Origin of the sequence: Ensifer sp. Root142 (assembly GCF_001426785.1) — a bacterium.
Taxonomy (GTDB): Bacteria; Pseudomonadota; Alphaproteobacteria; order Rhizobiales; family Rhizobiaceae; genus Ensifer; species Ensifer canadensis.
On record NZ_LMFK01000006.1, the window covers coordinates 55,074 to 111,401 of the forward strand.

Genomic DNA, 56,328 nt, shown 5'->3' on the forward strand with positions numbered 1-56,328 from the left:
GCACTCGCCTTGTAGATCTTCTCGCAGGCCTGCGTGGTGACGGTGAGCTCGGTCGCCGCACCGGCCTCGATCTCCCAGAGCATGCGGTCGCCGCCGGTGAGCCCACCCGACGAGTTGATCAGCACGGCTTCCATCGAAGTATCGAAGGTTTTCGGCAGCCGAATCTTTGCGCAGCCTTCCTGGTAAAGCTCGGCAACGCGCGTTTGACCGACGGCCACTTTCGCGACCAGTCGTCCTTTTCCGAACGCCCGCTGCGGGGCGATGATAGCCGCATTGCTCATGTTCATCGGCCGACATCGTCGGCATCCCGAGGCGCCAAGTCAAGCTATTGTTTTGCAAAGAAAATCGGCAAGGTGATTGCTTTATGGGCAGCGTTTGCCCATCAAACAGCCACCATCTCAGGCGACCCTATCCGGCGGCTCTCGCCCCTCGAAGAAGGCGGTGATGTTGTCGACCACCTTCATGCCCATCGCGACGCGTGTCTCCTCGGTCGCGCTGCCGAGATGCGGCAGCAGAACGACATTTTCGAGCGCCCGCAGGCCCTCCGGCACATTCGGTTCCGCCTCGAAAACATCGAGGCCGGCGCCTTTGATCACTCCGTTCTTCAGCGCCTCGATCAACGCCGGCTCGTCGACCACATCGCCGCGCGCGGTGTTGACGAGATAGGCGCCCTTTTTCATCATCGCCAGCCGCTCGGCATTGATGAGGTGCCGGTTCTCGCCACCGCCGGGGCAGTGCAACGAGACGAAATCCGCAATCGCAAGCACCTCGTCGACGGTACCGAGCTGGCGCGCGCCATAGCGTGCGGCTTCCGCCGCATCGACACGCGAGCGGTTGTAGAACACCACCTCCATGTCGAACCCGAAATGGCAGCGTTTTGCCATCGCCTTGCCGATGCGGCCGAAACCGATGATCCCCAGCGTCTTGCCGGTCACCTTGCTGCCAATCATGTGGGTCGGCCGCCAGCCGGTCCATTCGCCGGCCCTGATCTGACGCTCCCCTTCGCCCGCACGCCGCGCGACGGCAAGCAGCAGCGTCATGGCGATATCGGCAGTGCAATCGGTCAGAACGCCGGGCGTGTTGGTAACGGCGATGTTTGCGGCCTTGGCGGCGGCAACATCGATGTGGTTGTAACCGACACCATAGTTGCCGAGGATCTTTGCCCTGATGTCGCCGCCGTCGAACAGGCTTGCCGGCAGGCGGTCGGAGACCGTCGGCAGCACCGCGTCAAAGTCGCGCAGCGCCTTTGCCAGCTGATCGGCCGACATCGGTACGTCGCTCTCGTTCAAGACGCCATCAAACCGCTCGGCCAGCACGCGCTCCACCGCTTCGGGCCAACGGCGGGTGACGAGAATGCGCGGCTTGGAACTCATGGGACAACCTCTAAAAACAGAATCGTTCGGCGATAGTGCACGAAATGACGGCGAGAGACAGCCCGCGCGGCCCAACGAAAGAGGCCCGGTGCAATGCCTTGCCGAGGCGAAGTCCGACGAGAATCATCGCCATCCCCGTTAACACCCGTCCAGAAACAAAAAGCCCGGCGATCGCTCGCCGGGCTTTCGAAGTTCTGACGTGGTTCAACGAACCTCGAAGCGAGATTTACTCGTTTTCGAAGTAGCTGTACTTGCCGTCTTCACCCTTCTTCCAGGTGTACATGACGTAGTCCGGACGGGTGATGTCGCCCTTTTCGTCATAGCCGAGTTCGCCAATTGCGGTCTTGAACGGGCCTTTGGCCTTGATCGCTTCGGCAACGGCCTGCGGATCGGTCGTGCCGCCAGCCTTGGCAGCTTCGGCGACAACCTGCAGAGCAGCGTAGGCGTAGAGCGTGTAGGCTTCCGGTTCGAAGCCGGCGGCGCGGAACTTCTCGACGAGTTCCTTGGCAGCCGGGTTCTTGCGCGGATCCGGAGCAAACGTCATCAGCGTGCCGTCAACAGCGTCGCCTGCGATCGAGGCCAGTTCGTTCGAAACGATACCGTCGCCCGACATCAGGGTAGCCTTGAGGCCCTGGTCCTTCATCTGGCGCATGATCAGGCCAGCTTCGGTGTGCAGACCGCCGTAGTAGACGATCGAGACGCCGGCTTCCTTCATCTTGGCGATGAGGGCCGAGAAGTCCTTGTCGCCGGTGTTGATGCCTTCATAGAGGGCTTCATTGAGGCCGGCTTCGTTCATCGACTTCTTGGTTTCGTCGGCAAGGCCCTGACCATAAGGGGTCTTGTCGTGAATGACGGCGATCTTGGCGTCCTTGTGGTTGGCGGCAAGGAAGGCGCCGGCAACTGCGCCCTGCTGGTCGTCACGACCGCAAGTGCGGAAGGTGTTCCAGAGGCCGCGCTCGGTGAACTGCGGGTTGGTGGAAGCCGGCGTTACCTGGAGAATGCCGTTTTCGGCATAGACTTCCGAAGCCGGGATGGACACGCCCGAGTTGAAGTGGCCGACAACGAACTTCACGCCGTCAGCGACGAACTTGTTGGCGACCGAAACGCCCTGCTTGGCGTCGGAAACGTCGTCGCCGAGTACAACCTTGATCTGTTCCCCATTGATACCGCCGGCAGCATTGATGTCTGCAGCAGCCTGTTCGGCACCTTTCTGCAGCTGTGCACCGAACGCAGCGTTCGGGCCGGTCAGCGGGCCAGCAACGCCAACGAGAATATCAGCCCATGCGGTGCCGCTGAAAGCGACCATTGCCGACAGCGCAACGGCCGACAGAAGAGACTTTTTCATTTTGTTACTCCCAATTATCCGAGCGGGTCTCGTTACCAACCTGCGCAATGCCCACCGTAATTCGCGCCGGTATTTCTTTCGCACCGGCCGCGGCGGCCGGCGCGCGCTGTTCCCATTATTTGGCTTTCCAGGAGAAAGGCGAAGCCTTCTCATAGAGCCAATAGTAGTTATTGGTCATTTGCTTGGTCCGGTAGTACCGGAAACCTGCGGTAGCAAACAACAAAAGTACGACCGTGTCCACGATATAGTAATGCAGACTGAACATCGTACCTCCGAACAGGGCGTGGTGCACGAAGCGGATCCCAAGCCCCAGCAGCGCCACATAGACGAAGAGGCGCGGAAGCTCCTCCCAGCCCTCGGCGACGCTCTTTCCCGTTCTCCACGCGGTCCAGCCGCCCAGAACACAGGTGATGAAAAGAAACTGCCAGACCGACACTTCTTCGTAGAGAATACCCTGCATGTCACAAACTCCAGATGCGGCGCATCAATGGCGGCCGCCTTCGAGATAGGCCGCGCGGACTTCCGGATTGGCGAGCAGTTCCTTGCCCGAGCCGCTCATCGTCACGCGGCCGTTGACCATCACGTAACCGCGGTCGGAAAGCTTCAAGGCGCCGAACGCATTCTGCTCGACGAGGAACACGGTCAGTCCCTCTTCCTTGTTCAGCTTCTTGATGGCTTCGAAGATGCCCTTAACGATCAGCGGCGCCAGGCCGAGCGATGGCTCGTCCAGCAGCAGGAGCTTCGGGCGCGCCATCAGCGCGCGGGCGATCGACAGCATCTGCTGCTCGCCGCCCGAAAGCGTACCGCCGCGTTGAGCCTGGCGCTCCTTAAGTCGCGGGAACAGCGAGAACACCTTCTCGGCGTCCTCGTTGAAATGTTTGAGGTTGTCGAGGCTTGCGCCCATCTGCAGGTTTTCGAATACGGTCATGCGCGGAAAAATGCGACGGCCTTCCGGCGACTGCGCGATGCGAAGACGCGCGATCTCGTGCGTCGGCATGCGGGTAATTTCCTCACCTTCGAACATGACCGCGCCGGTGCGCGCCTGCGGGCTGCCGCAGATCGTCATCATCAGCGTCGACTTGCCAGCGCCGTTGGCGCCGATCAGGCAGACGATTTCACCGCGATGCACTTCGACATCGACGCCGCTCAGCGCCCGGATGTTGCCGTAGTAGGTTTCGACGGCCTTTACTTGCAGGAGAGGCGCACTCATTTCTTGGAGCCTCCCTGTCCGCCTTCGATTTCCTCGATTTCTTCGATCACCTCTTCAACCTCTTCATCCTCGACACCCAGATAGGCCGCAATGACCCTCGGATCGTTCTTCACGAAATCCGGGTTGCCGTCGGAAATCTTCTGGCCGTATTCCAAAACGACCACGTGGTCGGAAATCTCCATGACCACCGACATGTCGTGCTCGATCAGCAGGATCGACGTGCCGGTTTCGCCACGAATGCCCCGCAGCAGCTCGTTGAGCGCCAGCGATTCACGCGGGTTGAGGCCGGCAGCCGGCTCGTCGAGGCACAGGAGTTCCGGCCCGGTGCACATGGCACGGGCGATTTCGAGCCGCCGCTGGGCGCCGTAGGGCAGATCGCCGGCCGGGTCGTCGGCACGATCGACCAGCGACGCCTTTTCCAGCCAATGCTTGGCAAGGTCGATCGATTCCTTCGAAGCCTGACGGTAGGCCGGGAAACCGAGCAGGCCGAGGAAGGTATAGCCAGACGCCTGCATCAGCTTGTTGTGCTGCGCGACCAGCAGGTTTTCGAGCACCGTCAGACCGGAGAACATCCGGATGTTCTGGAAGGTGCGCGCGACCTTGGCCTGCTTGGTGATCTCGAAATCCGGCAGGCGTTCCAGCAGATATTCCTTACCGGACTTCTGCTTCATGGTGATCATGCCCATCGTCGGCTTGTAGAAGCCGGTGATGCAGTTGAACACCGTGGTCTTGCCGGCTCCGTTCGGGCCGATCAGCGCGGTGATGTCACCGCGATAGGCTTCGAAGGAGAAGTCGTTGATGGCCATGAGACCGCCGAAGCGCATCGACAGGTGCTCAACCGAGAGAATGGGATCTTTTGTCATTGTCGTTGTCTCGAGGGCCATCAGCCATGCCCTTCCTTGGTGAAGCTGCCGGAGATCGCCTTGCGTTCGCGCAGGAACGCTGTCGGCTCACGCGAGCCGACAAAACCGCGCGGCTTCCAGACCATCACGACGACCATCGCCAGGCCGAAGATCAGCATACGGTAGAGTTCAGGCGTGAAGTCCGGTCCGAAGATCGCCTTCAGGAAGGAAAGCTCGCGCAGGATTTCCGTGCCGCCGATCATCGCCACCGCGGCGATGGCGATACCGGTGAGCGAACCCATGCCACCGAGAACAACGATCGCCAGAATGACCGCGGATTCGAGGAACACGAAGGATTCCGGCGAGACGAAACCCTGGCGCACGGCGAAGAACGAACCTGCGATGCCGCCGAACATGGCGCCCGTTGCAAAGGCGGTAAGCTTTGTCGTGACCGTGTTGATGCCGAGCGAGCGGCAGGCGATCTCGTCCTCGCGCAGCGCTTCCCAGGCGCGGCCGATCGGCATCCGGCGAAGGCGGATGGTGACGAAGGCCGTCAGCATGCAAAGGCCAAGGATCAAATAGAACAGGAAGATCTTGTAGTAGGCCGACGACATGGGGAGCCCCATCATCGCTGCAAAACCATCCTTGGAAGCGTCGAACTTGATGCCGAACAGGGTCGCCTTGGCGATGCCGGAGACGCCGAACGTTCCCTTGGTCACTTCGGTCCAGTTTATGAGGACAAGCCGTATGATTTCCCCGAAGGCGAGCGTGACGATCGCCAGGTAGTCACCCCTTAGCCGCAAGACCGGGAATCCGAGGACCATGCCCCAGCAGGCCGAGAGAATACCGGCAACCGGCAGCAGAACCCAGAAGGAGAGCCCGAAATAAGTCGACAGCAGCGCGTAGGAATAGGCACCCACCGCGTAGAAGGCGACATAGCCGAGGTCCAGCAGACCTGCCAGGCCGACGACGATGTTGAGGCCCCAGGCGAGCATCACGTAGATCAGGATCTGGACGCCGAAATTGTCGACCCACTTCAGCGAGCCCTGCGCACCGACGAGCGCCACGATCACAGGCGGATAGAGAACGAGCGCAATGATCGCGATCTTCGAGAAATTGCGCTTGAAGAAGCTCTCTTCCCTAACGACCTCCTCCGCTTCGGCCTTGGCGGCCTTGCGGCGCGCCATTGCCGGCTGGATATAGGCGACCATCAGGAACCGGCCGACGGCGGCGACGATCACGAAGATCGCAAGCAGACCCCAGCGCTGGTTGAGGACCAGCTCGTTGCGAATGTTCTGGTCGCTCTTCAGGCCGACGAACAAGACGAAGAGGCCGAGAGAGATAAGGCCCGCGAAGACAGCCTCGCGCAGGGCCCGCGCCGTCAGATCACTGCCGGCGCTTGCAGATGTAGAAGCAATGTTTGCCATTGATTTATACCTTCTCGACTTCCGGTCGTCCGAGTATGCCAGACGGCTTGAAGATCAGGACGATTGCGAGAATGGAGAACGTCGCAACATCCTTGTAGTCGATGGTGAAATAAGCGGACCAGAGGGACTCGATGAGGCCGATCAGCAACCCGCCGAGAACAGCGCCCGGCAAGGAGCCGATGCCGCCAAGAACAGCTGCAGTAAAGGCCTTGACCCCCGGAACAAATCCGTCGGTGAAGACGACCACACCATAATACATCAAGTACATGGTGCCGGCGACAGCAGCGAGCGCTGCGCCCATGATGAAGGTCACCGAGATGGTACGGTCGACGTCAACACCCAGGAGGGCCGCCATCTTGCGGTCCTGTTCCGTTGCGCGCTGAGCGCGCCCGAGCGGCGTCTTGTTGACGATGTACCAGAACACGGACAACAGGATCGCCGTGATGATGATGATGATGATCTGCTTCAGCGAGATCGTGATGCCCAACACCTCGTAAACCGAGGAAACGAGCGGCGGGATCGGCTTGTTGCGCGGTCCCTGCGTCACCTGGATGAAGTTCGACAGGGCGATCGACATGCCGATTGCCGTGATTAGCGGAGCCAGGCGGAACGAACCGCGTAGCGGCCGGTAAGCCACCCGCTCGATGGTCCAGTTCCAGAGCGCCGCCGTCAGCATGCCGACGATCATCATCAGCAACAGGGCAAGTACAACCGGTATGCCAGCCATGAATGTTGTGAGAAGCAGAAAGACAATCAAAGCGGCAAAACCGCCGAGCATGAAGATATCGCCGTGGGCGAAGTTGATCATGCCAATGATGCCGTAGACCATGGTATAACCAATTGCGATCATACCATAAATAGACCCAAGAGTCAGCCCATTGACGAGCTGCTGGACGAAATACTCCATCAATCTTCCCCTGGACCAGATCCATAAGGTCCGGTCTCTTGTTTTTTGAGCTCATTGTTGAGCGTTCTGTTGATCGATTCCATACCTCTTTCAAACGAAAAGAAAAGCTAAAAAACGTGGGAGCGGCAAAATCTTCGCCTATAAAATCGATTTGACGCTTTTGAAGTCATAAAAAACAAAAAAAATGCACGTCTCGCCTGGGGAATAGTCAACTTTAGTCTAAAACCGCGTGCAATCCGGCCTGTGGATGAATCGGCAAGCAACAAGACCAGCTCGCCGATTTGCCTCCCGTCAACCACGCATGCGCTCACCGTTTGCGTCGAACAATGGGTAGGGTTGCAACCGCGCCGGCAGGATCTCACCGAGCAGTTCGATCGCCCAGCCTGCCTCTTCATCAGCGATCTCCTTGGGCACGTAACCAAGCGCCACCGACACCCCGCTGGCGTGGGCATAGCCGCCGGATGTCACCCAACCGCGCACCGCGCCGTCGAAATAGATCGGTTCGTCGCCGATGACATCGGCATCGCGCGTCTCGAGCAGGAAGGTGCGCAGACGAAGCTGTCCGCCTTCTGCCTTCTCGCGCATTGCCGCCGCCTTTCCGATGAAACCCGCCGGTTTACCGAGCGCCACAAACCTGCCAAGGCCGGCCTCCAGCGGACCGTAGAGCGGCCGAAACTCGCGCGACCAGCTGCCGAACGATTTTTCGACCCTGAGGGCATTGAGGGCGCGAAGGCCAAACAGCCGGATGCCGAAGGCCGCACCCTTTTCCAGGATCAGATCGAACAGGTAGCGCTGGTATTCCGGCTTCATCCAGATCTCGTAGCCGACGTCACCGGTATAGCTGACCCGACCGACGATCGCCGGCGCCATACCGAGATTCATCCGGCGAATATCCATGAACGCAAAGGCCTTATCACCGACGTCGAGATGGGTCAGCGCCGCCAGCACGTCCCGCGCCTTCGGCCCGGCGATCGACAGCCCGACAAGCTCCAGCTTCAACGGACGGATCGAGACCGAGCCATTCTCTGGCAGGTGCGCCTCGAACCAGCGCATATGATAATCCTCGGCGATGCCGGAGCCGATGAGGAGGAAATCCTGTTCACCGAGCTTGGCGAGCGTGAAGTCGCCGATCAGCTTGCCATCGTCTTTCAGCATCGGCGCCAGCGACATCCGCCCCACAGCCGGGATACGGCAGGCGAGCATCCCATCGAGCCAGGCTTCCGCCCCCGCCCCCTTGATCTCGTATTTGGCAAAGCCGGAGGTTTCCATCAGCCCGACAGCGGCGCGCACCGCGCGGGCTTCGTCGCCGACCGTGTCGAAATCGGTCGAGCGGCGCCAGGAGAAGTGATCCTCGACACCGGCAGGTGCAAACCACAGCGGCGTTTCCAGGCCATAGGAAGCACCGAACACGGCACCGGCCGCCTTCAACCGGTCATAGATCGGCGTCGTGAGCAGCGGCCGTGCGGCCGGCAGCTCCTCGTTCGGATAACGGATGGAAAAACGGCGCGAATAGTTCTCGCGCACCTTGGCGTTGGTATAGGCAAGCGTGGCGAAATCGCCATAACGCGCCACGTCCATGGCAAAGACGTCGAAGCCGGGATCGCCGTCTATCATCCAGTTGGCAAGCGCCAGGCCGACGCCGCCGCCCTGGCTGAAGCCGGCCATGACGGCACAAGCCGACCAGAAATTGCGCAGCCCCCGCACCGGCCCGACCAGCGGGTTTCCATCCGGCGAAAAGGTGAAGGGCCCGTTGATGACCTTCTTGATGCCGGCTCTGTTGAAGGCCGGGAAATGCCGGAAGCCGACCTCGAGTTCCGGCGAGATGCGGTCGATGTCCTCGGCCAGCAGCTCATGGCCGAAATCCCAGGGTGTCGTCACCGGCGACCAGGGGCGGCAGGCTTTCTCATAGGTGCCCATCAACATGCCATTGCGCTCTTGGCGCAAGTAAATCTCGCCATCGAAATCGACACAGTGCATCAGCTCCTTGCCGCGCGTCTGGTTGAACTCGATGACCTCGGGCATATCTTCGGTGATGAGATACATATGCTCCATCGCCAGAACGGGCAGCTCCAGCCCGACCATGCGGCCGACCTCGCGCGCCCAGAGGCCCGCGGCGTTGACCACATGCTCTGCAATGATTTCGCCCTGATTGGTGATGACGCGCCAGGATCCGTCCTCGCGCTGCACGAGATCCTCGACCTTTGTGTGCAGATAGATCTCGGCCCCATTCTTCTTGGCCGACTTGGCATAGGCATGGGTCGTTCCATAGGGATCGAGATGGCCCTCGACCGGGTCGAACACCGCGCCAACGAACTGATCTGGATCCAGCAGCGGCATCAGGTCGTGCGCTTCCTTGGGCGTCAGCAGCTCGGCCTCGAGCCCCATGTAGCGGCCCTTGGCGAGGATCGACTTCATCCAGTCGAAACGCTCCTTGGTCGCGGCCAGCATCATGCCCGACGTCATGTGCAGGCCGATGTCCTGGCCGGAATATTCCTCGATCTCCTTGTAGAGTTCGACGGTGTATTTCTGCAGCTTGGCGACGTTGGGGTCGCCGTTGATCGTGTGCATGCCACCGGCGGCATGCCAGGTCGAACCGGAGGTCAGCTCCGATCGCTCCAGCAGCACCACGTCGGTCCAGCCGAACTTCGTGAGATGGTAGAGGATCGAGCAACCGACAACGCCGCCACCGATCACGACGACTCTGGCATGGCTTTTCATGCGCACACTCCGCTTTCCCGCGCATCCGGGCGAAGCGCGGCTCAGTTTTCAGGAAGAAAGGGTCAGGCACGACTACCGCCCACCCGGTCTGTTCAGGCACGGGAACAGCGTGCGGCGAGCAGGGCAAAGCCTAGTCAGAAAGATGGCCGCGTTAAAGACGTGGCTGCGAAGAACGCTTGTCCGTTTCCGCCATCTGCTGGCGGGTTGGCGACCCAAATGCGGCATTCGATGCCGCATTTGATTTTAGTCGGAAAAAGCGGCCGAAAGGTCGAACGCGCGGCCCATCGCCATCAGGTCGTCGAAGAGCGATTCGGCAAAGCTGCGCGAAACGATCAACTCGAATGCGTTCTCGCCGGTGCGCGCCAGGTTGATGCCGATATGGCCGCAAAGCACATTGGTGCTGCCACCCAGTGCGAAGGCCGCAGGGTGGAGATCGACGCCGATGCCCTTGGCCAGGATCTGCCGCACGGACGGCCCGGAGAGGCGCAACAGAACGCGGCCGTCGCTCTGGTCGACGACATGCGCCTGCGTGCCACACAGCATATCGAGACGGCGCATGAGCCCGACTGGCGTATCGACCTGCGACACCACCAGCCACTCGCCGGGTCCGCAATAACGCAACGACAGGTCGGGTGTCGACGAAAGCGCCCGTTGTACCGCCGCTTCAAGTCCGACATGGGCGAGCACAGTCGCGATTGCCTGCCAATGGCCGACCTCGAGGTGATCCGCATTCGCGGGCTTCGGGGTGCCGCGCAGCTTCTGGTCGAGCGCATGGCGGTTGTTGTAGTCGCGAACCATCACCGCCTCCTCAGGCTTTCAGCTTCTTGTTTTCGCGATCGACGAACGCCGGGCCGCAGACCTCGGCGATGACCTCGTGATCGCGCAGCTTGTCCCAGACGACGATCTTTTCGCCGTAGCGCTCGCGCCCGGACTTGAGGAAGGCAAGCGCGATGTGCTGCCCCAAAACCGGCGAATAGCCGGCGGAGCTGACCCAGCCCTGATCGTTGAGCGTCGACGGCTTCATGCCTTCTTTCAGAAGATGAGCGCCGGCACGCATGTCCTTGTCCTTGTCCACCGGCCTCAGCCCGACAAGCTGCATACGGTCTGCCGCCGTCAGGCCGTAGCGTGCGGACAGATGTTTGCCGATAAAATCGGGTTTCTGCGCCGAAAACATGCGCCCAAGCCCGGCATCGTCGGGTGTCACGCGGCCGTCGAATTCCGCATGAGTCAGAAGCCCCTTTTCAAGCCGCAGCACGTTCAATGCCTCGACACCGTAGGCGCAGATATCATGCGCTCGCCCGGCCTCCATGATCTGCTCGGCAACCGCTTCACCGTAACCGGCGGGAACGGCAAGTTCGAAGGCCAATTCGCCGGAAAATGAGATGCGGAACAGCCGGGCGTGGATGCCGCCGCGAAGCGCCGTTGCGCGTGCCGACAGGAACGGGAAAGCCGTTTCCGAGATATCCTCGTCGACCAGTTGCTGCAGCACATCGCGCGCCTTCGGGCCGGCAATCGCCATCTGCGCCCACTGATCGCTTGACGAGCAGAACCTGACCTTGAGATCGGGCCACAGCACCTGCGCGCAATAATCGATGTGGGACATGACCGCGCCGGCCATGGCAGTGGTCGTCGTCACGAAGAAGTGGTCCTCCGCCAGCCGGCTCACGGTGCCGTCGTCGAAGACGAAGCCGTCCTCGCGCAGCATCAATCCGTAACGGGCCTTGCCGACCGGCAGCTTCAGCATGGCGTTGCAATAGAGCCGGTTGAGAAACTCCGCCGCGTCAGCTCCGAAAACCTCGATCTTGCCGAGCGTCGACACATCGCAGAGCCCGACATTGGCGCGAACATTGAGGACCTCGCGGTCGACGCTTTCGCGCCAGGTCTTTTCGCCGGCGCGCGGGAACCAGGCCGAGCGGAACCAGAGGCCGGAATCGACGAAGGTCGCGCCGTGCTTCTTCGCCCATTCGTGTAGCGGCGACTTGCGGGTCGGCGTCGCGTGGCTGTCGCGGGATGTCCCCGCCAGCGCACCGAAGGAGACCGGCGTGTAGAACGGCCGGAACGTGGTCGTGCCGACCTCGGCCGGACTCACCCCACGCATGCCGGCGAGAATGCCGACCGCATTGATATTGGAAAGCTTGCCCTGGTCGGTCGCCATGCCGCTGGTGGTATAGCGTTTGGCGTGCTCCACATGGCCGAAACCCTCGCGCAGCGCGAGACCGAGATCCTTCGCGTGCACATCGTTCTGGAAATCCACGAAGGCCTTCGACTTGGCGCCGGGCACATACCATACAGCAGCAAACGAAGGTTCAACCTCGGGCTCAGTCACCGGCAGCAGTGCTGCGGCCGCGTTGAAGCCAAGCTCTGAGGCAATCGCAGTCGCCTTCTCGGCACCGTCGCGCAGGCAGCCGGCAAGCGTGTAGACACCATTGGCCGCTCCAGCGACCCGAAGGGCATTGCCGACATCGGGTGCTGCGAATGCCTTAAGGGTATCCGACCACACCGGCCGAGCGCCGCGCTGGCAGGCGAGATGAATGACCGGGCTCCAACCACCGGACATGCCAAGCGCATCGCAGGCGATCAGTTCCTCAAAGCCCGAGCGCTCGACGACGATGCCCGACAGCCGCCTCCTGCCCCTGGTGTCGACGATCGAGCCGGAGCGGATCACCCGCACGCCATCGGGTGCGACATCGTTGGTCTCCGGTCGGCTGTCGATGATAGTCGAAACCGCAACGCCCTTCGCCGACAGGTCGCGAGCCGTGCGATAGCCGCTGCTGCCGCTGGTGAAGATTGCAACCGACTTGCCGGCAGAAACGCCATAACGCTTAGCGTAGGTCGAAACGGCGCCGGCCATCATCACGCCGGGGCGATCATTGCCGCCAAACACCAGCGGCCGCTCTTCAGCGCCGGTCGCCAGCAGAGCGCGCTTGGCGGCAATGCGCCACACGCGTTCGGTCGGCAGCTTGGTCGATGGCTCGGCCACATGTTTCTGCACGCGCTCGACCGCACCGAAGACATTGTCGTCATACCAGCCGAAGACCGTGGTGCGCGGCAGAAGCGTGACGTTTTCGAGTGACTTCAGTTCAGCGACGGCACGATCTGCAAACGCGGGCGCCGACGCACCGTCAACCGTTTCGGTTTCCGACAGCAGCGATCCGCCGAGGCGAAAATCCTCATCCGCCAGGATAACGCGAAGCCCGGCGCGACCGGCCGTCAAGGCGGCCATCAGACCCGCCGGTCCGCCGCCGACGACGAGCAAATCGCAGAAGGCCCAGGATTTTTCATAGCTCTCGGGGTCGCGTTCCAGCACCGCCCGCCCGAGACCGGCGGCCCGCCGGATCACCGGCTCATAAAGCTTTTCCCAGAGCTGGCGGGGCCACATGAAGGTCTTGTAGTAGAAGCCGGCGCCGAGAAACGGCGAAAGCAGGCCGTTGACCGCGCAGACATCGAACCCGAGCGATGGCCAGCGGTTCTGGCTCTTCGCCGTCAAGCCGGCATAGAGCTCGGCGACCGTCGCCTTGGTATTCGGATCGCTGCGGGCGCCCGAACCAAGGGTCACGAGCGCGTTCGGCTCCGACGGCCCGGCACTGACGATGCCGCGCGGCCGGTGGTACTTGAAGCTGCGGCCGACCAGCATCTGGTCGTTGGCAAGCAAGGCAGAGGCAAGCGTATCGCCGGCAAAGCCGCGCAGCGGGTTGCCGTCGAAGGTGAAGCTCAGCACTTTGCTGCGATCGACAAGACCGCCGGCGGACAGGCGATAAGCGGTCATCGCTGCGCCTCACGCGCCGCGGCCGCACCGTCGACAGCCGAATAGACCTCATGGGTGACCGTGTCGCGTTCGACAACCAGGAACCGGCGACAGCCGGCAACATGATGCCAATGTTCTACCGTTCGGCCGCGTGGGTTGGCGCGCACATAGACATAGTCATGCCAGGCTTCATCCGAGGCTGAAGGCGCCGGCCGAATGACCGACGCATCGCCACGGATTGCGAACTCTTCCTTCGGGCGGACCCCGCAATGGGGACAGGTGATCAGGCTTGCCATTGTCTTCCGTATCCTGGAGCCTCAACACAGCTCCCTCAATATTCCTGGTCAGCCGGATGGTCGTCATCCGGCTCGCGCCGATCTAGAGCGCCGTGCGTTCAGATGAACGCACAAAGGACGCTCTAGCACTTTGATTCTAGAGCATCTTATCCGCTTTCAGTGATTCCACTTGAAAGCGGTGCTCTAGTGAAGATTGGGCTGCGGCCCGGCCCCTGCCTCGTCGACCGCATAGCCCCGCGCGAAACGATCGAGCCGCAGGGCGCGCGCCACCGGGTGGGTGTCGTTCCTGGCGATGAGATGCGCGAAACAGTAGCCCGAGGCCGGCGTCGCCTTGAAGCCGCCGTAGCACCAACCGCAATTGAGGTAGAGGTTGTCGATCGAGGTGCGGTCGATGATCGGCGATCCATCCATGCTCATGTCCATGACACCGCCCCAGGCGCGCAGCACCCGGACGCGCGACAGGCCGGGGATCATCGACACCCCCTCCTCCATCACATGTTCGGCCGTCGCTAGATTACCGCGCTGGGCATAGGAGGAGTAACCGTCGATCTCGGCGCCGAAGACCAGTCCGCCCTTGTCCGACTGCGAGATATAGAAGTGTCCGCCGCCATAGACGATCACGTGATCGATGCACGGCTTCAGCCCCTCGGTCACGAAGGCCTGCAGCACGTGGCTTTCGAGCGGCAGCTTCAGGTCGGCCATCTCGCCGACGCGCGAGGAGTTGCCGGCCGCTGCCAGCGCCAGCTTGCCGCAACCGATGAAGCCCTTTGACGTTTCCACCCCGGTGACGACGCCATTCTCGCGGCGAATGCCGGTCACCTCGCAATGCTCGATGATGTCGACGCCGTGCTGGTCCGCCCCGCGCGCATAACCCCAGGCGACGGCGTCATGGCGGGCGGTGCCCGCGCGCCGCTGCAGGAGGCCCCCGAGGATCGGGTAGCGCGCATGATCATAATTGAGGAAGGGGATCATCTTCTTCAGTTGTTCGCGCTCGATCAACTCGGCCGCAACCCCTTCCATCCACATCGCGTTGCCGCGCCTGACATAGGCGTCGCGCTGGGCGTCGCTGTGGTAAAGCATGATGACGCCGCGCTGGGAGAGCATGACGTTGTAGTTCAGGTCCTGCTCAAGCCCTTCCCAGAGCTTCATCGAGAATTCGTAGAAGGGTTCGTTGCCGGGCAGCATGTAATTGGAGCGCACGATCGTGGTGTTGCGGCCGACATTGCCCGATCCGAGATAGCCCTTTTCGAGCACCGCGACGTTCTTCACGCCGAATTCCTTGGCGAGATAGTAGGCGGTCGCAAGACCATGGCCGCCGCCACCGACAATGATTACGTCATAATGGGATTTCGGCTGAGGCTGTCGCCATTGCGGTTTCCAGTTCAGGTTTCCGGAAAGGGCGTTCCTGACGATCGAGTATGCGGAATAACGCATGAAGTCATCCAGTTCAGTTGCGTCGGCACATTTGCACAGCCGGCGCGAGGAGCAAAGATGCAAGCTTCTCGCAGCTGCAAAAATCAAGCCGGCCATTTGCCGCAAGGCACGAAAACTCGCGTAACCGGCGCCTGCGACACGACATTTCGTAGGAACCGTCTAAAACTATGGGCAACTTCTGTCGTTGAGTGTGGTATGGCCCGACAAAGGCCCGAAAGACGACAGGCAATGCTCGACATTCTGCAAAAATCCGCGATCGCCGCCGGGCGCGCCATCCTCGACATCTACAACGCCGGCCCGGCAGTGACCTACAAGCCCGACTGTTCGCCCGTGACGGACGCCGACGCGTGTGCGGAGCGCATCATCCTGGCCGATCTTGCCGCCGCCTTTCCTGACATTCCCGTCGTGGCTGAGGAATCGGTCGCGGCCGGCTCCATCCCCGACATCTCAGGCAAGTCATTCTTTCTCGTCGACCCGCTCGACGGCACCAAGGAATTCATCGGCCGCCACAACGACTTCACCGTCAACATCGCGTTGATCGAAAACGGCGCGCCAGTTGCCGGCGTCGTCTACGCTCCGGCACTCGGCATCCTCTACGCCGCCGCCGGCGGCAAGGCACTGAAAGCAGTGGTCTCCGAAGCCTTTCACGTCGGACCTGAAACCGTGATCGGCTGTCGCAGTCGCGGCGATCGGCTGGTGGCGCTTGCGAGCCGCTCGCACAACAGTGCCGAGACCGTTGCCTATCTCGCCGAACATGGGATCACCGACTACGAGGCCGTCGGCTCCTCGCTCAAGTTCTGCCTGCTGGCCGACGGCCTTGCCGACGTCTACCCGCGCTTCAGCCGTACGATGGAGTGGGACACGGCCGCCGGCGATGCCATCCTGCGCGCGGCCGGCGGCGAGACGCTGACGATGGAAGGCACGCCGCTCACCTATGGCAAACGCAATCAGACGAGCGACAGCGATTTTGCCAATCCCTGGTTCGTCTCCCGCGGCAAGACCTGAGGCCGGAATCGGCCAGAACGAGCGTCATTACGATATGGACGTGAGACCGGTAACGCCTCGCCGCCACGCGATGTCATTTCACCATCGCCACCGCCGCTCTCAGCCGGTGGCTTGATGCAGAACCCGGCGAGATTAAGAGACCGAGGCTACGGCTCTAGCCGCCTCACCGCCTGGTGGCCGTGGCGATCAGGTTGCCGATCGAACTCTCGTTGAATGGCTTGTCGATCCTTGGGATACCCCGCAGATGCGCCGGGAAGATCTCCGCGTCGCCGTAGCCGCTGGTAAAGCCGAAACACAAGCCGCGGGCGAGGATCGCATCCGCTACCGCAAAGCTGGTCTCATCCTCGAGATTGACGTCGAGGATGATGAAATCGAACGACTGGGCGGCAATCAGCTTCATCGCCTGATCGGCGTTGGCGGCGATCTGGACATCGCTGATACCCATCGATTTCAGGATTTCTTCGGCATCCATCGCGATGATGAAATTGTCTTCCAGAACGAGCACTGTTCTGATCGACGGTGGAATCTCGATCGTTGGCATTCGGTCCACCTTTCGCGAGAACCATGCGCCGGCCGCAGAAGCGGTCGCCGCATTCAACCTTGATCTATAGACCCCGCGAACCCACCCGGCATTTAAAAAAGACATGTCGGGCACCCCCAGCGATTTTGTCGCATCTCTACCCGCGCCAGCGAAGGAACAAGGCGCGCTGGGGGGCGTTCAATAGGAAGCGGCGCATCGCCGGCTGAAAGCTGCATTCGCGGCCGCGTCTCGATACTCAGGATGAATTTCCGAAACGGATTGGAGAAAGATCATGGCACAGGCAGCCTCCGTGCTGAAACCGAAGGTCAAGGACGAGGAATTCGACATCGGGCTGAAGAAGGCCTATCGCCAGCAGATGGCGGCCGCGCTCTCCGACATTCTCGCCGACACGTACAAGCTTGTCATCAAGAGCCACATCTATCACTGGAATGTCGTCGGTCCGCTGTTCAAGCCGCTGCATGAACTGACCGAGGAACACTACAACACACTGTTCAAGGCCACCGACATCATCGCCGAGCGCATCCGCGCGCTGGGGCACCTGGCGCCGGCAAAGCTTGGCGAGGCCAATCAGTTTGCGCCGACCAGCGCCTCGGTGAACCACACGACCGCCGCCGAGATGGTCGCCGACCTCATTGCCGACCACGAGGCTGCGGCCCGACGCATGCGCGACGCCGGCACCAAGGCCGACGACAACGGCGACCTGGTGACGACGGACATGCTGACCGACCGGCTCAATTTCCATGAGAAGGCGCTGTGGATGTTGAGAGCGATCGTCGCCGCCTGACGACCGATGAACGGTGTCACCGAGCCCCGCCGTCCGGCGGGGCTTCTTGCATATCAGTCCAGACCGAAGCGTCAGATCAGCGGCCGCTTGGCCTCGCTGAAACCTTCCCAGCCGGCGATCGTCAGCAGGCCGTCGATATCGCGAACGTTGCAGCCCTTGTCCGCCCAGCGGATCATGCCACGCTCGGCCAGCTTCTTCAGTGTCTTGTTGGTATGGACGATCGAGAGGCCGAGCGTATCGGCCACGTGCTGCTGCGTAATCGGGATCGCCACGCGGCTGCCGTTGAAGAGGTCCAACGCCTTGGCACGCTGATAGAGAAAGGCGATGAGATAGGCGGCACGTTCCAGCGCCGACCGGCGGCCGATGCTCAAGAGGTTCTCGTCGAGGATGCGCTCTTCGCGCGCGGCGATCCAGGTCAGGTCATAGGCGAGATCAGGATAGCTGCTATAGAGCCGATTGAGCTTGCCGCGTTCGAAGACGCAGAGCGTGACAGGCGAGAGGGCCTCGATCGAATGCTGCATCTCCCCCATGAGGCTGCCCTGTAGTCCAACGAGATCGCCGGGCATGATGTAGTTGAGGATCTGCCGGCGCCCGTCGTCGAGCATCTTGTAGCGAAATCCCCAACCGCTCAGCACGGTAAAGAGATAGGCGCTGTGTGCGCCTTCCACCAGGATCGTCGCCCCGCCGTCGACTGCGAGTTCCCCTGTCTTGAACTGTGAGACGAAGGCCAGCTCGTCCGCGGTGAATGCCCGGAAATGATCGAGCTTGCGCAAGGGACAGCTTTCGCATGGGATGCGTTTGTCGTTGCGGGTTGCCGTTCCTGCCATCAATCCATCCGATACCTGTTGCGGCAGGCCACTCTGGCTACCGATGGTTCTTATCGGAACTAGTGTGCCCGGTCGGGGTGACAAGGTTTGGCGTGCTGAAAACGGATAGATTTCAGGCGCTTCAACGCTAGGCGCAACGGACCACAGTGATGGACAGGCGCCTCCTTGCGCCCTATCTCTTGCGTTCGATCCTGACCGCTGGAGCTTCCGCCATGTCTCACCCCGCCTTTGCCCCCGATCACCTTGCCGTCGTCACCGGCGCCGCTTCCGGCATCGGCCTTGCCAGCGCCCGCCGTTTCGCGCGGCTCGGCATGCGTGTCGTACTCGCCGATCTCGACGGCGAGCGCCTGACGCGAGCTGCAGCCGAGGTCGCAGAGTTGTCGTCGCAGGGCACGGACTATGTTGCAGCCATCCCGGCGGACGTTTCTCGCCTTGAAGAGATCGAAGCGCTGGAGCGCGACGCCCGCGCGCGCTTCGGGCCAGTCCATGTGCTGATGAACAATGCCGGCATTCAGCCCGGCAGCGCGATATTCGGCCCGCAGGCAAACTGGGAGGCGGTACTCGCCGTCAATCTCTGGGGCGTCATCAACGGTTCACGCGTCTTCGCCTCGCACATGACCGCCCATGGCCAGCCGGGCGTCATCATCAACACCGGCTCGAAGCAGGGCATCACCACGCCTCCCGGCGACCCCGCCTACAATGTTTCAAAAGCCGGCGTGAAGGCGTTCACCGAGGCGCTGGAACATGAATTGCGCAACATCGCCGGCGGCCAGGTCCACGCCCATCTGCTCATCCCCGGCTTCGTCTACACGTCGCTGACCGCAAGTGGCCGCACGGAAAAACCGGAAGGCGCCTGGACGCCGGATCAGACAGTAGACTTCATGATGGAAAGCCTTGAGCGCGGCGACTTCTACATCCTCTGCCCGGACAACGACGTGATCCGGTCGACTGACGAGAAACGTATTCTGTGGGCAGCCGGCGACATCGTCGAGAACCGGCCGCCGCTGTCGCGCTGGCACCCGGATTATGCCGACGCCTTCAAGGCCTTCCTCGCCAAGGAGCGGAGCTGACTTTTCCGCCCACGTGAACACAGCGTTCTCCGCCGCGGTTCTGGCGCCAGCGATCCGCATGTGGTTTGTGAGCGCATCATCTCGGGAGACGAAAAATGACGAGCGGCATCCACCACATCACGCTGATTGCTCGCAAGGTGCAAGCGAACGTCGATTTCTACGTCGGCTTCCTCGGCCTGCGCCTGGTAAAGCGAACCGGCGGCTACGAGGATGCCACCCAGCTCCATCTCTTCTACGGCGACGCTGAGGGCTCCCCCGGCTCGCTTGTGACCTTCCTGATGTGGGAGGACGGCGCACCCGGCCGCGTTGGCCACGGCCAGCCAAGCGAGATCGCCTTTGCCATCGCGCCGGAAAGCATCGGCTTCTGGCTGACGCGGGCGCTCCAGTACAACATCAAGATTTCCGGTCCTGCCCAGGAATTCGGCGAACCGGTGCTGCGGCTCAAGGATCCCGACGGCGTCATCGTCAAGCTCGTGGGAACCAATGCGCTTTCGGCAGCGGCACCATGGAGCACGCGCGACATTCCCCAGGCAGACGCGATCCGGCGCCTGCGCGGAGCGACGATCCTGACGGAGCAGCCGGCCGACTCCGCCCGTTTTCTCGCGGAGCACTTCGGCTATAGCGAAACCGGCGCCACCGACACGATCCGCCGCTTCACCTCGCAATCGGGCGACATCATCGACGTGCGCGACGCCACCGGTTTCTGGACATCGGCACCCGGCACCGGCACGATCGACCATATCGCCTTTCGCGCCCCGGACAAGGAAACCGTTCTGAAGGTCCGCGACGACCTCAAACGTGACGATGCCGGCGTCATCAACGCCCACGACCGCAAATACTTCTATTCGCTTTATGTCCGCGAACCCGGCGGCTCGCTCTACGAGTTTGCAACCGACAAGCCCGGCTTCACCGTCGACGAGCCGAAGGAGACGCTCGGCACGGAGCTGTTCATCCCCGCCCATTTTGCCGACCGCACTGCGGAAACGCTGGTCAGCTTGCCGCAGTTCGCGCTGCCGGGGGAGCCGCGCCTGGCGGAGCGGGACCTGCCCTTCGTTCATCGCTTCTATCATCCGGAGACGCCCGACGACCGCACCTTCGTGCTCCTGCACGGCAGCGGCGGCAACGAGACGCAGCTTCTGCACCTCGCCCATCAGGTGGATCACGACGCCACGCTGCTCGGCGTTCGCGGTCGCTCCACCGAAGAAGGCTCGCCGCGCTGGTTCCGGCGCTATTCCTCGACCACCTTCGACCAGAGGGATGCGCGCTCGGAGGCCGACGCCTTTGCGGCCTTTCTTGAAGGCGCGCGCGATGGCTACGGTATCGATCTCTCAAAGGCCGTTTTCATCGGCTATTCCAACGGCGCCAACCTGCTGGGCGCGCTGATGACCTTGCATCCAGGCCTGATCCGGCAGGTGGTGTTGATGCGCTCGATGGTGGTTCTCGACGATATGCCGACGCCCGATCTCGCCGGCACGAACATCCTGCTTTTGACGGGCAAGAGCGACGGCTACGGCCAGTTTGCGCCGCGCCTCAAAACTGAGCTGGAGAAGACCGGCGCCAGGCTCACGGCCATCGATCTCGACATGGGGCATGAAATCGGCGCTCCCGATATCGCTGCCATCCAGCAATGGCTGACAGAAAACAGCGTCTGAGGGCTCGCGGACGAAGGAAGAGTTCGCGTTGGCAGCGTAGCAGGCGCACCCTCCATTCTCTCCGTCATGCTCGGGCTTGACCCGAGCATCAGGCTTGACCCGAGCATCCACGGCCTCAAGGCTTTGAGCCACGTTGCACCGACGGTGCGCGCGCAGATGGATCCTCGGGTCAAGCCAGAGGATGACAAAATTCGGTCTTTCGCCACCTCGTGGGAGGCTAGACAAGTGTCCCCTCAGGACTGAAGCCCTTAATTCCCACTCTTTGCCGCAGCAAAGTCTGCGAAAGCCTTGACGAAGGCGCGCAGACGGTCGCTCGCGTCCGTGTCCGTCAGCAGCCCGTCCTGATCGAACAGGCTTTCCGCGCGCGGCAGCATCAGCCGCTTGCCCGACCACAGCTCGGCGCCGAGCGTACGCATGACCGGCAGCCAGGCGTTTTGGCTGAGGATCGTGCCGAAATTGCCCGGCGACGCACCTGCGAGCGCAAAATGTCGCCCACGAAACACCTTGGCGATATCGGCCGATGGCCGGCTCAACCAATCGATCGCGTTCTTGAAAACCCCCGGCATCGAATTGTTGTATTCGGGTGTGAACAGGATCACGCCGTCGGCTGCCATGATCTTCTGTTTCAGCGCGGTAACGGCCTCGGGGATGCCGTCCCTGGCCTCGACATCGTCGTCATAGAGCGGAATGCCATGCAGCGTCGCGGTTCCGAATTCGACACCATCGGGCGAGGCTGACGCGGCAGCCTTCATCAGGCCTGTGTTGAACGACGCCTTCCTGAGGCTTCCTGAAATGCCGAGGATTTTCACCATGATCTGACCCTTTGCTGCTTGTTGCCGCCATCATGGGTCGATGCGACGGGAAAGCCAATGGGATCAGGGGGATGTAAAACCGAAAAAGCCGGGGACGAGCCCCGGCTTTCTGCTTTTGATCGTTATTCCAGCGGCTTCAGCCGTGCCTCGATCTGGGCCCGCTTCGGCTCCAGGAACGGCGGCAGCGACAGGCTTTCGCCAAGCGTTTCCATCGGTTCGTCGACGGCAAACCCCGGCCCGTCGGTGGCGATCTCGAACAGCACGCCGTTCGGCTCGCGGAAATAGAGCGAGCGGAAATAGTAGCGTTCGACCTCACCGCTCGACGGCAGGCGGAAGCCCTGCAGGCGCTCCGTCCACGCCGTCAGCGCATCTGTATCCGGCGCCCGGAAGGCGACGTGATGCACCGCGCCGGCACCCTGGCGGGCGGGCGGCAGGCCGGGCTGAACGGCCACATGCAGTTCGGCTGCGGGACCACCTTCGCCCATCGAGAACACATGCACCTGGCCCTCGCCATCCGGCGACGGATAGCGTCTTGCCTCGGTCATGTTCATCACCTGCGTCAGCACCAGCTCGGTGTTGGTGATATCAGGCACGCTGATGGTGATGGCCCCAAGGCCCTTGATCTGGTGCTCGGCCGGAACCGGGCTCTTTTCCCAGGGGTGCGAGGGTGAAAGTCCGCCGTCGTCGATCAACCGGAAACGCTGGCCTTCGCCGTCTTCGAAGTCGAGAGAGATGCGGCCGTCGATTTCGCGCACATCGCCGGCGGTCACCTTCATCTCGTCGAGGCGACCCTTCCACCAGCGAACACTATCGGCACTGCCGACCCGCAGGCCGGTGCGCGAGATGCTGTGCGTGCCGCGGCCTTCGCGTCCGACCGGCCAGTCGAAGAAGGTCAGGTCCGTTCCCGGGCTCGCTTTGCCGTCGGCGTAAAACAGGTGATAGGCGGTTGTATCGTCCTGGTTGACGGTTTTCTTGACCAGGCGCAGCCCGAGAACCTTGGTGTAGAAGTGCAGGTTCTCCGGCGCGTTCGCCGTGATTGCCGTCAGATGGTGAATACCCGTCAGTTGCAAACTCATGATTGCCTCCAATGCGTGGCTTTTCTGTTGAGCACAATATGGGGCGGCACGGCGATTGCGAAAGTGGACAATGTAGAACGCAATGTTCTTCTGGAGTGAACGATCTCCGCACAACCTCGGAGCATTTCCAGGAAAAGCGCGAAGCAGTTCTTCGTCAGGAAATGCGTAAAACTAGGAGACAGAGCGTTTCCACGATCGTCCAAACCGGAGAAGCCTACGTGCGATTGAGATCACCGAGATAGGTATTTTCCAGCCGCGAGATCGCGAAGCTCGCCGGATTGATGTCGGCAAAAATCAGCGCCTCGTGGCCGGCGTCACCCTTGGCCAGCACCTGTCCGTCCGGCGATGCGATGCGCGAGAGGCCGGCAAAGGAGAACATCGGGTCCGAGCCGCAATGGTTGATATAGGCAACGAAGACCTGGTTCTCGAAGGCGCGCGTCTGGATCATGTGGTCGGTGATGAAGGTGCCCGACCATCCGGCCGGCAGCGCCGTCGGCACCAGCACCGCTTCGGCACCCGCCAATGCCAGCCTGCGCACATTCTCAGGAAACTCGACATCGTAGCAGATCAGCATGCCACAGGTGACGCCACGGTGGGCGAACAGCCGTGTCGACGGTTTTTCGGCCCTAAACAGCGACCGCTCGTAGTCGCCGTAGAGATGCGATTTGCGGTAAACGGTCGGCGTCGCATCGCCATCGACATAGACGGCGCTGTTATAGATGTCGTTGCCATCGAGTTCGGCGAAACCGGCGATCAGCGCGATGCCGCTTTCCCGCGAAATCTGCGCCAGGCGCCGGACGATCAGTCCATCCGCCGGCTCGGCGAGATCGCGGATCGCCCCCCCCGCGCCATACCCGGTAAGGCCGAGTTCCGGCGTCATCAGCAGCGTCGCTTCTCTCGCAGCCGCCTCCTTCGCCGCCCGCGCAAGGCGGTCGAGATTGGTGGCGACATCGCCGCAGGCCGATTGCATCTGGAGCGCGGCGAGCTTCATCATTTTCCGTCCGACGACATGGCGCCCAAAAGCTTCGGCAGGTCGCCGAAACGGGCAACGAGACCGAAGATCACGGCGGCCGTAGTGACGAACAGGATCGTCACCGACGCCATGGTCGGCGTGTAGCCGTAGCGAAGCGCATTGAAGATCTTGATCGGCAGCGTTTCCATGGTGAAGCCGACGGTCATGTAGGCAACGATGTATTCGTTGAGCGAAAGCACGAAGGCGAACGCGTAGCCCGAGACGATATAGGGCAGGATCAGCGGCAGGACGATGGTGCGAAAGATCGTGCGCTCATCGGCCCCCATGGTCGCGGCTGCCTCGACCAGCGATCGGTCGATCGCGGTGAAGCCGAGCGACAACGTCACCAGCGGCAGCGTCACGAAGAAGATCGCGTGGCTGACGACCGCCGTCCAGGGCTGGCCGTAGAAGCCGACCGTTGCCCAGAAGGTGAGCATGCCAAGCGCGGTGATCACGGGCGGCAGCGTAAAGGGCGCGACGCCGAGCAACTGGAAGATATTGGCCCAGGGCGCGATCCGGCGCCAGAGGAACCAGGCCAGCGGCAACGCTATCGCAACGGCAAGGGCCGCCGACAGCAACGCCAGCGTGACGGAGGCGAAAAGCGCGCTGCGCCATTCCGGATTGAGGAAGATCTCGCCGTACCAGGACAGCGAAAAGCCCTGTGGCGGGAAAGCCAGCGTCTGCTTGGCATTGACCGATACACCGGCAACGACGATCAGCGGCAGCGCCAGGAAGAGCCCGATCAGGAAGAAGTAGGCCTTGCGGAAGATCGAGGTCATACCGCTTCTCCCTTGCGTCCGGCAATCACGGTCAGCGCCACGAGCCCGAGCGTCACCAGCACCAGGAACACCGCCATGGCCGCGGCAAAAGGCATGTTCGACTGGTAGATCGCCTGGTCGGTGATCAGCACCGACAGGGTCCAATGCTGCGGCCGGCCGAGCAGCTGCGGCAGCAGGTAGGAACCGAGCGCGAAGATGAACACCATGATCAGCGTTGCAGTGATGGTGTTTCTGAGCGCCGGCACGACGACGGTGAAGAAGGCTTTGAGCGGCGATGCGCCAAGCGTCCGGGCAGCCTCCGTCAGGGTCGGGTCAAGCCGCACAAGTGCCGGGAAAAGCACCAGCACCGTATAGGGGAAAGCCTGGTAGACCATGCCGGTCAGCACCGCGCCGAAACTCGGGGTCAGTGCCTTCGCCTCGCTCATGATGCCGAGCGCCACCAGAATGTTGGTAATGCCGGCCGTGCGAGAGAACAGCGTCGACCAGGCAAAGCCGATGATGACTTCCGACAGCGACAGGATCGACAGGAGCGCCACGAGCCAGAGCACCTGCACCTTTCGTCCCATGCGGGTCAGCATGTAGGTAAAGGGCAGCGCCAGCACGACGCAGCAGATCGCCACGGTGATGGCGAGCAGCAGCGAAAAGCCGAGCACACCGCCGAAGAAGGCGGAGAGGAAGCGCGCATAATTGTCGAAGACGAAGGCCGGCGTGTAGAAGCCGCCCTGCTGGCGCTGGAAGAAGCTGACGGCGATCATGGTGCCGAAGGGCACGACGAAGAAGATCGTCAGCATCGCCGCGGGAAAGAGGAGCGGCGCGTAATCGCCAAGGGTCTGGGGCGGTTCGCGTCTCATTTCTTCAACACCACGCAAACGTCGGGGGTAAGCGCAATGCCGACCTCCTGGCCGACGGTGACGTCTGGCCGGCCGCGCGGCGTCGAGACCGCGACGATCTGCCGGCCGGCAATGTCGACGAAGGTTTCGATCGTGCCGCCGAGATCGCGCACAAAGGTGACCTTGCCAGTGAGTGCGCCGGCACCGGGTGCGGTCAGGTGCACATCTTCAGGACGAACCGACAGCGTTCCCTTGGAAGCGCCTGCAGGCAATGCAAGGCCGGCAATCGGCTGCCCCAGCACCTCGACGCGGCCGGCACTGTCGGCCTGCACCTCGAGAAGATTGGTCTGGCCGATGAAGTCGGCGACGAAGCTGTCGGCGGGGCGGCGATAGATCTCGATCGGCGACGCGGCCTGGCGGATCTCGCCACCGTTCATCACGACGACCGTGTCGGCCATGGTCATCGCTTCGCGCTGGTCGTGGGTAACGACGATGGTGGTGATGCCGAGCTTCTGCTGCAGCTGGCGCAATTCCACCTGCATCGCCTCGCGCAGCTTGGCGTCGAGTGCCGACAGCGGCTCATCGAGAAGGAAAAGTTTGGGCGAGATCGCCAGTGCGCGCGCGATCGCGACACGCTGGCGCTGGCCGCCTGAAAGTTTGGCAACGGGCCTGTCGGCATAACCGGTCAGATGGATCATCGACAGCAGTTCGTCGACGCGCTTCTTCTGGTCTTCCTTTGCCGCACCGCGGATGCGCAAGGGGTAGGCGATGTTCTCGCCGACGGTCAGATGCGGGAAAAGCGCCAGCGACTGAAACACCATGCCGAGATTGCGCTTGTGCGTCGGCACATGGGTGATGTCGTCGCCATCAAGTTGGATCGCCCCGCCGGTCGGCAGGTCAAGGCCGGCGATCATGCGCAAAAGCGTGGTCTTGCCGCAACCGGACGGGCCGAGCATGCAGACGAACGTCCCGTGCGGCACGTTGAGGTCGACATTGTTGACGGCTCTGAAGGATCCGAATTCCTTGACGACGTTTTGAAGGGCGAGTCCGGACATTGTCTCTCCGCGGGATAGTCCCCTCCCGTCTGCGGGAGGGGTGGCAAGGGAGACGATGCCCCCTTTCGTTTAAGCTCCGGCCCTCCCCTTTAAAAAAGCGGAGGGCCAACGTCTTGTCATCAGCCGACGATCAGCTCGGTCCACTTCTGGTTGAGCCAATCGGACTTGGACTGATAAAGGTCGTAGCGCGGCACGATCGGCTCGATGTCAGACGAAACGGCTGCAAATTCCTTATCCGTCAGATCGGTGACTTCGCGCTTGACGGTCGGCGACGTGCCGACCTTGCGCGACAGGGTCGCCTGGATCGAAGGCTGGCACATGTAGTCGATGAAGACATGGGCTTCCTCGGACTTCTGCGAGGCGCGCGACAGTGCCCAGCAACCGGAATCCTGGATGCCGCCTTCCTTCGGGAAGGTCGAGCGCACCGGATTGCCGTCGGCGGCCGCAAGGCCGGTCACGTCGTGATAGTACTGGCCCATCGGGATTTCACCCGACTTCAGCGACTGCTCGAACTGTGCCTCGTCGCGGTACCAGAGCCGGACGTTCGGCTTAACCTCGGCGAGCTTTTCGAAGACCTTGAGGATGCCCTCTTCGGTATCAAGCGCATTGGTGCCGCCGAAGTAGGTCTTGGCGGTCACTTCCAGTAGGAAGGAGTTGGAAACCAGCGCCAGCAGGCCCAGCTTGTCGGCATTTGCCGGATCCCAGAACGCGGACCAGGAGGTCGGCGCTTCCTTGTAGACATCGGTGTTGGTGACCAGCGTGATGTACCAGGACACGGCCCCGATGCCGGCAACGCGGCCATCCGGATATTTGTTGACGAAGCGGTCGAGCAGGTTCGAGCTGTTCTTGATCTTCGCCATGTCGATCGGCGTCCACAGCTCGGTCGACTGTCCCTTGAGCATCGCCACCTGCGACATCATCGAAACGTCGGCCGGCGCCTGGCCGGCGCGTGCGGCCTGCTCCAGCTGAACGAGCCAGGCTTCGCCGGTCGGCTCGGCGATCGATTCGATCGCAATGCCCGTCGCCTTGGTGAATTCCGGGAAGATGTTCTTGTCGAACGAGGTTTTGAAATAGCCGCCGTAAACGCCGACCTTCAGCGACTTGTCCTGGGCGCGCAGTACCGAGGGCATCGCCAGCATCGAAGCGCCGGCAAGACCCGCGCCGAGCAGCGTGCGGCGCTTGATGGAAGTGGTGATCATCATCTCTCTCCTTTGTTTCGGCGGTGATCCGCCTTGTTCCCTGTTCTCTTTGATTTCTTGCACATTTTCGGTCTCAGTGCGCGGGCATTTTGCGTTCCAGCATGCGTGCATATTGTGTCAGCGGATAACACAGCACGAAGAAGATCACCGCGACCAGCCCATAGACCGTGAAAGGTTCGAAGGTTGCATTATTGATCGCATTGGCGGTTCTGAGAAGCTCCTCGAAGCCGATGATCGACGTCAGCGCCGTGCTCTTGATGAGCTGGACGAGGAAGCCGACAGCCGGCGGCCGGGTGATCGCGAACGCCTGCGGCAGGATCACCAGGCGCAGTTCCTGCAGGCGATGCAGCCCGAGGCTGGCGCCGGCATCCCACTGGCCGGCCGGCAGGGCTTCGACGCCGCCGCGCCAGATCTCGGCAAGATAGGCGCTGGCATAGAAGGTCAACCCCAATGCTGCCGCGGTCCATGGCTCGATGCGAAAGCCAAGCATCGGCAGACCGAAGAACATCAGGAACAGTTGCATCAACAACGGCGTGCCCTGAAACAGCGCGATGTAGCCCGAGCCGAACCGACGCAGCCACTTCTGTTTCGATATGCGCGCAAACAGGATCATCAGGCCGACGGCAGCCCCACCGGCAAAGGCGACAAGCGATAGAAGCAGCGTCCAGCGGGTCGCAAATACCAGATTGCGCAGGATGTCCCAGAAGGTGAACTCGATCATGACACGCCCGCCCCAAGCATGCGCCGGCCGCCCGCCACGAACAGACGGCGGATCATCATCGACAACGCGAGATAGATCAGCGTGACGACAAAATAGGTTTCGAAGGATCGGAAGGTCCGCGCCTGCAGCAGGTCCGCCTCATGGGCGAGTTCCCGCACGGCGATCTGCGACACGACCGCCGATTCCAGCATCATGATGATCACCTGGCTGATCAGCGCCGGAAAGATGACCTTCAGAGCCTGCGGCAGAATGATCTTGACGAACACCTGCCGTGGCCTCAGCCCGAGTGCAAAGGCTGCCTCGCCCTGGCCCTTCGGCACGGCGTCAAGGCCGGCACCGACGATCTCCGTGGTGTAGGCCGCCATGTTGAGCGTCATCGCCAGGATCGCCGCGACGATCGGATCGAGCCGGATGCCGAGGCTCGGCAGACCGAAGTAGATGAAGAACAACTGCACCAGGAACGGCGTGTTGCGGATCACTTCGACATAGACGGCAACCGCCTTGCGCAGCACGCCGTAACGGCTGCGGCGGGCGGCTGCAAAGACAATGCTGATCAGAATGCCGAGCACCATGGTGCAGGCGATCAGAAAGAGCGTCATCGCAGCGCCATGGGCGATCGCGCCCGCGGCATCCCGAAGCCACCCGAAATCGAGGCTGTAACCCATCGTCGCAACCTTTCCCCGAAAGGCACCCACGGAGACGCATGTCCCCGTGGGCGTCAAGTGCTGATTAGTCTTTCAGGTTTTCGGGGTTGAGCGGCGTCTTCAGCCAGGCCTCGGAGCTGGCATTCAGCTTGCCATCGGCAAGCATCTTGGCAACCGCGTCGTTGACGGCCGTCTTCAGGGCTTCCTCGTTCTTGTTGAGGCCGATATGCGACGGCGAGGTCAGGAGCTGGAACTTCTGTTCCGGCTTCAGCGCCTCCTGGCGGGCCAGCACCTGCGCACCGACGTCGTTGCCGACGACCATCAGCTGGGTCTGGCCGGAGATGAACGCCTGGATCACGGCATTGTAGTTGTCGAAGCGCTGGATCGCGGCGGTCGACGGCGCTGCCTCGGTCAGCGACGTATCTTCCAGCGTGCCGCGGTTGACGGCGATCGTCTTGTCCGCAAGGTCGTCCTTGCCGGCAACCTTGAGCTCAGCCGGACCGATGACCGCGATGTAGTAAGGTGCGTAGGCCGCGGCGAAGTCGATCACCTCGGCACGTTCCTTGGAGAAGCCGACGCTCATCAGGATGTCGACGCGCTTGTCGTTGAGATAGGGAATGCGGTTCTGGCCGGTGACGCTGACCAGGTTGAGCTTGACGCCGAGGCCGTCGGCGATCTGCTGGGCGACATCGACGTCATAACCCTTGATGCTCATGTCGGCACTGGCCGAGGAGAAGGGCGGGAAGTCCGAGAAGATGCCGACATTGATCTGGCCGGCCGACTTGATGTCGGCGAGCGCGTCGGCACGTGCGATACCGGTTGCCGCGCCCAGCATCAGAGCGGCGGCGAATGCTGCTTTCATCGTCTTGTGAAGTGTCATTGTCGTTCCCCTGTCCGGAAGCATTGTTGGTTGTGGCATTTGCTGGTCGGCCGCCGCTTCCAGTCCGGCAGCCGACAATCTTTCTTTCAGGCGTCAGGCGGACTTGCCGGTAACGGCCGGGCTGAACACCATGAGGCTGAGGATCTCGAACAGAACCTGGGCGCCGGCATGCGCCGTGTTGGTCGTCGCGTCATATTGCGGCGCGACCTCGACGACGTCGCCGCCGACAAGGTTGATGCCCTTGAGGCCGCGGATCAGTTCCAGCACTTCGCGGGTGGTGAGACCACCGATTTCAGGCGTGCCGGTGCCCGGTGCAAAGCTCGGATCAACGCTGTCGATGTCGAAGGAGAGATAGGTCGGGCCGTCGCCAACGATCTTCTTGGCCTTCTCGATGATCGCGGGAATGCCGAGACCGGTGACTTCCTCCGCATGGATGACGGTCATGCCGGACTCGTAGGAGAACTCCCAGAGATATTCGGCCGAGCCGCGGATGCCGATCTGCACGACACGGGTCGGATCGAGCACACCGTCGAGCACCGCGTTGCGGAACGGGCCGCCATGGTGGAACTTGGTGAGGTCGTAGGCGCCGCCGGTGTCGCAATGGGCATCGATGTGGATCATGCCGACCGGCTTCTTCTTGCCGACGGCTTTCAGGATCGGATGGGTGATCGAATGGTCGCCGCCAACAGACAGCGGAATGACGCCGGCATCGACGATCTGGTTGATGCGCTTTTCGATATCGTCGTGGCTAAGCTCCAGCCGGTAGCGGCTCTGGAACGGCACGTCGCCGATGTCGGCGACACGCAGTTCGTGAACCGGCGCGCAACCGAGCACATGGTTGTAAGGGCCGATGCGCTCGATCGAACGCAGCGCCCGCGGTCCGAAGCGCGAACCAGGACGGTTGGTGACGCCAAGATCCATGGGGATGCCGACGATCGCGACCTGCAGATTGCCGAAATCGGGCTCGTCCGCATCAACAGCCATGTGCGGCGCCGTCAGGAAGGTCGGGATGCCGGAATAGGGCGCAAGGCGCGTGCCGCTCTTGGTGAAGATCTTGTCGGCGACGCGGCGGAAGGTCGGGTCGAACAGCTCGCCGCCATGGCTTTCACCGTATTTCGCCTTGAGTTCGCCAAGCTTCTTTTCGTCCCAGGCCATCCGCTCAAACCTCCGTCATGTCAGCCGGGGAATGCGCACAAAGGCGCCACAGATCAGCATCTGCGGATGGGGCCGGTTCTCTCCGGCTCAATCAAGTTCCCCAGGCTTTTTGCCCTGTTGAGTTCCATTAGGTGACAAATCCTCTGGAAAATCAATTGACATTGTTATAGCGTTTCGTGTGAGAAAAATTCACATGACAACAGCCCGCCGGAACCAAGCTTTTTGTCCAGCCGCCTGCCGCCCCTGAACCCCTTGCGCGCCTTCGAGGCGACGGCGCGCCGTGGCTCCGTGTCGGCTGCCGCGCGCGAACTGAACGTGACGCACGGCGCCATCAGCCACCAGATCCGCGCGCTCGAACTCTCGATCAACGCCACGCTATTCGTGCGCGGCGGAAAGCGGCTGAAGCTGACGCCGCAGGGCGCGCTGCTACTTCCGGCGGTTACCCACGCCTTTGCCGAAATCGCCGCCGCAACAGCCGCCATGACGCGCCCGACCACCAGCGGCGAGTTGCGCATCACCTGCGTCCCCGCCCTGCTCTCCTTCTGGCTGATCCCGCGCCTGCACCTCTTCACCGAGCAGTTTCCCGATGTGCGGCTGACGCTGATCGCCTCCAATGATGCCGCCTATCTCGATGCGTCCGATGTCGACGTCTGCCTGATCTATGGCGACGGCAACTGGCCGGGCTGCTGGTCGAAGCTCTGGAGCCGGCTGGAACTGTTCCCGGTCGTCAGCCCGACATTGCTGAATATGCGGCCGTTGCGCTCCGTGCGCGACCTGCGCGACCATGTGATGCTGCATGGCGACGACGGGCGCGAATGGAACACGTGGCTGGCAGCGGCCGATGCCAGCGACCTGCAGCGCGGTCGCCAACATTTCATGAGCGATGCGCGGCTTTCGACCGAAGCGGCGCTGCACAATCAGGGTGTCGCGCTTGGCGACACCATCACCGCCGGCAGCCTGATCGCGCGCGGCGAGTTGATCGCTCCCTTCGACCTGACGGTTCCGGCCAACGACGCCTTTTACGTCGCCTGCCGCAATGAAGTGCTGGCCGCCCCGATCGTGCGTATCTTCATCGACTGGATGTTCTCGGCGCTGGAAAACGACCCGATGCCGGAACTGCAGACCTCCGCGCGCACGATTATTCGCAGCCGAGCCTCGAAATCCGAGCCGACAGACCGTAAATCGGTGAAGGACGGTTTTCAGCCGGTTTCAGCGCCGGCCCGCGGCCGGCGCACGGAACGCCCACAGAAACGCAAGAACAAAGCCTGAGCCATAGGAACACCTGCCATGCCGCATTTCAATCCGCTCGTCGAAAAGCTCTCGTCGCCGCCCGTGCCGTCGGTGCTCGCCTGGGCGAAAAGCTATGATGGCTCCCGCGGGCCGCTGATCGACCTCTCGCAGGCGGTGCCCGGCTATCCGGCGCACCCGGACATGCTGGCATGGCTGGGCGAAGCCGCGGCGTCGACTGCCTATACCGGCTATGGCGCGATCGAGGGTGAAGCGGCGCTGCGCGAGGCCTATGCCGCGCATGTGGCAGGCCTTTATCGCGCCGCGATCACGGCCGACAACATCCACATCACCTCTGGTTGCAACCAGGCATTCATCTGCACCGCGATGGCGATCGCCTCAGCCGGTGATACGATCCTGATGACCAACCCCTATTACTTCAACCAGGAAACGACGCTCGCCATGCTCGGCATCAATGTCGAGCTGGTGCCCTGCGACGCCGGCGCCGGCTTCCTGCCGGAGATCGACGCAATCACTGCTGCGCTGCGGCCGGGTATCCGGGCGCTCGCGCTGGTATCGCCGAACAATCCGACCGGCGCGATCTATCCGCCCGAGCTTCTGTCGCGCATCTACGAAGTTTGCCGCGCCAACGGCACCTGGCTGATCCTCGACGAAACCTATCGCGACTTCCTGCCCGATGCCGGCGCTGCACCGCACGGCCTGCTGCAGACGGAGGGATGGCAGGACAGCTTCATCGGCCTCTACAGCTTCTCCAAATCCTTCTGCATTCCGGGCCATCGCCTCGGCGCAATCACCGCCGGGCCGGCGCTGGTCGAGCAGGTCACCAAGATCATGGACAACCTGCAGATCTGCGCGCCCCGTTCGGCGCAGGCCGCGGTCGCCAAGGCTATTCCAGCACTTGCCGATTGGCGTCTCGGCAATCGCGCCGAGATCGCTGCGCGTACAGACGCGCTGCGCGATGTCATGGGCCGGCTGCCGCAATGGAAGCTGCAGGCGATCGGCGCCTACTTCGCCTATATCCGGCATCCCTTCGCGGACATCGATTCGCAGTTCGTGGCCGAGAAGCTGGCGAAACTCGCCGGTGTCATCTGCCTGCCGGGCGACTACTTCGGCGAAGGCCAGGAAAACTACCTGCGCTTTGCCTTTGCCAATGCCGACGCGGGCACGATCCGCCAACTGGAAGAGCGGCTCGCCGGCTTCAACCTTCCCGGCCTGTAACAGGGCAAGAGCGTATCCGGTTTCGACGCAGCCGCGGAAACGCTCTTGCTCCATGTTTTTACACATTTCCTGACGGAAGACCGCGTTCGCACCTTTCCTGGAAATGCTCTAACCGCGGCGGGCGATCAGGATGCCGACAAGCACGATCGCCCCGCCGATTGCCTGCATCAGCCCGACCGGCTCGGAGAGCAGTATCCAGGCGAGGATCGCCGCGACCACCGGCTGCAGCAAAAGCGTCAGCGACGAAAACGCCGGCGGCAGATAGGCGAGCGCATAGGTGATCGCCACCTGCCCGCCCGCATGGCTGACGAAGGCGAGGCCGAACAGCATCGACCAGCCGAAGAGCGTCGGCGGCAATAGCGTGGGCTCGGACAGAAGCACGATCGGCAGCATGCAGATGGCGGCGGATGCCGTGCTCCAAACCATGATCCGGATGGTGCTGAACAGGCTGCGCAGCCGCCCGATTGCCAGGATGTAACCGGCATAGAACATCGCAGCGATGACGGCGACGCCGTCGCCCAGCAGATTGCCGTCGGCAAGCGCCATCGGGCCGCCCTTGAGGATGATCACGCCGGCGACCGCCGTCGCAAGTCCGATGGCAAACACGGTGCTGATGCGGGCGCGAAAAAGCAGCCAGCTCGCAAGCGTCACGAAAACGGGGGCAAGGTTGGCCAGCAGGGTGGCATTGGCGACCGACGTCTTGGTCAGCGCATAGTGCCAGGCGGCAAGGTCGATTGCGAGGAAGACACCCGGCAGCACCAGCAGCGCATACTCCGACAGCCGCTCGGGCCGCCGGTCGGACGCCGGCGCCCCACGAAACCAGGACCAGGCGAGAAGCGGGATCAGCGCCAGCGCCACGCGCCAGAAGGCCGTCGCCATCGGTCCGACCTCGGACAGGCGCACGAAGATCGGCGAGCCGCCGATCGCAGCCCCGCCGATCAGCAGGGCAGCCATGGCAAGGCGATTATGAGAAGAGGCGGCGGCGGGTGCTGAGGTCACGTCAATGTCCGGCTCTCTGCTGGCGGGCGATCATGGCGCCCCTGAGAAGGCAGCTAGCAGAAGTGCGGCATCGGCAACAGTCGCAATAAATCGCCCGCAGCAACAAAGACGGCCGCCATGCGCAAACACGGCGACCGTCCAATGGTTCTATCGCGCCTCGTCGGCGCAATGCTTGGTGTCGTCAGGCCGCGTCCGGAATATGCACGGTCTTGACCTCAAGGAAATCCTCGAGCCCGAATATGCCGCCTTCGCGTCCATTGCCGGACTGCTTGTAGCCGCCGAAGGGGCTGCCATAACGATGGGGGCCGCCGTTGATGTGGACCATGCCGGCGCGCAGGCGTGACGCCACCCGCTCCGCCCGCTTGGGATCGCCGGTCTGCACATAGGCGGCCAGCCCGTAATTGGTGTCGTTGGCGATCGCGATCGCTTCCTCCTCGGTATCGAAGGGGATGATCGCCAGCACCGGCCCGAACACCTCCTCGCGAGCAATGCGCATGGTGTTGTTGACGTCGGCAAAGATGGTCGGCTTGACGAAGTAGCCGGTCTCGAAGCCCTCGGGCTTGCCGGCACCGCCGACGACAAGACGCGCGCCCTCGGCGATACCCGCTTCGATCAGCGCCTGCACGCGGCCGAACTGGACGTCGCTCACCAACGGGCCGATGTGGCCGCCTTCCTTGGTCGGATCGCCGACCTCGGCTCCACGACCGACGCGGCCGGCGATCTCGACGACCTTGTCGTAGACGCTACGCTCGACCAGCATGCGCGTCGGCGCATCGCAGGACTGGCCGGAATTGTTGAAGCATTCGAGCACGCTTCCGCTCACTCGGTCTTCGAGATCGGCATCGGCAAAGACGATGTTCGGTGACTTGCCGCCGAGTTCGAGCGTCACGCGCTTGACCGTTTCGGCCGCATCCTTGCTGACGGCGATGCCGGCGCGGGTCGAACCGGTAAACGACATCATGTCGATGTCCCGATGCTTCGACAGTGCGGCACCGGCATTGATGCCATCGCCATTGACGAGGTTGAAGACGCCCGCTGGAAAACCGGCCTCATCGATCATTTCGGCATAGAGCATGGCGTTGAGCGGCGTGAATTCGCTCGGCTTCAGCACGCAGGTCGAGCCGGTCGCAAGTGCGGGAACGACCTTGAGCGCGATCTGGTTGATCGGCCAGTTCCAGGGCGTGATCAGGCCGCAGATGCCGATCGGCTCGCGCAGGATCACGTCGCCGTTCGCCAGCGTATCGCGCGTCTTCAGCCGCTTCAGCGCATCGATGAACCCCTGCAGATGGCCGACGCCGACATCCGCCTGCTGCTCGCGCGTCATTGTCGTCGGAGCGCCGAGCTCCATGGTGATGGTGGCCACCATCTCGTCATAGCGGCGCTTGTAGATCGACAACAGCTTTTCGAGCAGCGCCAGCCGCTCGTCGACGCTTGTACGGCTATAGGTGGCGAAGGCCTTCTTCGCAGCGGCAACGGCGCGATCGATATCGGCGGCCGAACCCATCGAAATCACCGCGATCGGCTTCTCGGTCGCCGGGTTCAGCACCTCCAGATCGTTAGGCGTGATCGGATCGACCCATTGGCCGTCGATATAAAACTTCCTTTTGTCGAGCATACGCTCCTCCTTCCCGTCAGATTGTGTTTTCTTTCTCCGCGAGCCAGTCCTTGATGAGCGCGCGGTAGCGCTCGCCTGAAAAGCTCGGAAAATGTCCGCCGTGGACGATACGCGCCGGAATGCGCAGCAACCGTTCCATCGACGCCAGATAGTCGTCGGCATTGGCGTGGTAGGTATCTTCGATCAGCGGCCCGTCGTAGAGGATGTCGCCGGAAAAGAGCACGCCGCTCTTCTCCTCCCAGAGTGCGATGCCACCGGGCGAATGCCCGGGCGTGTGGATCACCTCGAAGACGCGATCGCCAAGATCGATATGATCGCCATCGGCAAGAACAATCGTCGCAGGCGCAGCCTTCACCGCGTAGGTGGTCGAGGCATAGGGCTCGGGCGGCAGCGCGTCGAAAATCTCGTCGGCGACATAGGGGTCGGCAAGCGTGTTGATGCGCGTCGGATGCGCCAGCAGCTCAGCTTCGGCCGCATGCACGGCGCGGCAATCGAATTCGTGATGGCAGCCGATATGGTCGAAATGCGTATGGCTGGCAACGGCGGTCAGTTTGCGCTCGGTGACCAGCGGCACCCACGCGCGCAACGACACCACGCCCATGCCGCTATCAACAAGCATGTCACGGTCGCGCCCGCGCACGTGCCACATGTTGCAGCGGTAGAACTCCTGGATAAAGGGTTCGCAGATGTAGGTGACATCGTCGTCGAGACGCTTCGCCGCATACCAGTCTTTCGGAGCAATTCGCCGCATCTTGCTACAGGGTTCCGCTTGCCGCCGGCAAGGCTACGACGTCGGCAGCCCGCACCGCAAGGGGGACGATCTCGCCGTCGCGCACGTCGGAGGATTGCGGCAGATGCGCCACCAACGCATCGCCGTCGGTTGCGCAAGGCTTGAGGTGGCAACGGTAGTGCGTACCGAAGAAGGCGCTGCCGGCGACCCGCGCATCGCCGAGCGCGAACATCGGACCGTCCGATTTGTCGTTCCCGCGAAAATGCTCCGGCCGAATGGTGAGCGTGATCGCGTCGCCGGCCCTGGGCGCTCTCGCAGTAAAATTGGCGGCGGGAAGCGCCAAGTTGCCGAGCGAGGTTTCAACCTCGGCCGACGAAGCGTCGGCGGCCTTGATCCGGCCGGGAACAAAATTGACCTCGCCCATGAAGCCCGCCGAAAACAGCGATCGTGGCCGCATATAGATCTGCGATGGCGGACCGAAATCCTCGATTCGCCCCTGGTTCATGACGACGATCCGGTCGGCGATCGCCATCGCCTCTTCCTGGTCGTGGGTCACATGCACGAAGGTGGTGCCGACCCGCTTCTGGATCGCCTTCAGCTCATCCTGCATCTGGCGGCGAAGCTTCAGGTCCAGAGCGCCCAAGGGTTCGTCAAGCAGCAGCACTTCGGGATCGACGGCAAGCGCGCGGGCAAGTGCAACGCGCTGACGCTGGCCGCCGGAAAGCTCGTGCGGCCGTTTGCCGGCGGACGCCTTGAGACCGACGAGGTCGAGGAAGCCGAGCGCCTTTTCGTCCCGCTCGGCCTTGCCGAGACCGCGCATCCGGAGCCCGAAGCCGACATTGTCGACGAGCCGCATATGCGGGAAGAGCGCATAGTCCTGAAACATCGTCGTGGTCGGGCGTTTGGCCGGCGTGACGAAGGTCATGTCGCGATCGCCGATGACGACGCGCCCGGAGCTTGGCGACAGGAACCCGCCGAGAATGGAAAGAAGCGTGGTCTTGCCGCAGCCCGAGGGCCCAAGCAGCACGATGAACTCCCCTGCCCGGATGTCGAGCGAGACCCTGTCCAGCGCCGTGAAGTGGCCGAACGTCTTGCTGACGTTTTCGATCGAGACGGGAGCGGTCATTGTTTCTTCGTCCTTCCGAACAGGGAAAACTCGAGGATCAGCAGCAGCGCCACCGAGGCGAGAAAGACCAGCGAGCCGATCGCATTGGTCTTGGGATTGAGGCCAGAGCGCAGCATGCTCCAGATCTCGACGGGCAGGGTCACGTCGAAACGCGACAGCAGGAAGGCGATGATGAACTCGTCCCAGCTGAAGGTCACCGACAGGAAGAAGGCAGCCAGGATCGAAGGCATCAGCATCGGCGCGGTCACCAGCGCCATGACCTTGAAATCATTGGCGCCAAGATCGCGCGCCGCCCGCTCGATGTTGATCTGGTGGTCACCCATCGCGGCATAGATGATCGCAAAGCAGAGCGGCAGGTTGATCACCACGTGACCGATGCCGACCGTCAACAACGAGAGCGGCATGTGCAGCGCATTGAGAAGCGCCAGCAGTCCGAGCGCGATGATCAGATAGCTGACCGTCATCGGCGCGATCAGCAGGCCCCTTTGCAAGGCCGAGCCCGGCAGCCTGTAGCGCGCCAGCGAATAGGCGGCGAGAAAGCCGAGCACGCAGGAGACCAAGGACGAGGAGATGGCGACCAGCATCGAATTGCCGAGTGCTGCCATCAGCTTGCGGTCGACGAAAACAGCCTCGTACCATTGGGTGGAAAAGCCGTTGAACGGCGGCACCGGCAGGCGCCCGTCCTGGAAGGAAAACAGCACGAGCACCGCGACCGGAAGGAAGATGAAGGCGTAGACGAGAGCGAGATAGGCCCAGGACACACCGCCAATGAAAATTCTGCGCAGCATCAGGCCCTCTCGATCTTCAGCCAACGGGCACACAGCACATAGGCGACGGTGACGGCCAGCATGAGGATGATCGACAGCGCCGCTGCCATCGGGAAATCGGCGCGCCGGCCGAGCTGCAGCATGATGATCTGCGGCAGCACCAGCTCGTTGTTGCCGCCGAGGATCTGCGGCGTGACATAGTCGCCAATGCAGAGCACGAAGGTGAGAAATGCGCCGGTCATGATGCCGGGCAAAGTCAACGGCAGCACCACATGCCAGAAGGTCTGGAAGGCGTTGGCGCCAAGGTCGGCGGCCGCGCGGCGATAGTTCGGCGAGAGCTGGATCAGGTTCGAATAGATTGTCAGCGTCAAAAGCATGACGAAGAAGTGGACGAAACCGATCACCGTCGCCGTGCGCGTGCTGGCGATCGCGAGCGGCTCGGAGATCAGCCCGACGCCCGTCAGTATCTGATTGATGACGCCGTTTTTCGACAGCACGAGCAACCATGAGTAAGAGCGGACGACATAGGAGGTCCAGAACGGCAGGATCGCCAGGATCAGCGCCATGCGCTGAAACCGTTTCGGCACGCGCTCGGCAATGATCCAGGCGAGCGGGTAGGCAAGCAGCACCGAAAGGACCGTGACGATAACCGTGATTTCGAGCGAATTGACCAGGCCCTGCAACAGCGCGTTCTCGGAGAAGAAGCGCAGATAGTTGTCGAGATTCCAGACGCGGACGATCTCCCGTCCCTCGCGCTTCCAGAGGCTCATCGCCGCCATGAACAGGAAAGGCACAACGAAGAAGGCGAACGTCCACAAAAGTGCCGGCGCAGCAAAACCCCAGGCTTTCCGGCGGTCGGCATCTTCGAGAGTTGTCGCGGTCATGAAAGCTCCAGATCTGAGCGCCCACCAGACAAGGATGGTGGCCGCAGTTCACCGTCCCACCGGACGGTGGGGCGGCGATCGGCTGCAGGATTGGCGAACGCCGTTCGGGGCGTTACTGCTGCAGCATTTCCGTCCAGGCATCCTGGAACTGCTGATCCAGTTCGGTGGACGGGATCGGATAGAGCTGCGTCTTCTTCAGGTATTCGGCCTGCTCGTTGAACCGCAGCGCCGCCTTCTGCTGGTCTGTCAGGTGCTCGCCGGCCTTGCTGTTTGCCGGCATCGCCCAGTAGCAGGAGGATGTCGCAAGCCGTGCCTGGCCTTCGGGGCTGACGATGTACTGCACGAATTTCAGCGCCAGATCCTGCTTGGTCGAATCCTTCATCACGCCAATCGACTGCGCCCAGCGCACCGCCCCCTGCTCCGGGATCGTCCAGTCGAGATTGGGCTTGTCGGCCGACAGCACCGCGGTGATCCACTCGCCGCCACCGACCAGGATATCGACCTCGCCGGTTGCCAGCGCCGTCTGGGAGGACACGACATCGCTGACCTGCTTGGAAACCGCACGCATTGCCGCCAGCTTTTCCTTGATCGCCGGCATGTCCGCCTCGGTTAGCTCTGCGGTCTTCTTGCCGAGCCCGAGACCGACGAGGCCGATCATCGGCAGGTAGTAGTCGTAGAGCGCGATGCGCCCCTTGTACTTGTCCGACCAGATCACCGAGAGATCCTGCATGTCCTTCGGATCGACCTTGGACTTGTCGTAGGAGATGGTGTTGTAGCCGAACTTTTCCGTGACGGCATAAGTCTTGCCGTCCTTGGTGTTGTTGGCCTCCATCCGGACTTCGGGGAAGAGGTCTGATGTCGGCAAGGCATCGGCCGGCATTTCGGCGAGCAGATCGAGATCGATGGCGCGGTGAACATCGACGCCGTCGATGACGAGGACGTCCCAGTCGCCCGGACGGGACTGGTCGAGGATCGAGAGCGCGGCACCGGTGCCTTCATAGACCTTCAGGTTGACCTTGACGTCGTTGGCCTTTTCGAACGGCTCGACCAGGGCCGGATCCGTGTGGTCGCACCAGACGAGCGCATTGAGTTCTTCGGTCGCGAAAGCCGGTGCCGGAACCGAGACAAGCGAAGCGGCGACGATCGCGCCTGCAGCGACCGAGGAGAAAAATCGGCGCAGGTGCGCGCCGTCATGAACTGACTGCATCATGCTGTTGCCCTCTTGTTTGACGCTCGTTTCGGCGTCTTCAAAAAAAGATTGAATGAATTCATTTTTTAAGTCAATCTCAAATTTGAAGACATTCAGAATTCAAGGAAATCCACATGACAGGGTTGCGCGCACGGCAGAAAGCCGACCGGAACAGACGTATCCTGGACGCCGCCGCTCAGTTGTTTCGCGAGGTCGGCTACGACAGCGCCCGCATCGAGGACATCGCCGAACGGGCCGAAGTGTCGGTCGGCACCTTCTACAATTACTATGAAAACAAGGGCGACATCCTGGTCGCCACGGTGTCGATGGAAGTGGAGGAAGTTCTCGCCGCCGGGCGCACCATCGTCGACAATCCCCCCTCCTCCGTCGAAGGCGCGCTGGAGGCCCTGATCGGTCAATATTACGATCACTCGCTCGTCTATCTCAGCAAGGAGATGTGGCGCACTGCGATGGCGATTTCGATCCAGCAGCCGGAGAGCCCCTTCAGCAAGCGCTATACCGAGCTCGACCGCCGGCTTTGCGACCAGGTGTCGACGCTCATCCACAAGCTGCAGGTGAAGGGCCTCGTCGCCCCCGGAACCGACATTCGCGCCGTCGGCGAGATGCTGTTCAACAATCTCAATCTAATGTTCATCGAATTCGCGAAGCACGAGGCGATGCCGCTCGATGAGCTCAAGGCGCGTGTCAGCAGACAGAACCGGCCGCTCGCAACGCTGATCGCGGCGCCATGATCCAACCCGGACAATGAAGCCAACTCTCACAATAAAGAGCGTATCGATGCAAGACTTGGAACAGTCGGTGCTTGCCGCCGCCGATCGGCTCGTCGCAGCCTTTGCCCGCCATGATGCCGCCGCCTACTTTTCAGCCTTCGCGCCGAATGCGACCTTCATCTTCCACAATCTCGATCGACCCCTGCGCAGCCGGGCAGAATATGAGGCGGAATGGGCGTTGTGGGAGACCCGCGACAGCTTCCGCGTCCGAGGCTGCCAGTCCAGCGATCGGCATGTGCAAATGATCGGCAACGTTGCCGTCTTCACGCATGGCGTTCGAACCGAACTTGAGATCGGCGGTGAAGCACTGACGTCGCAGGAAAGAGAAACGATCGTGTTTGAACGGGATGGGGCCGGAACCTGGCTGGCGGTCCACGAGCATCTGTCGCGCGCCGGATAGCAGTCCCGAAACGCGTTTAGAGGGCACCGATGACGACGGCGGAAACGAAGCAGAAGGCAGCGACAAAGGCGATCGCGTGCGGAAACAGGGTGATGGGTGAGCGGCGCGGCGGGGCTGCAGCGTAGGACGCATATCGGGACTGGATTGTCGGCTTCGCAGCGTTCATCGCGTCTCTCCGTCGTTCAGGCCGGGAACTTGGCCGTTAATAGCCATGTTCTCCGATATTCTCGATTGAGTTTATAGATATTAATTTCTCGATTCCACCCCAAAAGTAAAAAATCGTCCGCCAGGCGGCGCCTTCAGTGGCGATCACGGTCGCGTTCCTGCACATGTCGCGACCAGCTTTCGCTGAACCATGGCGTCAAAAGCGACACATTGGCATCGCGATGAGAGCGGGTGAGACCGCCATCGGCTTCGACGCAGGTCCAAACCGTAAACCCCGTCAGCTGGTGTTTTCCAAAGGTCTGGATCAGCGGAATGTCAGCGGCGTCGCGGCCCCGGGCAACGGCAATGCGCCCCGCACGGCGCGCATTGTTCTTGGCGTCGAACGTGTACCAGCGATCGCCGAGAAAGACATCGAACCAGGCATTGAAGTCCATCGGCGCCACTCTGTTCTCGGTTTCAAGGTCGGCCATGTAGCCGTTGACGTAGCGCGCCGGCATGTTCATGCAGCGGCAAAATGCGATGGCAAGGTGCGCATAGTCACGGCTGACGCCGAGGCGATCCTCGTGGGCTTCGAGCGCCGTGCGCATCGCCTGGGCGTAGCCGTAGCTGAACACCAGGCGCGCATGCACATAGTCGCAGATCGCCTGCACCCGCGGCCAACCGGGCGCCACCTCCCCGAAAAGCCTCCAGGCAAGCGCGCCCAGCCGATCGGTTTCGCAATAGCGGCTGGCGGCCAGATAGGGCAGCGTGTTCGGTGGAAGCTTCTCGACGGGCACGGCCTGCGCCTGCGGATCGGAAACGTCAGGCCGGCCGTCGTCTTCGATGACGGCATCATAGCTGAGCTTGAAGTCCCCTTCCGGCGCGATCATGCGCAGGCACGCATTGCGGTGCGGGTCGACAATCTCCTCCATCTTGACGATCGGCGAGGTTACGGGGCCACGTTCGCGCCGGATGTCAGGGCGCTTTTCGCTGGCGACGGAAAGATAAGTCATCATCGGTGTCGGCTGGGGGCAGCGGATGCCGATCTCATAGCCAAAGCGCACGAACATCTCCAACCTCCCTCGTTCGGCAGGAATGTTTCGCGAACCCTTTTGTTCCCGGGATCGACGGTGAAATGGCGCTACCGTCGCCAATTGTGAACTCACGCAAAGAGAAACACCCGGCCGCTTCGATCCGGGTACGAATGGAGGGCACACGAACCACGGCGAGGCGCCGTAGCGCACCCCTTAGTCGCCCCAGAACGACGGCACTTGGCGGCATTCCTGCCCGTCTTCCTGCCCGGTCGATTTTATGCCCGAACGCGGCAGGCGACAACCGCATTCGGCGAGCCGTCCGGCGCCGCAGGAACACGGCACCGCCGGGTTTTCCGGCTTTTCAGACGGGTCGCATTGCCGTGCGGAAAGGTGGCCCGAGTGGTGCGTTCCCGCCCTACCAGCCAACGACATCCTTGAACGAATACCACCAGGAGCCGATCGTCGAATACTGCGCACGGAACATTCGCCCGCCCGGGAACGGGTACCAGGGCAGTTTCTCGAACATGTCGAAGCGCGTTGCGTCACCGTCGATCGCCTCGGCAAGCGTGCGCCCGAAAAGATGCGATCCCGTCACGCCATGGCCGCTATAGCCGTGAGCGAAATAGATATTGGCACCGATGCGGCCCATCTGCGGCACGCGGGTAAACGAGAGCGCGAAGTTGCCGCTCCAGGCATAGTCGATCTTCACGCCTTTCAGCTTCGGGAAGACCTTTTCCAGATTGGGCTTGAGCTTGGCCACGACGTCCGCCGGGTCGGTGCCGCCATAGACCGTACCGCCGCCGAAGATCATGCGCTTGTCCGCCGACAGTCTGAAATAATCGAGGATGTATCGCACGTCCTCGACGCACATGTCGCTGGGGATCAGCGAATGGGCGAGCTCCTCGCCGAGCGGCGCGGTGGTGATCATCTGGGTGGAAACAGGCATCACGCGCGAGACGAGCTTCGGCACCGCATCGCCGAGATAGGCATTGCCGCAGAGAACAACGATCCGCGCCGTGACTTCGCCACCGGCGGTATAGACCGTCGGCCTTGCCGCCTCATGGTCGACCCGCGTGACCGGTGACTGTTCGTAGATCGTGCCGCCAAGGCTTTCCAAGGCGCGCGCTTCGCCGAGCACCAGATTGAGCGGATGCATGTGGCCGCCCGTCGTATCCAGCATGCCGCCGCAATAGGCGTCGGAATTCACCAGCTTGCTGAGCGCGTCGCGGTCGAGAAGCTGATGATCGTCCATGCCGTACTTGCGCCAGAGCGCCTGCTTGGCTTCCAGTTCCTTCATGTGCGCCGGGGTGTAGGCCGCATAGATGTTGCCCGGCTTCAGATTGCAGTCGATCTGATACTGGCTGACGAGCCGGCGGATGATCTTGCCGCCCTCCTGCACCAGCCCGCCGACGAAGCGGGCTGCGTCCTCGCCGTAGCGGCGCTGGATGGTCGCAAGGCTGGCGTTGAGACCGTTGACGACCTGGCCGCCATTGCGCCCCGATGCGCCCCAGCCGACCTGCGCGCCCTCGACGACGACGACCTTGTAGCCTTTCTCGGCGAGATGGATTGCCGTCGACAGACCGGAATAGCCGGCGCCGACGACACAGACATCCGTCTCGACGCGCCCTTTGAGCGAAACCGGCGTGCGGATGATGTTGCGGGAGGAGGCGTAGTAGCTCGTGGGATAGCTGCCGTCGCCGGCATAGGATTTTTGGTTTCTCGACATCACACGATTTCCAGGTAAGCGCTGAATTCATAGTCCGTCACCTGCTCGGCAAAGCCGGCGATCTCCTGCCTCTTGCAGGCGATCAGCATCGAGCGCAGCGTCGGATCGAAGATCTCGGCGGCAATCGGCCCTGCCTCGAAGGCATCGACCGCCTGCCCCCAATCGGCGGGAATTTTGGGCAGTTTCTCCGCCGTATAGGCCCGGCCCGTCACCGGCGCCGAGGGTTTCCATTTGTTGCGGATACCGACGAGAGCCGCGCCGAGGATCGCGGCGATGACGAGATAGGGGTTAGCGTCAGCGCCGGCCACCCGGTGCTCGATGCGGCGCGCTGCCGGATTGCCGCCGGGGATGCGGATCGCCGATGTCCGGTTTTCATAGCCCCAGCACACGGCCGTCGGCGCGTGCGTATCCGGCCGCAGTCGACGGTAGGAATTGAAATGCGGCGCAAACATAAGCGTCGTTTCCGGCATGCCGCGCAAAAGGCCCGCGACGGCATTCTTGAGGACCGCCGACCCTTCGTCGCTGCCGTCGTTGAAGACATTGTTGCCATCAGCGTCGAGCAGGCTGAAATGGATGTGCATGCCGTTGCCCGAGCGGGTGCCATAGGGCTTGGCCATGAAGGTCGCCGCCAGCCCGTGCTTGCGGGCGACGCCCTTGACGATGCGCTTGAAGAAGATCGCGTCATCAGCCGCCTTCAAGGGATCGTCGGTGTGCAGCAGGTTGATCTCGAACTGGCCGATGCCATTCTCGGCGATCGCCGCATCCGCCGGCACGTTCTGGCGGGCACATTCCTTGTAGACGTCGGAGAAGAACTCGCCGAAATCGTCGAGTTCGTCGATCGACAGGATCGCATCGGAATCGAGCCGCTTGCCGGTATAGGGCGAAATCGGAGGCACGGCGCTGTCGGGCTCAGGGTCGATCAGATAGAATTCCATTTCGGTCGCGACCACGGGGCGCAACCCCAACTCCTGATACTCGCGTACGATCGCCGCCAGCGCCTGGCGCGGATCGGCGAGGAACGGCTTGCCGTCCTCGAGCAGCAGCCACAGCGGCACCAGAGCACTTGGCCGCGAGGTCCAGTTGACCGGCAACGCGCCGCGCCCGGTAACGGCGCAGATACCGTCCCTATCGCCGCTAGCAAACACCTGCTCGCTGTTGATGATGTCTTCGCCCCAGACGTCGACGCCGACGATCGACAGCGGCATGCGGATGCCGCCCCCCAGCACCTTGGAGGCCTGCTCCACGGGTACACGCTTGCCGCGCATGATACCGTTCAGGTCGCAGACCACGGCCTGGATGCTTTCGATAGGGCCGTTCTGCTCCAGCCAGGCCTTGAAGGCGCTCGGGTCTTCCGCGTCGAGGGACATATCGCAAATCTCATTTTGTGATCACATTTGCAGAAAGTTGACATAATTTAGAAGTTGGAGTCAACCTCGACGGATGTTATCAGCCCGCGATCATTCCCGCGTGGCAGAAGGAGCCTGCTGATTTGAAGACCCCATCGCTGCCTCTTCTCGACCGGCCAGAGGGCATGACCACGCATGACTATGCCTTTGCCAGGCTTCGCCAGGCGATCATGGTCGGCAGCTTCCGCCCCGGCACTTCGGTCACGATCAGGGGGCTTGCCGAAGCGCTGGAGAGCAGCCCGACGCCGGTGCGCGAGGCCCTGCGGCAGCTCACTTCCATCGGCGCTCTGCAATTCCTTGAAAACCGCCGCATCGTCGTGCCGCGCATCACGCCCGCCCGTTTCGAAGAGCTGATATCGCTTCGCATCGCGCTCGAGAGCCATGCCGCGCGCCGAGCCGTCGCCCATCTTTCGGAGCGGCAGATCGAACGAATCTCAGCGATCGACGACAGCATCGAGGACGAAATCCAACGCGGCGACCAGGTGGCGGCGCTGATCGCCAACCAGGCCTTCCACCGGACGATCTACACCGCCAATCCGGACCAGATCGTCATGCCGCTGATCGAAAGCGTCTGGCTGCAACTGGGTCCGATCCTCGGCATCGCCATGGAGCATGTGAGCGAACTCTATGTCGTCGACCGCCATCGCGAGGCGATCGACGCCTTGCGCCGCCGCGACGAGGATGCCGTTGCCGATGCCATTGCAGCCGATATTCGCGAGGGTATCGGCGGCTTCGACCAGCAGGCCGTCGCGCGCCTGCTGAAGCTTGCAGCCTGACATTAAACCAACGCCATCAACTGAAATTTTAGTGTGGCTAAAATTTTCATTGACAAGCCGCGATCGCCGCAGCAAAGTTCAGGAAATACAAGTGCATAGCCCTGAAATCCTAGCGATTTCCGGGCGTGTATGTCTGTACCCACGCAGGAGATCTTCCCTTGGGGGAGGATGTGGGATGAGGGGGATTTCACAGTGGATTCGCAGTCTCGGCCGGGTGATCCGGCATCGGAGCTTCCTTCGCTCGGCGATCGGCTGCGCGAGCGGCGCAAGGCCCTGAAGCTGACGCTCAAGGAAGTTGCCGATCGGGCCGATTTCTCTGTGGGCTTCATCTCCCAGATCGAGCGCGGCATCACCGTGCCGTCGCTGACGTCGCTGGTCGCGGTCTGTCGGGTGCTGAAGGTCGAGGTCGGGACATTCCTCAATTCGCCGAGGGTGGCAACGCCATTTACCCGCCACGATCAGCGCCGCGCCTATGCGCTCGCTGGGTCGCCCGACAACAACATATCCTATGAACGCCTGTCGGCTTCCTTTCCCGGCAGCGTTCTGCGCAGCACCGTGGTGCACACACCGCCCGGCCACCGCAGCGAAGCCATGACCCACGAGGGCGAAGAGATGTTCTTCGTTCTCCAGGGCGCACTGACGATCGAGATTGATGGCGAAGAGACGGTGCTGGAAACGGGCGATTCCGCACATTTCCTGTCGGGTCTGACCCACCTCACCTGGAACCACACCAGCGAACCGACGGTGATCCTGCACACCTGCACGATGGATGTCTTCGGCGACGCGCAGGCAATGGAGACGCCGGAAGGCGCATTCGCGGTAACACGCGCCGAGGACCGTCGCAGTGCCTCGGCAAGCCCCGGCAAGGGCGCCGGATAGGATCGCCCTACAGCGCCGCGCGTCTAATTAGACGCGTAAAGGTCGCTGTAGCGCTTTGAATTGCTGCATGCGCAAACGCGTCAGCAATTGCGCCCATCAGATCACCAGCCTTTCGTCTGGACGCCTGCGTCTAGCGACCGCCGCGCGTCGATCGACGCCCGAACACGAGAGCGACGCGCGGCCCCTCACCTCACCCACAACCCTGCCGGAACCAGAACTGGAAACGCCATGAAAGAACAGACGAAAGCACGCCTTGCCGCCCTGCGGACCAAGATGAACGAAACCGGCAGCGGGCTGGTGGCACTCGCCCCCGGATCGCACATGGATTGGTTGATCGGCTATCATCCGCATCCCGACGAACGCCCCTGCCTGCTGCTGATCGGCCCGCAGAAGGAAGCCTTCCTGATGCCGGCGCTCAATGCCGAGGGCACCCGCGAACATACGGATATCGATTTCTACAACTGGTCCGATGCCGAAGGACCAGTTGAGGCTCTGACTTTGGCGCTTGCCGGGATCGGCGCGGAAAAGCCCGGCCGCGTGGTGATCGACGAGACCATGCGCGCCGATTTCGCGCTGCTGCTCATCGACAATCTGCCCGAGGACACTGCCCGCGACTTTACACCTGAGACGCTCGGTGCCCTGCGCATGCGCAAGGACAGGAGCGAATACGAGCTGCTGAAGATGAATGCCGGCATCGCCGATCGCGCCATGCAGGCGGCCTTCGCCAAGATCCGCCCCGGCATGACCGAGAAGGAACTGGCCGCAGAAATCCGCTCGCACTTCTTATCCGAAGGTGCGGCACCGGCCTTCTGGATTGTCGGCGCCGGCGGCAACGGCGCTTTCCCACATCATTCCGCCAGCGAACGGGTCATTGCCGAAGGCGACGCCGTCGTTATCGACATCGGCGGCCGCAAGCAGGGCTTCCCGAGCGACATCACCCGCATGGCGATCGTCGGCCGCGCACCGGAAGGTTACGGCCAGATCCACACGATCGTCGAGCGGGCCGTTCAGGCAGCGCTCAAGGCGGCTCGTCCAGGCGTTCTCGCCAAGACCGTGGACGATGCAGCACGCAAGGTGATCGCGGACGCCGGCTACGGCGAATATTTCGTCCACCGCACAGGTCACGGCATGGGCATCGACGGCCACGAGCCACCCTACATCACGGCAACGTCGGAAACGGTTCTGGAGGAAGGCATGGTCTTCTCGATCGAACCCGGCATCTACCTGCCCGGTCGCTTCGGCATCCGGCTCGAGGATATCGTCATCCTGCGCGCGGACGGGCCGGAAGTGCTGTCGTCGCTGCCGCGCGACGCCCATATCGCGCAAATCTGATACGGAATTTTGGGGCGCCCTCGGGCGCCACTTTTCTTTGTCCCTGCCACACACTGGCCGCTACAGCGCCGCGCGTCTTATTAGACGCGCAAAGGTCGCTGTAGCACTTTGAATTACTGCATGTTTTTATCCTTAAATCGAATACGGTTTAAGGAAACATGCAGTAGGCTATTGCGCGTAAGTCTTCTTGCGGCCGTCGGATTTGCCGCTGGCAGGCTGGTTCTGCGGCCGTTGCTGATAGACCGGTTCCCGCCTCCACTCTGGCGGCCAGATCCAGAGATAGCTGCCATAGGGCGCGCGCTTGATGCCCTGGTAATACTCGCCCTTGCCCGTGCGCATCTGCGCCTCGGCACCGCTCGTAGCAGTGCCGGCAGCGATTGCGATCGCCGCCAGGGCCACGAGCAGACGTCCTGTTTTCTTCATCTTCGAACTCCTTGCTTCGCCATATCACTCCGTGCGGAGTGCCGGGTCAACCGACGCGTGTTTATAAGTTCCTGCTTGACGACTTCCCGCGCCTTGGTCATATTGATCAGATGTCAGACCAATTTGGCGCCGAGGGGGAGGCTGAATGACTGAACAAGCAAGAGCAGCGCTTCTGCCACTGCCGCCCGCCGACCGGGCGCAACAGGTCATTGCCGCGCTCGCCGATTACATCCAACAATCTGGCCTGAAAGCCGGCGATCGCCTACCGGCGGAGCGCGAACTGATGATGGCGCTTGCCGTCGGGCGCTCGACCGTGCGCGAAGTCATCCGCCATTTCCAGGCGCTCGGCGTCGTCGAAGCGCGCAAGGGCAGCGGCACCTATCTGCTGCGCGCCATCTCGGCCGGCACCGTGCATATGCCGCTGACGCTCGACGCCGGGCATCTTCGCGACGTGCTTTTGATGACGCTCGAGGTCCGCCGCGGCATTGAAGTCGAAGCCAATATGGTCGCAGCGCGCCGACGCACCGACGCAGACCTTGAGATCATCGAAGTGAAGCTCAATGAGATGGAGCGGGTGCACATCGCCAAGGGCACCTCAGGCCCGGAAGACCTCGCCTTCCACCTGGCGATATACGACGCCACCCACAATCCCTTGTTCCGGCAGTTGCTCGAACAGATGCGGGAAGCCTTCGAACGCTTCTGGGAAGAGCCCTTCGACCGTTCGGATTTCGCCCGCCGTTCCTTCCCATTCCACCGCACCCTCTTCAACGCGATCGCGGCAAAGGATCCCGATACCGCGCGCGAAGAAACGCTGAAAATCCTCGCAATCGTCGAGGAAGACATCAAGGAAATGTCCAAATGAACAACGGCTTCGATCCGTTCGACCACGCCTCTTTGATCGTCGCGCACGACGAGGGCAATGCCTTTGACGCCGTCGTGCCGCCGATCGTCCAGACCTCGCTGTTCACCTTCAAGGACTATGACGACATGGTCGCGACCTACAAGGGCGAACGCGTGCGGCCGATCTACACCCGCGGCCTCAACCCGACGGTGCGCATGTTCGAGGAGATGCTGGCGAAACTGGAAGGGGCAGAGGACGCGATCGGCTTTGCCAGCGGCATGGCGGCAATCTCCTCCACCGTGATGTCCTTCGTCGAGCCCGGCGACCGCATCGTCGCCGTCAACCATGTCTATCCCGACGCTTTCCGGCTCTTCGGCACCCATCTGAAGCGCATGAAGGTCGAGGTGACCTATGTCGACGGCCGCGATGAGGAGGCCGTCGCCAGGGCTCTGCCCGGCGCCAAGCTCTTCTACATGGAAAGCCCGACAAGCTGGGTCATGGACACCCATGACGTGGCAGCACTGGCAAAACTCGCAAAACAGCAGGGCATCCTCACCGCCATCGACAACAGCTGGGCGAGCCCGATCTTCCAGCAGCCGATTTCGCTCGGCGTCGATCTGGTCATCCATTCGGCCTCGAAATATCTCGGCGGGCACAGCGACGTGGTCGCAGGCGTCGTCGCCGGCTCGAAGGACCTGATTGGCCGCATCCGTTCGGAAGCCTACCCCTATCTCGGCGGCAAGCTCTCGCCCTTCGATGCCTGGCTCCTGATCCGCGGTCTTCGCACCCTGCCGATCCGCATGAAGGCGCACGAGCGTTCGGCGCTGACGGTAGCGCAGCGCCTGCAGGCCCATCCGCTGGTCGAGACCGTCTGCCATCCCGGCCTTGGCAACACCTTGCCGCCGGGCCTGTCCGGCACATCGGGTCTCTTCTCTTTCATCTTCCGCGACGGCGTCGATGTCAGACGCTTCGCCGACCACCTCGACCTGTTCAAGCTCGGCGTTTCCTGGGGCGGACACGAAAGCCTGATCGTGCCGGGCGAAGTCGTGCTGTCACAGAAAGCCCAGCCCAATTCCGCGGCCGCCTTCGGCATCTCACCGCGGTCCGTACGGCTCCATGTCGGCCTGGAGGGAACGGAGGCCCTCTGGAGCGATCTTGAAGCGGCGATGTCTGCCGCTTCGTCAGGCTGACAGGAGCGGGATGCCGCATCCCGCTCATTGCATGTGGATCAACCATCAAAAAACAAAGGGAACAAAAATGAGGAAACTGATTACCACCACTCTGCTTGCCACCCTGATGGCAGGAAGTGCACTGGCCGATACCAAGCTGAAGCTGGTCGAGGTCATCACCAGCCCCGAGCGCACCGAAACGCTGAAATCGATCGTCGCCAAGTTTGAAGCCGCAAATCCGGGCACCACGGTCGAGATCATCTCACTGCCCTGGGGCGAAGCCTTCCAGAAGTTCGCGACCATGGTTTCGGCCGGCGAGCTGCCCGACGTGATGGAAATGCCCGACACCTGGCTTTCGCTCTATGCCAACAACGGCATGCTTGAAAGCCTCGAGCCCTATCTCGAAAAGTGGGAGCACACGCCGGGCCTGACCGAGCGTACGCTCGAGCTCGGCCGCGACATCAAGAACACCGCCTACATGCTGCCCTACGGCTTCTATCTGCGCGCCATGTTCTACAACAAGAAGCTCTTGTCGGAGGCCGGCGTCAGCGAACCGCCGAAGACCATGGACGATTTCGTCAAGGCATCGGAAGCCGTCTCCAAGCTGCCGGGCAAATCCGGCTACTGCCTGCGCGGCGGTCCTGGTGGCCTCAACGGCTGGGTGATGTTCGGCGCGACCATGGCCGGCAGCAACAAATTCTTCAATGAGGACGGCACGTCGACCATGAACAGCGAAGGCTGGGTCAACGGTCTCACCTGGGTGATCGACCTCTACAAGAAGGGGCTGGCGCCGAAGGACAGCGTCAACTGGGGCTTCAACGAAATCGTCGCCGGCTTCTATAGCGGCACCTGCGCCTTCCTCGACCAGGACCCGGACGCGCTGATCGCCATTGCCGAGCGGATGAAGTCGGAAGATTTCGGCGTCACCACCATGCCGAAGGGACCGAGCGGCAAGGCCTTCACCACCATCGGCTTTGCCGGCTGGTCGATGCTTGCGGCGAGCCAGAACAAGGACCTCTCCTGGAAGCTGATCGAAACGCTCGAAGGGCCCGAAGGCAACATCGAGTGGAACAAGCGCACCGGTGCCTTGCCCGTCCACAAGGCGGCGGAAAAGGATCCGTTCTATGCGAGCCCGCAGTTCAAGGGCTGGTTCGACGAGCTTGCCGACAAGGACGTCGTTTTGACGGTCATGCCGACCTACCTCGAAGAATTCGCCTTCTTCAAGGATTCGCTGGCGATCAAGACGACGCAGGAAGCCCTACTCGGCGACATCACGCCGACGGATCTCGCCAACCAGTGGGCCGAGTACCTCACCAAGGCGCAGCAGAAGCACCTCGCCAAGAAGTGAGCCTTCGACCGGCGGCGGACCTCACCGCCGCCGGTCACTCGATATGTTGAGAACAGGGCACGCCAAAAAACCGGCGGCCGCACAGGGGAAATTTCGACCGATGGCCTATGCCGCCCGCCATGACGGCCTGCCCGCACGCCGGCCGCTGATGAAGCGTATCACCGATGGTGCTGCGCCCTATCTCTATAGCGCGCCGGCGCTGATCCTGATCGTCACCGTCATGCTGGTGCCGTTGGCGCTCGGCGTCTCCTACGCCTTCCGCGATATTCAGCTGCTCAATCCATTCTCCGGCGCCTTCATCGGCCTCGACCACTTCCGGGCGCTGTCGCAGGACCAGGCTTTCTACCGGGCGCTGCGCAACACGCTGTGGTGGACGGGCGCCTCGGTCTTCCTGCAGTTTTTCCTCGGGCTGATCCTCGCTTTGCTGCTCGACAAGCCGTTTTACGGCCGAGGCCTGGCGCAGGCGCTCGTCTTCCTGCCCTGGGCGGTGCCGAGCTTCCTGGCCGGTCTCAACTGGTCCTGGCTGTTCAATCCGGTCGTCGGACCGTTGCCACACTGGTTCTACGCGCTCGGCATCATGAGCGAGCCGTCCAACATCCTTTCCGATCCGCATCTGGCGATGTGGGGGCCGATCATCGCCAATGTCTGGTGGGGCATCCCGTTCTTCGCCATCACCCTGCTTGCCGCCCTCCAGGCGATCCCGCGTGATCTCTATGAAGCCGCCAGCATCGACGGCGCCGGCCCGGTGCAGCGGTTCCTGTCGATCACCCTGCCCTTCCTGGCGCCGACGATCGCCATCACCATTCTCCTGCGCACCGTTTGGATCTCGAATTTCGCCGACCTGATCATCGTCATGACCAATGGCGGTCCGGCCGATCGCACCCAGATCGTCGCCAGCTACATCTTCACCCAGGCCTTCAAGCGGCTCGACTTCGGCTACGCTTCGGCGATCGCGCTGGTGCTTCTGGCACTGCTGCTCGCCTACTCCATGCTGATTGTCATCCTGCGCCAATGGCTGCTGAGCAAGGATTGAGACCATGCGCGCCAAACCCATCCTTCTCGTAGCCGCACATCGACTGGCGATCCTCGCCTATATCGCCTTCGCGCTCTTCCCGCTCTACTGGCTGCTGAAGGTCGCAGTCACGCCCAACGACCTGCTCTACTCCGAAGGCATTCGGATGTGGCCTTCGCGCGCCAGCCTCGAGCATTTCGATTTCGTGCTGCGCCACAGCGCCTTCCCGGTGTTCTTCAAAAACAGCCTGATCGTTTCGGGCTCGACGGCGATCATCGTCACCATCCTTGCCTCGCTCTCGGGATACGCGCTGTCGCGCTTCAACTTCCGCGGAAAGTACTGGCTGGTGGCGCTGATGCTGCTGACGCAGATGTTCCCGCTCGTCATGCTCGTCGCACCGATCTTCAAGATCCTGTCGCCGCTCGGCCTCACCAACAGCCTGACCGGCCTCGTCATCGTCTACACCGCTTTCAACGTGCCGTTTGCCACCTTCCTGATGCAGTCCTTCTTCGACGGTATTCCGAAGGATCTCGAAGAGGCGGCGATGATCGACGGCGCAACCCAGTTCGTGGCCTTCCGCCAGATCATCCTGCCGCTGACGCTTCCGGGCATTGCCGCAACCCTCGGCTTCGTCTTCACCGCTGCCTGGAGCGAGCTTCTGTTTTCGCTGATGCTGATCTCGGGCAACGACCAGGCGACTTTTCCGGTCGGGCTGCTGTCCTTCGTGTCGAAATTCTCGGTCGACTTCGGCCAGATGATGGCCGCCGGCGTGCTGGCGCTGATCCCGGCCTGCCTCTTCTTCCTGCTCATTCAACGCTATCTCGTCCAGGGCCTGACGGCCGGCGCGGTCAAAGGCTGAGGATACCACCATGGCTTCCATCGATATCGCCAACATCCGTAAATCCTACGGCATCCACCCGGTCCTGCACGATGTGGACCTGAAGATCGGCGACGGCGAATTCGTCGTGCTGGTCGGCCCGTCCGGCTGCGGCAAGTCCACCCTGCTGCGCATGATCGCCGGCCTTGAAAGCGTGACGTCAGGCGAAATCCGCATCGCCGGAAAACGCGTCAACGAACTGGCCCCGAAGGACCGCGACATCGCCATGGTGTTCCAGTCCTATGCGCTCTATCCGCATATGTCGGTCGCCAACAACATGAGCTACAGCCTAAGGCTCCGGAAGACGGCCAAGGAAAAGATCGCCAGCGTCGTCTCCGGTGCTGCGTCGAAGCTCGGTCTCGACCCGCTGCTCGAGCGTCGCCCGCGCGCCCTTTCCGGCGGCCAGCGCCAGCGCGTCGCCATGGGCCGCGCCATCGTGCGCGAACCCAAGGCCTTTCTCTTCGACGAGCCGCTGTCAAACCTCGACGCGCGCCTGCGCGAACAGATGCGCGCCGAGATCAAGAAGCTGCACAAGGATCTGGGCGCCACCTCGATCTACGTCACCCACGACCAGATCGAGGCGATGACACTTGCCGACCGGATCGTCGCCATGAACGGCGGTTTCGTGCAGCAGGTCGGCAGCCCGCTCGATCTCTACGACCGTCCGGCAAACCTCTTCGTTGCCGGCTTCATCGGCTCGCCCGGCATGAACTTCTTCGAAGGCACCTACCGAAACGGCGAAGCGCCACGTTTCGAGACTGCGGGCGGCGTAACCATTCCGGCGCAAGTGCATGCGGAACTGATTGACGGGGCCAGCACGACGCTCGGCATTCGGCCGGAACATGTCGAGCTCGGCACCACGGCGCCGGATGCGCTGAAGGCAACGGTCGACCTGGTCGAACCAACCGGCTTCGGCATCATCCTGCATTTGTCCTTCGGCAAGGCCAGCTTCAAGGCCTTTACCAACGACCGCACTTTCCTCAATGCAGCCGGCGAAATCCCGGTACGACTGCCGCCCGAGCGACTGCATTTCTTCGACGCCGCCGGCAATCGGG

The 56,328-nt window shown here is 62.2% G+C and carries 55 protein-coding genes (2 of these 55 running past the window's edge); 17 read left to right on the forward strand and 38 right to left on the reverse strand.

What is annotated here, in order from left to right; genetic code table 11:
* The 13 genes from ASD52_RS09220 to ASD52_RS09280 form a co-directional block, all read right to left on the reverse strand.
* Positions 1–281, reverse strand: partial view of an urease accessory protein UreD gene (locus tag ASD52_RS09220; protein ID WP_025428140.1) — the beginning only. Its footprint begins 553 nt before the window's first position; 281 of the gene's 834 nt are visible here — the first part of the coding sequence; it begins with the start codon at positions 279–281; its stop codon lies off the left edge, out of view.
* Between the two features lie 117 nt (positions 282–398).
* Positions 399–1,373: a D-glycerate dehydrogenase gene (locus ASD52_RS09225; protein WP_025428141.1), complete on the reverse strand. Its 975-nt coding sequence runs from the start codon at positions 1,371–1,373 to the stop codon at positions 399–401.
* A gap of 226 nt (positions 1,374–1,599) precedes the next feature.
* The gene (locus tag ASD52_RS09230; protein ID WP_025428142.1) at positions 1,600–2,718 is read right to left on the reverse strand and encodes a branched-chain amino acid ABC transporter substrate-binding protein; all 1,119 of its coding nucleotides are present in this window, start codon (positions 2,716–2,718) and stop codon (positions 1,600–1,602) included.
* A 115-nt stretch (positions 2,719–2,833) separates the two neighbouring features.
* Positions 2,834–3,178 carry a DUF6867 family protein gene (locus ASD52_RS09235; RefSeq protein ID WP_025428143.1) on the reverse strand — a complete coding sequence of 115 codons (345 nt, stop codon included), beginning with the start codon at positions 3,176–3,178 and terminating at the stop codon, positions 2,834–2,836.
* A 24-nt stretch (positions 3,179–3,202) separates the two neighbouring features.
* Positions 3,203–3,928 carry an ABC transporter ATP-binding protein gene (locus tag ASD52_RS09240; RefSeq protein WP_057223999.1) on the reverse strand — a complete coding sequence of 242 codons (726 nt, stop codon included), beginning with the start codon at positions 3,926–3,928 and terminating at the stop codon, positions 3,203–3,205.
* On the reverse strand, positions 3,925–4,812 hold the full coding sequence (locus tag ASD52_RS09245) for an ABC transporter ATP-binding protein (RefSeq protein WP_057224001.1): 888 nt from the start codon (positions 4,810–4,812) through the stop codon (positions 3,925–3,927). Before ASD52_RS09245 ends, ASD52_RS09240 begins: the two co-directional genes overlap by 4 nt.
* Complete coding sequence (gene livM / locus ASD52_RS09250; protein WP_025428146.1) at positions 4,812–6,197, reverse strand: high-affinity branched-chain amino acid ABC transporter permease LivM; 1,386 nt, start codon at positions 6,195–6,197, stop codon at positions 4,812–4,814. Before livM ends, ASD52_RS09245 begins: the two co-directional genes overlap by 1 nt.
* A gap of 4 nt (positions 6,198–6,201) precedes the next feature.
* Positions 6,202–7,104 (reverse strand): branched-chain amino acid ABC transporter permease, encoded by a 903-nt coding sequence (locus ASD52_RS09255; RefSeq protein ID WP_057206532.1) that lies wholly within the window; start codon positions 7,102–7,104, stop codon positions 6,202–6,204.
* 291 nt (positions 7,105–7,395) lie between these two features.
* Entirely contained in the window at positions 7,396–9,822 is a 2,427-nt protein-coding gene (locus tag ASD52_RS09260; protein WP_057216132.1) for an FAD-dependent oxidoreductase, read from the reverse strand.
* A gap of 243 nt (positions 9,823–10,065) precedes the next feature.
* On the reverse strand, positions 10,066–10,620 hold the full coding sequence (locus ASD52_RS09265; RefSeq protein WP_025428149.1) for a sarcosine oxidase subunit gamma family protein: 555 nt from the start codon (positions 10,618–10,620) through the stop codon (positions 10,066–10,068).
* A gap of 10 nt (positions 10,621–10,630) precedes the next feature.
* Positions 10,631–13,588 carry a sarcosine oxidase subunit alpha family protein gene (locus tag ASD52_RS09270; protein ID WP_057224003.1) on the reverse strand — a complete coding sequence of 986 codons (2,958 nt, stop codon included), beginning with the start codon at positions 13,586–13,588 and terminating at the stop codon, positions 10,631–10,633.
* Complete coding sequence (locus ASD52_RS09275; RefSeq protein ID WP_025428151.1) at positions 13,585–13,863, reverse strand: sarcosine oxidase subunit delta; 279 nt, start codon at positions 13,861–13,863, stop codon at positions 13,585–13,587. Before ASD52_RS09275 ends, ASD52_RS09270 begins: the two co-directional genes overlap by 4 nt.
* A gap of 183 nt (positions 13,864–14,046) precedes the next feature.
* Positions 14,047–15,297 (reverse strand): sarcosine oxidase subunit beta family protein, encoded by a 1,251-nt coding sequence (locus ASD52_RS09280; protein WP_025428152.1) that lies wholly within the window; start codon positions 15,295–15,297, stop codon positions 14,047–14,049.
* Between the two features lie 228 nt (positions 15,298–15,525).
* On the opposite strand from ASD52_RS09280, the gene cysQ reads away from it, so the two are divergent.
* Positions 15,526–16,302, forward strand: coding sequence for a 3'(2'),5'-bisphosphate nucleotidase CysQ (cysQ, locus tag ASD52_RS09285; RefSeq protein ID WP_025428153.1), 777 nt, complete (start codon positions 15,526–15,528; stop codon positions 16,300–16,302).
* A gap of 163 nt (positions 16,303–16,465) precedes the next feature.
* Here the strand turns inward: cysQ and ASD52_RS09290 are convergent, their stop codons facing one another.
* Positions 16,466–16,843 carry a response regulator gene (locus ASD52_RS09290; protein ID WP_025428154.1) on the reverse strand — a complete coding sequence of 126 codons (378 nt, stop codon included), beginning with the start codon at positions 16,841–16,843 and terminating at the stop codon, positions 16,466–16,468.
* A 271-nt stretch (positions 16,844–17,114) separates the two neighbouring features.
* On the opposite strand from ASD52_RS09290, the gene ASD52_RS09295 reads away from it, so the two are divergent.
* Positions 17,115–17,627, forward strand: a complete 513-nt coding sequence (locus tag ASD52_RS09295) for a DNA starvation/stationary phase protection protein (RefSeq protein WP_025428155.1) — start codon at positions 17,115–17,117, stop codon at positions 17,625–17,627.
* A 71-nt stretch (positions 17,628–17,698) separates the two neighbouring features.
* Here the strand turns inward: ASD52_RS09295 and ASD52_RS09300 are convergent, their stop codons facing one another.
* Positions 17,699–18,454, reverse strand: coding sequence for a Crp/Fnr family transcriptional regulator (locus tag ASD52_RS09300; protein ID WP_025428156.1), 756 nt, complete (start codon positions 18,452–18,454; stop codon positions 17,699–17,701).
* A 212-nt stretch (positions 18,455–18,666) separates the two neighbouring features.
* Between ASD52_RS09300 and ASD52_RS09305 the strand changes: the two genes are divergently transcribed.
* The gene (locus tag ASD52_RS09305; protein WP_025428157.1) at positions 18,667–19,524 is read left to right on the forward strand and encodes an SDR family NAD(P)-dependent oxidoreductase; all 858 of its coding nucleotides are present in this window, start codon (positions 18,667–18,669) and stop codon (positions 19,522–19,524) included.
* Positions 19,525–19,619: 95 nt separating this feature from the next.
* On the forward strand, positions 19,620–21,176 hold the full coding sequence (locus ASD52_RS09310; RefSeq protein WP_025428158.1) for a VOC family protein: 1,557 nt from the start codon (positions 19,620–19,622) through the stop codon (positions 21,174–21,176).
* Between the two features lie 248 nt (positions 21,177–21,424).
* Here the strand turns inward: ASD52_RS09310 and ASD52_RS09315 are convergent, their stop codons facing one another.
* The 11 genes from ASD52_RS09315 to speB all read right to left on the reverse strand — a co-directional run bounded on the left by ASD52_RS09315 (position 21,425) and on the right by speB (position 31,339).
* The gene (locus tag ASD52_RS09315; RefSeq protein ID WP_057224005.1) at positions 21,425–21,988 is read right to left on the reverse strand and encodes an NADPH-dependent FMN reductase; all 564 of its coding nucleotides are present in this window, start codon (positions 21,986–21,988) and stop codon (positions 21,425–21,427) included.
* 122 nt (positions 21,989–22,110) lie between these two features.
* A complete protein-coding gene (locus tag ASD52_RS09320; RefSeq protein ID WP_057216142.1) occupies positions 22,111–23,064 on the reverse strand; it encodes a ring-cleaving dioxygenase in 954 nt (317 codons plus the stop codon).
* A 214-nt stretch (positions 23,065–23,278) separates the two neighbouring features.
* On the reverse strand, positions 23,279–24,058 hold the full coding sequence (locus tag ASD52_RS09325; RefSeq protein ID WP_025428161.1) for a carbon-nitrogen hydrolase family protein: 780 nt from the start codon (positions 24,056–24,058) through the stop codon (positions 23,279–23,281).
* A complete protein-coding gene (locus ASD52_RS09330; RefSeq protein WP_025428162.1) occupies positions 24,055–24,855 on the reverse strand; it encodes an ABC transporter permease in 801 nt (266 codons plus the stop codon). The genes ASD52_RS09325 and ASD52_RS09330 overlap by 4 nt, the downstream gene beginning before the upstream one ends.
* Positions 24,852–25,706, reverse strand: a complete 855-nt coding sequence (locus ASD52_RS09335; protein ID WP_025428163.1) for an ABC transporter permease — start codon at positions 25,704–25,706, stop codon at positions 24,852–24,854. The genes ASD52_RS09330 and ASD52_RS09335 overlap by 4 nt, the downstream gene beginning before the upstream one ends.
* Positions 25,703–26,740 carry an ABC transporter ATP-binding protein gene (locus ASD52_RS09340; RefSeq protein WP_025428164.1) on the reverse strand — a complete coding sequence of 346 codons (1,038 nt, stop codon included), beginning with the start codon at positions 26,738–26,740 and terminating at the stop codon, positions 25,703–25,705. Before ASD52_RS09340 ends, ASD52_RS09335 begins: the two co-directional genes overlap by 4 nt.
* 119 nt (positions 26,741–26,859) lie before the next feature.
* Complete coding sequence (locus ASD52_RS09345) at positions 26,860–27,939, reverse strand: ABC transporter substrate-binding protein (RefSeq protein ID WP_025428165.1); 1,080 nt, start codon at positions 27,937–27,939, stop codon at positions 26,860–26,862.
* 73 nt (positions 27,940–28,012) lie between these two features.
* Positions 28,013–28,660: an amino acid ABC transporter permease gene (locus ASD52_RS09350; RefSeq protein WP_025428166.1), complete on the reverse strand. Its 648-nt coding sequence runs from the start codon at positions 28,658–28,660 to the stop codon at positions 28,013–28,015.
* Positions 28,657–29,325, reverse strand: a complete 669-nt coding sequence (locus ASD52_RS09355) for an amino acid ABC transporter permease (RefSeq protein WP_025428167.1) — start codon at positions 29,323–29,325, stop codon at positions 28,657–28,659. Before ASD52_RS09355 ends, ASD52_RS09350 begins: the two co-directional genes overlap by 4 nt.
* 64 nt (positions 29,326–29,389) lie before the next feature.
* Positions 29,390–30,166, reverse strand: coding sequence for a transporter substrate-binding domain-containing protein (locus ASD52_RS09360; protein ID WP_225906283.1), 777 nt, complete (start codon positions 30,164–30,166; stop codon positions 29,390–29,392).
* 111 nt (positions 30,167–30,277) lie between these two features.
* Positions 30,278–31,339, reverse strand: a complete 1,062-nt coding sequence (gene speB, locus ASD52_RS09365; protein WP_025428169.1) for an agmatinase — start codon at positions 31,337–31,339, stop codon at positions 30,278–30,280.
* Positions 31,340–31,561: 222 nt separating this feature from the next.
* Here speB and ASD52_RS09370 point away from each other — a divergent pair, with 222 nt between their 5' ends.
* On the forward strand, positions 31,562–32,608 hold the full coding sequence (locus ASD52_RS09370; protein WP_025428170.1) for a LysR substrate-binding domain-containing protein: 1,047 nt from the start codon (positions 31,562–31,564) through the stop codon (positions 32,606–32,608).
* Between the two features lie 18 nt (positions 32,609–32,626).
* Complete coding sequence (locus ASD52_RS09375; RefSeq protein ID WP_025428171.1) at positions 32,627–33,805, forward strand: aminotransferase; 1,179 nt, start codon at positions 32,627–32,629, stop codon at positions 33,803–33,805.
* Between the two features lie 108 nt (positions 33,806–33,913).
* Here ASD52_RS09375 and ASD52_RS09380 read toward each other — a convergent pair whose 3' ends face one another.
* The 7 genes from ASD52_RS09380 to ASD52_RS09410 all read right to left on the reverse strand — a co-directional run bounded on the left by ASD52_RS09380 (position 33,914) and on the right by ASD52_RS09410 (position 41,136).
* Positions 33,914–34,759: a DMT family transporter gene (locus ASD52_RS09380; RefSeq protein ID WP_025428172.1), complete on the reverse strand. Its 846-nt coding sequence runs from the start codon at positions 34,757–34,759 to the stop codon at positions 33,914–33,916.
* Positions 34,760–34,985: 226 nt separating this feature from the next.
* The gene (locus ASD52_RS09385) at positions 34,986–36,419 is read right to left on the reverse strand and encodes an aldehyde dehydrogenase family protein (protein ID WP_057224007.1); all 1,434 of its coding nucleotides are present in this window, start codon (positions 36,417–36,419) and stop codon (positions 34,986–34,988) included.
* A gap of 16 nt (positions 36,420–36,435) precedes the next feature.
* The gene (locus ASD52_RS09390; RefSeq protein WP_025428174.1) at positions 36,436–37,170 is read right to left on the reverse strand and encodes an MBL fold metallo-hydrolase; all 735 of its coding nucleotides are present in this window, start codon (positions 37,168–37,170) and stop codon (positions 36,436–36,438) included.
* A 4-nt stretch (positions 37,171–37,174) separates the two neighbouring features.
* Complete coding sequence (locus tag ASD52_RS09395; RefSeq protein WP_025428175.1) at positions 37,175–38,275, reverse strand: ABC transporter ATP-binding protein; 1,101 nt, start codon at positions 38,273–38,275, stop codon at positions 37,175–37,177.
* Positions 38,272–39,063 carry an ABC transporter permease gene (locus ASD52_RS09400; protein ID WP_025428176.1) on the reverse strand — a complete coding sequence of 264 codons (792 nt, stop codon included), beginning with the start codon at positions 39,061–39,063 and terminating at the stop codon, positions 38,272–38,274. The genes ASD52_RS09395 and ASD52_RS09400 overlap by 4 nt, the downstream gene beginning before the upstream one ends.
* Positions 39,063–39,926: an ABC transporter permease gene (locus tag ASD52_RS09405; RefSeq protein ID WP_025428177.1), complete on the reverse strand. Its 864-nt coding sequence runs from the start codon at positions 39,924–39,926 to the stop codon at positions 39,063–39,065. The genes ASD52_RS09400 and ASD52_RS09405 overlap by 1 nt, the downstream gene beginning before the upstream one ends.
* 112 nt (positions 39,927–40,038) lie before the next feature.
* A complete protein-coding gene (locus tag ASD52_RS09410; protein WP_107028053.1) occupies positions 40,039–41,136 on the reverse strand; it encodes an extracellular solute-binding protein in 1,098 nt (365 codons plus the stop codon).
* Between the two features lie 113 nt (positions 41,137–41,249).
* Between ASD52_RS09410 and ASD52_RS09415 the strand changes: the two genes are divergently transcribed.
* Complete coding sequence (locus ASD52_RS09415; protein ID WP_025428179.1) at positions 41,250–41,867, forward strand: TetR/AcrR family transcriptional regulator; 618 nt, start codon at positions 41,250–41,252, stop codon at positions 41,865–41,867.
* Between the two features lie 46 nt (positions 41,868–41,913).
* A complete protein-coding gene (locus ASD52_RS09420; protein ID WP_025428180.1) occupies positions 41,914–42,306 on the forward strand; it encodes a nuclear transport factor 2 family protein in 393 nt (130 codons plus the stop codon).
* A 16-nt stretch (positions 42,307–42,322) separates the two neighbouring features.
* Here ASD52_RS09420 and ASD52_RS39265 read toward each other — a convergent pair whose 3' ends face one another.
* The 4 genes from ASD52_RS39265 to ASD52_RS09435 form a co-directional block, all read right to left on the reverse strand.
* Positions 42,323–42,472 (reverse strand): hypothetical protein, encoded by a 150-nt coding sequence (locus ASD52_RS39265; protein ID WP_025428181.1) that lies wholly within the window; start codon positions 42,470–42,472, stop codon positions 42,323–42,325.
* A gap of 133 nt (positions 42,473–42,605) precedes the next feature.
* Entirely contained in the window at positions 42,606–43,520 is a 915-nt protein-coding gene (locus tag ASD52_RS09425) for a transglutaminase family protein (protein WP_025428182.1), read from the reverse strand.
* A gap of 379 nt (positions 43,521–43,899) precedes the next feature.
* Positions 43,900–45,213 carry an FAD-binding oxidoreductase gene (locus ASD52_RS09430; RefSeq protein ID WP_025428183.1) on the reverse strand — a complete coding sequence of 438 codons (1,314 nt, stop codon included), beginning with the start codon at positions 45,211–45,213 and terminating at the stop codon, positions 43,900–43,902.
* Complete coding sequence (locus ASD52_RS09435; protein ID WP_025428184.1) at positions 45,210–46,577, reverse strand: glutamine synthetase family protein; 1,368 nt, start codon at positions 46,575–46,577, stop codon at positions 45,210–45,212. The genes ASD52_RS09430 and ASD52_RS09435 overlap by 4 nt, the downstream gene beginning before the upstream one ends.
* A gap of 122 nt (positions 46,578–46,699) precedes the next feature.
* Here ASD52_RS09435 and ASD52_RS09440 point away from each other — a divergent pair, with 122 nt between their 5' ends.
* The 3 genes from ASD52_RS09440 (at position 46,700) to ASD52_RS09450 (ending at position 49,603) form a co-directional block, all read left to right on the forward strand.
* Entirely contained in the window at positions 46,700–47,392 is a 693-nt protein-coding gene (locus tag ASD52_RS09440) for a GntR family transcriptional regulator (protein ID WP_025428185.1), read from the forward strand.
* Positions 47,393–47,584: 192 nt separating this feature from the next.
* Complete coding sequence (locus ASD52_RS09445) at positions 47,585–48,271, forward strand: XRE family transcriptional regulator (protein WP_198956869.1); 687 nt, start codon at positions 47,585–47,587, stop codon at positions 48,269–48,271.
* A gap of 228 nt (positions 48,272–48,499) precedes the next feature.
* Positions 48,500–49,603: an aminopeptidase P family protein gene (locus ASD52_RS09450; RefSeq protein ID WP_038576383.1), complete on the forward strand. Its 1,104-nt coding sequence runs from the start codon at positions 48,500–48,502 to the stop codon at positions 49,601–49,603.
* A gap of 168 nt (positions 49,604–49,771) precedes the next feature.
* Here the strand turns inward: ASD52_RS09450 and ASD52_RS38300 are convergent, their stop codons facing one another.
* The gene (locus ASD52_RS38300; RefSeq protein WP_025428188.1) at positions 49,772–50,026 is read right to left on the reverse strand and encodes a hypothetical protein; all 255 of its coding nucleotides are present in this window, start codon (positions 50,024–50,026) and stop codon (positions 49,772–49,774) included.
* A 145-nt stretch (positions 50,027–50,171) separates the two neighbouring features.
* Here ASD52_RS38300 and ASD52_RS09460 point away from each other — a divergent pair, with 145 nt between their 5' ends.
* The 6 genes from ASD52_RS09460 to ugpC form a co-directional block, all read left to right on the forward strand.
* Complete coding sequence (locus ASD52_RS09460; RefSeq protein WP_025428189.1) at positions 50,172–50,888, forward strand: FadR/GntR family transcriptional regulator; 717 nt, start codon at positions 50,172–50,174, stop codon at positions 50,886–50,888.
* Positions 50,885–52,057 carry a PLP-dependent transferase gene (locus tag ASD52_RS09465; protein ID WP_025428190.1) on the forward strand — a complete coding sequence of 391 codons (1,173 nt, stop codon included), beginning with the start codon at positions 50,885–50,887 and terminating at the stop codon, positions 52,055–52,057. Before ASD52_RS09460 ends, ASD52_RS09465 begins: the two co-directional genes overlap by 4 nt.
* A gap of 67 nt (positions 52,058–52,124) precedes the next feature.
* Complete coding sequence (locus tag ASD52_RS09470; protein WP_057224009.1) at positions 52,125–53,384, forward strand: sugar ABC transporter substrate-binding protein; 1,260 nt, start codon at positions 52,125–52,127, stop codon at positions 53,382–53,384.
* Positions 53,385–53,484: 100 nt separating this feature from the next.
* Entirely contained in the window at positions 53,485–54,417 is a 933-nt protein-coding gene (locus ASD52_RS09475) for a sugar ABC transporter permease (protein WP_025428192.1), read from the forward strand.
* A gap of 4 nt (positions 54,418–54,421) precedes the next feature.
* The gene (locus tag ASD52_RS09480) at positions 54,422–55,255 is read left to right on the forward strand and encodes a carbohydrate ABC transporter permease (protein WP_025428193.1); all 834 of its coding nucleotides are present in this window, start codon (positions 54,422–54,424) and stop codon (positions 55,253–55,255) included.
* 10 nt (positions 55,256–55,265) lie between these two features.
* On the forward strand, positions 55,266–56,328 hold the 5' portion of the coding sequence (gene ugpC, locus ASD52_RS09485; RefSeq protein ID WP_025428194.1) for a sn-glycerol-3-phosphate ABC transporter ATP-binding protein UgpC. It continues 5 nt past the right edge of the window; 1,063 of the gene's 1,068 nt are visible here — the first part of the coding sequence; its start codon is at positions 55,266–55,268; its stop codon lies off the right edge, out of view.

Excerpts from the sequence above, each read along its gene's own strand:
- ASD52_RS09225 (WP_025428141.1), bottom strand. The coding sequence starts at position 1,373 with ATGAGTTCCAAGCCGCGCATTCTCGTCACCCGCCGTTGGCCCGAAGCG.
- ASD52_RS09230 (WP_025428142.1), bottom strand. The coding sequence starts at position 2,718 with ATGAAAAAGTCTCTTCTGTCGGCCGTTGCGCTGTCGGCAATGGTCGCT.
- ASD52_RS09235 (WP_025428143.1), bottom strand. The coding sequence starts at position 3,178 with ATGCAGGGTATTCTCTACGAAGAAGTGTCGGTCTGGCAGTTTCTTTTC.
- ASD52_RS09240 (WP_057223999.1), bottom strand. The coding sequence starts at position 3,928 with ATGAGTGCGCCTCTCCTGCAAGTAAAGGCCGTCGAAACCTACTACGGC.
- ASD52_RS09245 (WP_057224001.1), bottom strand. The coding sequence starts at position 4,812 with ATGGCCCTCGAGACAACGACAATGACAAAAGATCCCATTCTCTCGGTT.
- livM (WP_025428146.1), bottom strand. The coding sequence starts at position 6,197 with ATGGCAAACATTGCTTCTACATCTGCAAGCGCCGGCAGTGATCTGACG.
- ASD52_RS09255 (WP_057206532.1), bottom strand. The coding sequence starts at position 7,104 with ATGGAGTATTTCGTCCAGCAGCTCGTCAATGGGCTGACTCTTGGGTCT.
- ASD52_RS09260 (WP_057216132.1), bottom strand. The coding sequence starts at position 9,822 with ATGAAAAGCCATGCCAGAGTCGTCGTGATCGGTGGCGGCGTTGTCGGT.
- ASD52_RS09265 (WP_025428149.1), bottom strand. The coding sequence starts at position 10,620 with ATGGTTCGCGACTACAACAACCGCCATGCGCTCGACCAGAAGCTGCGC.
- ASD52_RS09270 (WP_057224003.1), bottom strand. The coding sequence starts at position 13,588 with ATGACCGCTTATCGCCTGTCCGCCGGCGGTCTTGTCGATCGCAGCAAA.
- ASD52_RS09275 (WP_025428151.1), bottom strand. The coding sequence starts at position 13,863 with ATGGCAAGCCTGATCACCTGTCCCCATTGCGGGGTCCGCCCGAAGGAA.
- ASD52_RS09280 (WP_025428152.1), bottom strand. The coding sequence starts at position 15,297 with ATGCGTTATTCCGCATACTCGATCGTCAGGAACGCCCTTTCCGGAAAC.
- cysQ (WP_025428153.1), top strand. The coding sequence starts at position 15,526 with ATGCTCGACATTCTGCAAAAATCCGCGATCGCCGCCGGGCGCGCCATC.
- ASD52_RS09290 (WP_025428154.1), bottom strand. The coding sequence starts at position 16,843 with ATGCCAACGATCGAGATTCCACCGTCGATCAGAACAGTGCTCGTTCTG.
- ASD52_RS09295 (WP_025428155.1), top strand. The coding sequence starts at position 17,115 with ATGGCACAGGCAGCCTCCGTGCTGAAACCGAAGGTCAAGGACGAGGAA.
- ASD52_RS09300 (WP_025428156.1), bottom strand. The coding sequence starts at position 18,454 with ATGGCAGGAACGGCAACCCGCAACGACAAACGCATCCCATGCGAAAGC.
- ASD52_RS09305 (WP_025428157.1), top strand. The coding sequence starts at position 18,667 with ATGTCTCACCCCGCCTTTGCCCCCGATCACCTTGCCGTCGTCACCGGC.
- ASD52_RS09310 (WP_025428158.1), top strand. The coding sequence starts at position 19,620 with ATGACGAGCGGCATCCACCACATCACGCTGATTGCTCGCAAGGTGCAA.
- ASD52_RS09315 (WP_057224005.1), bottom strand. The coding sequence starts at position 21,988 with ATGGTGAAAATCCTCGGCATTTCAGGAAGCCTCAGGAAGGCGTCGTTC.
- ASD52_RS09320 (WP_057216142.1), bottom strand. The coding sequence starts at position 23,064 with ATGAGTTTGCAACTGACGGGTATTCACCATCTGACGGCAATCACGGCG.
- ASD52_RS09325 (WP_025428161.1), bottom strand. The coding sequence starts at position 24,058 with ATGATGAAGCTCGCCGCGCTCCAGATGCAATCGGCCTGCGGCGATGTC.
- ASD52_RS09330 (WP_025428162.1), bottom strand. The coding sequence starts at position 24,855 with ATGACCTCGATCTTCCGCAAGGCCTACTTCTTCCTGATCGGGCTCTTC.
- ASD52_RS09335 (WP_025428163.1), bottom strand. The coding sequence starts at position 25,706 with ATGAGACGCGAACCGCCCCAGACCCTTGGCGATTACGCGCCGCTCCTC.
- ASD52_RS09340 (WP_025428164.1), bottom strand. The coding sequence starts at position 26,740 with ATGTCCGGACTCGCCCTTCAAAACGTCGTCAAGGAATTCGGATCCTTC.
- ASD52_RS09345 (WP_025428165.1), bottom strand. The coding sequence starts at position 27,939 with ATGATCACCACTTCCATCAAGCGCCGCACGCTGCTCGGCGCGGGTCTT.
- ASD52_RS09350 (WP_025428166.1), bottom strand. The coding sequence starts at position 28,660 with ATGATCGAGTTCACCTTCTGGGACATCCTGCGCAATCTGGTATTTGCG.
- ASD52_RS09355 (WP_025428167.1), bottom strand. The coding sequence starts at position 29,325 with ATGGGTTACAGCCTCGATTTCGGGTGGCTTCGGGATGCCGCGGGCGCG.
- ASD52_RS09360 (WP_225906283.1), bottom strand. The coding sequence starts at position 30,166 with ATGAAAGCAGCATTCGCCGCCGCTCTGATGCTGGGCGCGGCAACCGGT.
- speB (WP_025428169.1), bottom strand. The coding sequence starts at position 31,339 with ATGGCCTGGGACGAAAAGAAGCTTGGCGAACTCAAGGCGAAATACGGT.
- ASD52_RS09375 (WP_025428171.1), top strand. The coding sequence starts at position 32,627 with ATGCCGCATTTCAATCCGCTCGTCGAAAAGCTCTCGTCGCCGCCCGTG.
- ASD52_RS09380 (WP_025428172.1), bottom strand. The coding sequence starts at position 34,759 with ATGGCTGCCCTGCTGATCGGCGGGGCTGCGATCGGCGGCTCGCCGATC.
- ASD52_RS09385 (WP_057224007.1), bottom strand. The coding sequence starts at position 36,419 with ATGCTCGACAAAAGGAAGTTTTATATCGACGGCCAATGGGTCGATCCG.
- ASD52_RS09390 (WP_025428174.1), bottom strand. The coding sequence starts at position 37,170 with ATGCGGCGAATTGCTCCGAAAGACTGGTATGCGGCGAAGCGTCTCGAC.
- ASD52_RS09395 (WP_025428175.1), bottom strand. The coding sequence starts at position 38,275 with ATGACCGCTCCCGTCTCGATCGAAAACGTCAGCAAGACGTTCGGCCAC.
- ASD52_RS09400 (WP_025428176.1), bottom strand. The coding sequence starts at position 39,063 with ATGCTGCGCAGAATTTTCATTGGCGGTGTGTCCTGGGCCTATCTCGCT.
- ASD52_RS09405 (WP_025428177.1), bottom strand. The coding sequence starts at position 39,926 with ATGACCGCGACAACTCTCGAAGATGCCGACCGCCGGAAAGCCTGGGGT.
- ASD52_RS09410 (WP_107028053.1), bottom strand. The coding sequence starts at position 41,136 with ATGATGCAGTCAGTTCATGACGGCGCGCACCTGCGCCGATTTTTCTCC.
- ASD52_RS09415 (WP_025428179.1), top strand. The coding sequence starts at position 41,250 with ATGACAGGGTTGCGCGCACGGCAGAAAGCCGACCGGAACAGACGTATC.
- ASD52_RS09420 (WP_025428180.1), top strand. The coding sequence starts at position 41,914 with ATGCAAGACTTGGAACAGTCGGTGCTTGCCGCCGCCGATCGGCTCGTC.
- ASD52_RS39265 (WP_025428181.1), bottom strand. The coding sequence starts at position 42,472 with ATGAACGCTGCGAAGCCGACAATCCAGTCCCGATATGCGTCCTACGCT.
- ASD52_RS09425 (WP_025428182.1), bottom strand. The coding sequence starts at position 43,520 with ATGTTCGTGCGCTTTGGCTATGAGATCGGCATCCGCTGCCCCCAGCCG.
- ASD52_RS09435 (WP_025428184.1), bottom strand. The coding sequence starts at position 46,577 with ATGTCCCTCGACGCGGAAGACCCGAGCGCCTTCAAGGCCTGGCTGGAG.
- ASD52_RS09450 (WP_038576383.1), top strand. The coding sequence starts at position 48,500 with ATGAAAGAACAGACGAAAGCACGCCTTGCCGCCCTGCGGACCAAGATG.
- ASD52_RS38300 (WP_025428188.1), bottom strand. The coding sequence starts at position 50,026 with ATGAAGAAAACAGGACGTCTGCTCGTGGCCCTGGCGGCGATCGCAATC.
- ASD52_RS09460 (WP_025428189.1), top strand. The coding sequence starts at position 50,172 with ATGACTGAACAAGCAAGAGCAGCGCTTCTGCCACTGCCGCCCGCCGAC.
- ASD52_RS09465 (WP_025428190.1), top strand. The coding sequence starts at position 50,885 with ATGAACAACGGCTTCGATCCGTTCGACCACGCCTCTTTGATCGTCGCG.
- ASD52_RS09470 (WP_057224009.1), top strand. The coding sequence starts at position 52,125 with ATGAGGAAACTGATTACCACCACTCTGCTTGCCACCCTGATGGCAGGA.
- ASD52_RS09475 (WP_025428192.1), top strand. The coding sequence starts at position 53,485 with ATGGCCTATGCCGCCCGCCATGACGGCCTGCCCGCACGCCGGCCGCTG.
- ASD52_RS09480 (WP_025428193.1), top strand. The coding sequence starts at position 54,422 with ATGCGCGCCAAACCCATCCTTCTCGTAGCCGCACATCGACTGGCGATC.